Annotated in this window: 58 protein-coding genes and 1 tRNA gene (2 of these 59 cut by a window edge); 27 read left to right on the top strand and 32 right to left on the bottom strand. The window is 72.1% G+C overall.

What is annotated here, in order from left to right:
• The 6 genes from tatC to DEI95_RS11410 all read right to left on the bottom strand — a co-directional run.
• Positions 1-91, bottom strand: the 5' portion of a protein-coding gene (tatC, locus tag DEI95_RS11385; protein ID WP_110900231.1) for a twin-arginine translocase subunit TatC. 662 nt of this gene lie to the left of the window's left edge; 91 of the gene's 753 nt are visible here — the first part of the coding sequence; the start codon lies at positions 89-91; the stop codon falls past the left edge of the window.
• Positions 92-185: 94 nt separating this feature from the next.
• The gene (locus DEI95_RS11390) at positions 186-1,157 is read right to left on the bottom strand and encodes a YafY family protein (protein WP_111060294.1); all 972 of its coding nucleotides are present in this window, start codon (positions 1,155-1,157) and stop codon (positions 186-188) included.
• Positions 1,150-2,250, bottom strand: a complete 1,101-nt coding sequence (locus DEI95_RS11395; RefSeq protein ID WP_111060295.1) for a YafY family protein — start codon at positions 2,248-2,250, stop codon at positions 1,150-1,152. The genes DEI95_RS11390 and DEI95_RS11395 overlap by 8 nt, the downstream gene beginning before the upstream one ends.
• Before the next feature lie 24 nt (positions 2,251-2,274).
• On the bottom strand, positions 2,275-3,192 hold the full coding sequence (locus tag DEI95_RS11400; protein ID WP_111060296.1) for an FKBP-type peptidyl-prolyl cis-trans isomerase: 918 nt from the start codon (positions 3,190-3,192) through the stop codon (positions 2,275-2,277).
• Positions 3,193-3,235: 43 nt separating this feature from the next.
• The gene (locus tag DEI95_RS11405) at positions 3,236-4,354 is read right to left on the bottom strand and encodes a tRNA (adenine-N1)-methyltransferase (protein ID WP_258367580.1); all 1,119 of its coding nucleotides are present in this window, start codon (positions 4,352-4,354) and stop codon (positions 3,236-3,238) included.
• On the bottom strand, positions 4,351-5,124 hold the full coding sequence (locus DEI95_RS11410) for an HAD family phosphatase (RefSeq protein WP_258367581.1): 774 nt from the start codon (positions 5,122-5,124) through the stop codon (positions 4,351-4,353). Before DEI95_RS11410 ends, DEI95_RS11405 begins: the two co-directional genes overlap by 4 nt.
• Before the next feature lie 152 nt (positions 5,125-5,276).
• Between DEI95_RS11410 and DEI95_RS11415 the strand changes: the two genes are divergently transcribed.
• Complete coding sequence (locus tag DEI95_RS11415) at positions 5,277-6,209, top strand: proteasome assembly chaperone family protein (RefSeq protein WP_111060321.1); 933 nt, start codon at positions 5,277-5,279, stop codon at positions 6,207-6,209.
• A gap of 149 nt (positions 6,210-6,358) precedes the next feature.
• Here DEI95_RS11415 and mshC read toward each other — a convergent pair whose 3' ends face one another.
• From mshC to DEI95_RS11430, 3 genes are all read right to left on the bottom strand, one after another.
• The gene (gene mshC, locus DEI95_RS11420) at positions 6,359-7,600 is read right to left on the bottom strand and encodes a cysteine--1-D-myo-inosityl 2-amino-2-deoxy-alpha-D-glucopyranoside ligase (protein WP_111060297.1); all 1,242 of its coding nucleotides are present in this window, start codon (positions 7,598-7,600) and stop codon (positions 6,359-6,361) included.
• Positions 7,597-8,424, bottom strand: a complete 828-nt coding sequence (locus DEI95_RS11425) for an undecaprenyl-diphosphate phosphatase (protein WP_111060322.1) — start codon at positions 8,422-8,424, stop codon at positions 7,597-7,599. The genes mshC and DEI95_RS11425 overlap by 4 nt, the downstream gene beginning before the upstream one ends.
• Positions 8,425-8,486: 62 nt before the next feature.
• Positions 8,487-9,785, bottom strand: coding sequence for a M20/M25/M40 family metallo-hydrolase (locus tag DEI95_RS11430; RefSeq protein WP_110889837.1), 1,299 nt, complete (start codon positions 9,783-9,785; stop codon positions 8,487-8,489).
• A gap of 165 nt (positions 9,786-9,950) precedes the next feature.
• Here DEI95_RS11430 and DEI95_RS11435 point away from each other — a divergent pair.
• A tRNA-Leu gene (locus DEI95_RS11435) sits at positions 9,951-10,036 on the top strand.
• A 118-nt stretch (positions 10,037-10,154) separates the two neighbouring features.
• Here the strand turns inward: DEI95_RS11435 and DEI95_RS11440 are convergent.
• The 7 genes from DEI95_RS11440 to DEI95_RS11470 all read right to left on the bottom strand — a co-directional run bounded on the left by DEI95_RS11440 (position 10,155) and on the right by DEI95_RS11470 (position 18,095).
• A complete protein-coding gene (locus DEI95_RS11440; protein ID WP_258367582.1) occupies positions 10,155-10,760 on the bottom strand; it encodes a hypothetical protein in 606 nt (201 codons plus the stop codon).
• 20 nt (positions 10,761-10,780) lie between these two features.
• Positions 10,781-11,920 (bottom strand): zinc-dependent alcohol dehydrogenase, encoded by a 1,140-nt coding sequence (locus DEI95_RS11445; RefSeq protein ID WP_110824976.1) that lies wholly within the window; start codon positions 11,918-11,920, stop codon positions 10,781-10,783.
• A gap of 147 nt (positions 11,921-12,067) precedes the next feature.
• On the bottom strand, positions 12,068-13,396 hold the full coding sequence (locus tag DEI95_RS11450; protein WP_110824977.1) for an NAD(P)/FAD-dependent oxidoreductase: 1,329 nt from the start codon (positions 13,394-13,396) through the stop codon (positions 12,068-12,070).
• 87 nt (positions 13,397-13,483) lie between these two features.
• Complete coding sequence (locus DEI95_RS11455) at positions 13,484-13,690, bottom strand: hypothetical protein (protein ID WP_110824978.1); 207 nt, start codon at positions 13,688-13,690, stop codon at positions 13,484-13,486.
• A 7-nt stretch (positions 13,691-13,697) separates the two neighbouring features.
• Positions 13,698-15,527 carry a DEAD/DEAH box helicase gene (locus DEI95_RS11460; RefSeq protein ID WP_181419547.1) on the bottom strand — a complete coding sequence of 610 codons (1,830 nt, stop codon included), beginning with the start codon at positions 15,525-15,527 and terminating at the stop codon, positions 13,698-13,700.
• A 96-nt stretch (positions 15,528-15,623) separates the two neighbouring features.
• Positions 15,624-16,886 (bottom strand): DNA polymerase IV, encoded by a 1,263-nt coding sequence (dinB, locus tag DEI95_RS11465; protein ID WP_110889838.1) that lies wholly within the window; start codon positions 16,884-16,886, stop codon positions 15,624-15,626.
• Between the two features lie 42 nt (positions 16,887-16,928).
• Positions 16,929-18,095: an acyl-CoA dehydrogenase family protein gene (locus DEI95_RS11470; RefSeq protein ID WP_111060298.1), complete on the bottom strand. Its 1,167-nt coding sequence runs from the start codon at positions 18,093-18,095 to the stop codon at positions 16,929-16,931.
• A gap of 24 nt (positions 18,096-18,119) precedes the next feature.
• On the opposite strand from DEI95_RS11470, the gene DEI95_RS11475 reads away from it, so the two are divergent.
• Complete coding sequence (locus DEI95_RS11475) at positions 18,120-18,905, top strand: SGNH/GDSL hydrolase family protein (protein ID WP_111060299.1); 786 nt, start codon at positions 18,120-18,122, stop codon at positions 18,903-18,905.
• Positions 18,906-18,974: 69 nt separating this feature from the next.
• On the opposite strand, the gene DEI95_RS11480 is transcribed toward DEI95_RS11475, so the two are convergent.
• The gene (locus DEI95_RS11480) at positions 18,975-19,508 is read right to left on the bottom strand and encodes a hypothetical protein (RefSeq protein ID WP_110824982.1); all 534 of its coding nucleotides are present in this window, start codon (positions 19,506-19,508) and stop codon (positions 18,975-18,977) included.
• 74 nt (positions 19,509-19,582) lie between these two features.
• On the opposite strand from DEI95_RS11480, the gene DEI95_RS11485 reads away from it, so the two are divergent.
• Positions 19,583-20,227: a TetR/AcrR family transcriptional regulator gene (locus DEI95_RS11485; protein WP_181436304.1), complete on the top strand. Its 645-nt coding sequence runs from the start codon at positions 19,583-19,585 to the stop codon at positions 20,225-20,227.
• Here the strand turns inward: DEI95_RS11485 and DEI95_RS11490 are convergent.
• The gene (locus DEI95_RS11490; protein ID WP_181436306.1) at positions 20,224-21,483 is read right to left on the bottom strand and encodes a D-alanyl-D-alanine carboxypeptidase family protein; all 1,260 of its coding nucleotides are present in this window, start codon (positions 21,481-21,483) and stop codon (positions 20,224-20,226) included. The genes DEI95_RS11485 and DEI95_RS11490 overlap by 4 nt on opposite strands.
• A gap of 111 nt (positions 21,484-21,594) precedes the next feature.
• Complete coding sequence (locus DEI95_RS11495; protein WP_110824985.1) at positions 21,595-22,410, bottom strand: RNA methyltransferase; 816 nt, start codon at positions 22,408-22,410, stop codon at positions 21,595-21,597.
• Between the two features lie 130 nt (positions 22,411-22,540).
• Here DEI95_RS11495 and DEI95_RS11500 point away from each other — a divergent pair, with 130 nt between their 5' ends.
• The 3 genes from DEI95_RS11500 (at position 22,541) to DEI95_RS11510 (ending at position 24,959) form a co-directional block, all read left to right on the top strand.
• Positions 22,541-23,467, top strand: coding sequence for an NAD-dependent protein deacetylase (locus DEI95_RS11500; protein WP_110900221.1), 927 nt, complete (start codon positions 22,541-22,543; stop codon positions 23,465-23,467).
• Complete coding sequence (locus DEI95_RS11505; RefSeq protein WP_111060302.1) at positions 23,464-24,102, top strand: histidine phosphatase family protein; 639 nt, start codon at positions 23,464-23,466, stop codon at positions 24,100-24,102. Before DEI95_RS11500 ends, DEI95_RS11505 begins: the two co-directional genes overlap by 4 nt.
• A gap of 92 nt (positions 24,103-24,194) precedes the next feature.
• Complete coding sequence (locus DEI95_RS11510; protein WP_111060303.1) at positions 24,195-24,959, top strand: hypothetical protein; 765 nt, start codon at positions 24,195-24,197, stop codon at positions 24,957-24,959.
• Positions 24,960-25,042: 83 nt separating this feature from the next.
• Here DEI95_RS11510 and DEI95_RS11515 read toward each other — a convergent pair whose 3' ends face one another.
• Entirely contained in the window at positions 25,043-26,125 is a 1,083-nt protein-coding gene (locus DEI95_RS11515) for a glycosyltransferase family 1 protein (protein WP_111060324.1), read from the bottom strand.
• A 5-nt stretch (positions 26,126-26,130) separates the two neighbouring features.
• The gene (locus tag DEI95_RS11520; protein WP_111060304.1) at positions 26,131-27,216 is read right to left on the bottom strand and encodes an alpha/beta fold hydrolase; all 1,086 of its coding nucleotides are present in this window, start codon (positions 27,214-27,216) and stop codon (positions 26,131-26,133) included.
• Positions 27,217-27,304: 88 nt separating this feature from the next.
• Between DEI95_RS11520 and DEI95_RS11525 the strand changes: the two genes are divergently transcribed.
• From DEI95_RS11525 to DEI95_RS11580, 12 genes are all read left to right on the top strand, one after another.
• Positions 27,305-28,063 (top strand): 3'-5' exonuclease, encoded by a 759-nt coding sequence (locus DEI95_RS11525; RefSeq protein WP_375342308.1) that lies wholly within the window; start codon positions 27,305-27,307, stop codon positions 28,061-28,063.
• A gap of 56 nt (positions 28,064-28,119) precedes the next feature.
• Positions 28,120-29,268: a DUF475 domain-containing protein gene (locus tag DEI95_RS11530; protein ID WP_258365884.1), complete on the top strand. Its 1,149-nt coding sequence runs from the start codon at positions 28,120-28,122 to the stop codon at positions 29,266-29,268.
• A gap of 48 nt (positions 29,269-29,316) precedes the next feature.
• Positions 29,317-29,901, top strand: a complete 585-nt coding sequence (locus DEI95_RS11535) for a TerD family protein (protein WP_110824991.1) — start codon at positions 29,317-29,319, stop codon at positions 29,899-29,901.
• 43 nt (positions 29,902-29,944) lie between these two features.
• Positions 29,945-30,526, top strand: a complete 582-nt coding sequence (locus DEI95_RS11540) for a TerD family protein (RefSeq protein WP_110824992.1) — start codon at positions 29,945-29,947, stop codon at positions 30,524-30,526.
• A gap of 29 nt (positions 30,527-30,555) precedes the next feature.
• Positions 30,556-31,134, top strand: coding sequence for a TerD family protein (locus DEI95_RS11545; RefSeq protein WP_110824993.1), 579 nt, complete (start codon positions 30,556-30,558; stop codon positions 31,132-31,134).
• A 69-nt stretch (positions 31,135-31,203) separates the two neighbouring features.
• On the top strand, positions 31,204-32,424 hold the full coding sequence (locus DEI95_RS11550; RefSeq protein WP_110824994.1) for a toxic anion resistance protein: 1,221 nt from the start codon (positions 31,204-31,206) through the stop codon (positions 32,422-32,424).
• Between the two features lie 18 nt (positions 32,425-32,442).
• Positions 32,443-33,015, top strand: coding sequence for a hypothetical protein (locus tag DEI95_RS11555; RefSeq protein WP_110900218.1), 573 nt, complete (start codon positions 32,443-32,445; stop codon positions 33,013-33,015).
• Positions 33,012-33,572 carry a TerD family protein gene (locus DEI95_RS11560; protein ID WP_110824996.1) on the top strand — a complete coding sequence of 187 codons (561 nt, stop codon included), beginning with the start codon at positions 33,012-33,014 and terminating at the stop codon, positions 33,570-33,572. Before DEI95_RS11555 ends, DEI95_RS11560 begins: the two co-directional genes overlap by 4 nt.
• 353 nt (positions 33,573-33,925) lie before the next feature.
• Positions 33,926-34,489: a hypothetical protein gene (locus DEI95_RS11565; RefSeq protein WP_146243649.1), complete on the top strand. Its 564-nt coding sequence runs from the start codon at positions 33,926-33,928 to the stop codon at positions 34,487-34,489.
• A gap of 3 nt (positions 34,490-34,492) precedes the next feature.
• Positions 34,493-35,659, top strand: coding sequence for an HpcH/HpaI aldolase/citrate lyase family protein (locus tag DEI95_RS11570; RefSeq protein ID WP_110900216.1), 1,167 nt, complete (start codon positions 34,493-34,495; stop codon positions 35,657-35,659).
• Positions 35,656-38,313 (top strand): phosphoribosyltransferase domain-containing protein, encoded by a 2,658-nt coding sequence (locus DEI95_RS11575; protein WP_111060306.1) that lies wholly within the window; start codon positions 35,656-35,658, stop codon positions 38,311-38,313. Before DEI95_RS11570 ends, DEI95_RS11575 begins: the two co-directional genes overlap by 4 nt.
• Positions 38,310-39,131: an HAD family hydrolase gene (locus tag DEI95_RS11580; protein ID WP_111060307.1), complete on the top strand. Its 822-nt coding sequence runs from the start codon at positions 38,310-38,312 to the stop codon at positions 39,129-39,131. Before DEI95_RS11575 ends, DEI95_RS11580 begins: the two co-directional genes overlap by 4 nt.
• A 130-nt stretch (positions 39,132-39,261) precedes the next feature.
• Here DEI95_RS11580 and DEI95_RS11585 read toward each other — a convergent pair whose 3' ends face one another.
• The 3 genes from DEI95_RS11585 to glgA all read right to left on the bottom strand — a co-directional run bounded on the left by DEI95_RS11585 (position 39,262) and on the right by glgA (position 41,725).
• Positions 39,262-39,510, bottom strand: coding sequence for a type B 50S ribosomal protein L31 (locus tag DEI95_RS11585; RefSeq protein ID WP_017887280.1), 249 nt, complete (start codon positions 39,508-39,510; stop codon positions 39,262-39,264).
• 110 nt (positions 39,511-39,620) lie between these two features.
• On the bottom strand, positions 39,621-40,403 hold the full coding sequence (locus DEI95_RS11590; RefSeq protein ID WP_111060308.1) for an ABC transporter ATP-binding protein: 783 nt from the start codon (positions 40,401-40,403) through the stop codon (positions 39,621-39,623).
• Positions 40,404-40,528: 125 nt separating this feature from the next.
• Positions 40,529-41,725: a glycogen synthase gene (gene glgA, locus DEI95_RS11595; protein ID WP_110825002.1), complete on the bottom strand. Its 1,197-nt coding sequence runs from the start codon at positions 41,723-41,725 to the stop codon at positions 40,529-40,531.
• Positions 41,726-41,772: 47 nt separating this feature from the next.
• On the opposite strand from glgA, the gene glgC reads away from it, so the two are divergent.
• Together glgC and serB are read left to right on the top strand one after the other, a co-directional pair.
• Positions 41,773-43,014 (top strand): glucose-1-phosphate adenylyltransferase, encoded by a 1,242-nt coding sequence (gene glgC / locus DEI95_RS11600; protein WP_110825003.1) that lies wholly within the window; start codon positions 41,773-41,775, stop codon positions 43,012-43,014.
• A 114-nt stretch (positions 43,015-43,128) separates the two neighbouring features.
• Positions 43,129-43,767, top strand: a complete 639-nt coding sequence (serB, locus tag DEI95_RS11605; RefSeq protein ID WP_110825004.1) for a phosphoserine phosphatase SerB — start codon at positions 43,129-43,131, stop codon at positions 43,765-43,767.
• 132 nt (positions 43,768-43,899) lie between these two features.
• Here the strand turns inward: serB and fabG are convergent, their stop codons facing one another.
• Entirely contained in the window at positions 43,900-44,613 is a 714-nt protein-coding gene (gene fabG, locus DEI95_RS11610; protein WP_110825005.1) for a 3-oxoacyl-ACP reductase FabG, read from the bottom strand.
• A gap of 165 nt (positions 44,614-44,778) precedes the next feature.
• On the opposite strand from fabG, the gene DEI95_RS11615 reads away from it, so the two are divergent.
• The 3 genes from DEI95_RS11615 to DEI95_RS11625 are packed head-to-tail and all read left to right on the top strand — an operon-like array spanning position 44,779 to position 46,534.
• On the top strand, positions 44,779-45,282 hold the full coding sequence (locus tag DEI95_RS11615) for a DUF3099 domain-containing protein (protein ID WP_110891510.1): 504 nt from the start codon (positions 44,779-44,781) through the stop codon (positions 45,280-45,282).
• Positions 45,282-45,557 (top strand): hypothetical protein, encoded by a 276-nt coding sequence (locus DEI95_RS11620; protein WP_111060325.1) that lies wholly within the window; start codon positions 45,282-45,284, stop codon positions 45,555-45,557. Before DEI95_RS11615 ends, DEI95_RS11620 begins: the two co-directional genes overlap by 1 nt.
• Positions 45,554-46,534 (top strand): SURF1 family protein, encoded by a 981-nt coding sequence (locus DEI95_RS11625; protein ID WP_111060309.1) that lies wholly within the window; start codon positions 45,554-45,556, stop codon positions 46,532-46,534. Before DEI95_RS11620 ends, DEI95_RS11625 begins: the two co-directional genes overlap by 4 nt.
• A 38-nt stretch (positions 46,535-46,572) precedes the next feature.
• On the opposite strand, the gene DEI95_RS11630 is transcribed toward DEI95_RS11625, so the two are convergent.
• Complete coding sequence (locus DEI95_RS11630; protein ID WP_110825008.1) at positions 46,573-48,171, bottom strand: ABC-F family ATP-binding cassette domain-containing protein; 1,599 nt, start codon at positions 48,169-48,171, stop codon at positions 46,573-46,575.
• 114 nt (positions 48,172-48,285) lie between these two features.
• Between DEI95_RS11630 and DEI95_RS11635 the strand changes: the two genes are divergently transcribed.
• On the top strand, positions 48,286-48,885 hold the full coding sequence (locus tag DEI95_RS11635; protein ID WP_111060310.1) for a biotin transporter BioY: 600 nt from the start codon (positions 48,286-48,288) through the stop codon (positions 48,883-48,885).
• Positions 48,886-48,961: 76 nt separating this feature from the next.
• Here the strand turns inward: DEI95_RS11635 and DEI95_RS11640 are convergent, their stop codons facing one another.
• Genes DEI95_RS11640 through sufB form a run of 5 tightly spaced genes read right to left on the bottom strand, consistent with a single transcriptional unit; the run spans position 48,962 to position 53,173 of the window.
• Entirely contained in the window at positions 48,962-49,291 is a 330-nt protein-coding gene (locus DEI95_RS11640; protein ID WP_110825214.1) for a metal-sulfur cluster assembly factor, read from the bottom strand.
• Between the two features lie 2 nt (positions 49,292-49,293).
• A complete protein-coding gene (gene sufC / locus DEI95_RS11645) occupies positions 49,294-50,064 on the bottom strand; it encodes a Fe-S cluster assembly ATPase SufC (protein WP_110825010.1) in 771 nt (256 codons plus the stop codon).
• Between the two features lie 56 nt (positions 50,065-50,120).
• Positions 50,121-50,447: a non-heme iron oxygenase ferredoxin subunit gene (locus DEI95_RS11650; protein ID WP_110825011.1), complete on the bottom strand. Its 327-nt coding sequence runs from the start codon at positions 50,445-50,447 to the stop codon at positions 50,121-50,123.
• The gene (gene sufD / locus DEI95_RS11655) at positions 50,447-51,754 is read right to left on the bottom strand and encodes a Fe-S cluster assembly protein SufD (RefSeq protein WP_110825012.1); all 1,308 of its coding nucleotides are present in this window, start codon (positions 51,752-51,754) and stop codon (positions 50,447-50,449) included. The genes DEI95_RS11650 and sufD overlap by 1 nt, the downstream gene beginning before the upstream one ends.
• Positions 51,755-53,173 carry a Fe-S cluster assembly protein SufB gene (gene sufB, locus DEI95_RS11660; RefSeq protein WP_110825013.1) on the bottom strand — a complete coding sequence of 473 codons (1,419 nt, stop codon included), beginning with the start codon at positions 53,171-53,173 and terminating at the stop codon, positions 51,755-51,757.
• A gap of 249 nt (positions 53,174-53,422) precedes the next feature.
• On the opposite strand from sufB, the gene DEI95_RS11665 reads away from it, so the two are divergent.
• The gene (locus tag DEI95_RS11665; protein WP_111060311.1) at positions 53,423-54,388 is read left to right on the top strand and encodes a heme A synthase; all 966 of its coding nucleotides are present in this window, start codon (positions 53,423-53,425) and stop codon (positions 54,386-54,388) included.
• Positions 54,389-54,976: 588 nt separating this feature from the next.
• On the opposite strand, the gene DEI95_RS11670 is transcribed toward DEI95_RS11665, so the two are convergent.
• Positions 54,977-55,906 (bottom strand): heme o synthase, encoded by a 930-nt coding sequence (locus DEI95_RS11670; RefSeq protein ID WP_181436308.1) that lies wholly within the window; start codon positions 55,904-55,906, stop codon positions 54,977-54,979.
• A 456-nt stretch (positions 55,907-56,362) separates the two neighbouring features.
• Here DEI95_RS11670 and tkt point away from each other — a divergent pair, with 456 nt between their 5' ends.
• Positions 56,363-56,798, top strand: partial view of a transketolase gene (gene tkt, locus DEI95_RS11675; RefSeq protein ID WP_110825016.1) — the start only. It continues 1,661 nt past the right edge of the window; 436 of the gene's 2,097 nt are visible here — the first part of the coding sequence; its start codon is at positions 56,363-56,365; the stop codon falls past the right edge of the window.

The raw sequence follows: 56,798 nt of genomic DNA on the forward strand, positions 1-56,798 counted from the left end.
GGAACCAGCCGCCGACCGCCGCCACCAGGACCGCGACGACGGCCTTGAACAGGCGGTTGCGCAGCTCGATCAGGTGTTGACCGAGGGACATGCGGCCTTCGGGTTCCTTCGGTCGGCGCCCGTGCCGCTTCTCTCGCCCGCCCGCGGTCGTCGAAGCCATGCACCGATCCTACGGCAGCGGTCTCTCAGTGGACGTCGAGAGCGGCCGCCGCGAACGCGCGCACGGCCTCCCGGGCGGCGGGTGGGTCGATCACCACGGCGCGGCCGGGCAGCCCGGCGACGAGCCGGACGACCCCGTCGAACCCGGCCGACGCCGCGAGCCGGATGCGCACCCGCCCGTCGGCGTCCGGCGCATCCGCGGTGTCGGCGAGGAAGTCGGCGACGAGCGGCAGGGACGAGGCGTCGAGCTCGACCGTGACGATGACGTCCTGGGCGCTCTGCTGGAACAACGTGTCGGGCAGGACGACGTCCTCGATGGTCCGTTCGGCGGGCCGGTCGTCCACGCGCACGCCGGACATCCGGTCGAGGCGGAAGGTGCGGATGGCCGCGCGGTCGAGGTCCCAGGCGCGCAGGTACCAGTCGGCGTCGATCGACTCGACGCGGAGCGGGTCGACGCGACGCGTGCCGCCCTGCGTCCGCGGTCCCGCGTACTCGAACAGGAGTCCACGTCGCTCGGACATCGCCTGACGGATGACGGTCAGGGACGCGTCGTGCAGGTCCTGGCCGACGGCCACGTTCCCCGCGGCGCCACCCGCACCGCGCGACAGTTTCGCCATCAGTGCCCGGATGGCGTCCGTGTCGGCGGCCTCGGGCAGGGCGGACAGGTACTGGAGGCCCGCGATGAGTGCCGACGCCTCGCGCGCTGACAGCCGCGGGGCGTCGTCGATCGCCACGAGGTTCGTCAGCACGATCATGTCGTTCTGGTCGAAGTCGTCCCAGGCGATGTCGAACAGGTCGCCGTGCTGGTACTGCATCGTCTCGCCCGGGACGCCGGACACCGCGATGAGCTCGACGGCACGCCGGATGCGGGACTCGGGGACCCCGAAGTGCCGGGCGGCCTCGGCGACGGAGACGCGTTCCCGGTCGATGAGGTACGGCACGAGTGCCAGCAGGAAGGCGAGCTTGTCCTGCGCCTGCAGGGGCTGGGCCTCAGCCACGGTCGGGTCCGTCCTCGGGCAGGCGGCGACCGTCCTCGGCGCCGCGGTGGTCGGCGGTCCGTTCGGGCGGCCCGGAGTGGTCGGCGACGAGCACGCGGAGGCGGTCGACCACGCGCTGCCGCAGGTCCTCCGGTTCGACGACCCACACCTCGGGACCGAACGCGGCGAGTTCCTCGGCCAGGATCTGCGGGTCGACGTGGTGGACCACCAGTTCGCCGTCCGTCGTCGCGGTGGTGTCCCGCCGACGGGCCAGACGGCGTTCGGCGTCCGACCCCGGGACGACGTGCACGGTCGCGGTGCGCTCCGCCCAGACCCGGTCCAGGCCGGCCAGCGCCCGCTCCCCCGCGTCCGCCGGTGCCGGGTGCTGACCGACCTCGAACAGGGTCACCGGACCGACGATCCGGGACAGCAGGTAGTTCTTCTCGGACCGCGTCGCGAACTCGTGCGCGGCGAGCATCCACCGGCCGCCGTGCTGGACGAGCGCGAGCGGCGCGAGCTCGCGGACGCGGGCCTCGTGGTGGCCCGGCGTGATGTACGCGAACCGGACGGCGGCGCCCCGGTCGAGGGCCGACCGCAGGGGTTCGAAGGCGGTGTCCCGGGTGCGCAGCCGCGGGGCGTAGGCACCGATCGGGGTCGCACCGTCGCCGCTCTCGTGCTCCGAGCCGTCGTCCTCGGACCCGGCGGAGCGCACCTTGAGCAGTCCGCGCCTGGAGTCGGCCGACAGGGCGCCCTCGCGCCACGCCATCGCGGCGAGCGACAGCAGGGCGGACTCGTCGGGCGTGAACCGGACGTCGAGCGGCAGGTCGTACTCGCCCTTCGGGATCCGGTAGCGCAGCGTCTGGTTGTTCCCCGCGGCACCCGGCGTCTCGATCGTCTCGAGCGGGATCCCGAGCTCGCGGACGTCGTCCTTGTCGCGCTCGAACTGCCGCTCGAGCGAGGCGTTGTCACCGCCGGGCGCGTACCGCTGCCGGTACCCCTGGACGTTCGCCAGGATCTCGGACTTCGTCAGCCCGGACTCCGTCGAGAGCAGTGCGAGCACGAGGCTGAACAGCCGTTCCTCGGCGGGCACACGGGGAGCACGGGTGGTGGGCACGTGCCGATCCTACGCAGCCGCGGGTCAGCGCGACATCGCGCCGAGCACGTCGATGACGTACGCGTACGCGGCACCCTGCTGGTGGACGATCGCGAGGACCTGGTCCCCGACGTGCCGGCCGATCAGGGCGTTCCGGATGCCGTCGACGACCTGGCCCTCGGCCAGCGGGAGCGGCTGCGCGCCGGACCCGTCGGTCCAGCTCGAGCCCGCGACGGTGGAGTCCGTCGTGCTGCTCCCCCACGTGACGGCGGTGTACTTGACGACCGCGGTGTCCTCCGCGGTCAGCGTCGCGCCGTCGCCCTTGCGGAGCAGGTGCTGCTCGTCCTTCTCCGGCGCCGGCCACGAGGGGATCGTGATGCCGGGTGCGCCGTCCGGTGCGAGCACGACGGCGGGCATGCCGTCGCCCGCGAGCTGGGGCGTGCCGGTGGCGCGGGCGGCGAACGCACGCTGCACGTCGACGACGAAGACGGCCGCGTCCTCCGCCTTCCCCGTCGAGCGGGAGGGGGCGGTGCCCGAGAGTGCCGACTTGGGCATCGCGACGGCGAGTCGGTCGCCGACCTGGGCGCACTCGAGGGCCTCGCCGAGCGCACCGGCGTTGGTCGAACCGGCCGTGATCGGGTTCGAGGAACCGGTGTAGCCGCTGGTCTGGGCGACCTCGCCGGTCGCGCCGTCGACGAGCGTGTACTCGAGGACGACCGGTGTGCCGTCCCCGATCGTGCGGCCGTCGCCCTGGCGGAGGACGGAGACCTGGGTGCCGGTGGCGGTGAGACCGGCGGGCACCGTGACGTCCGGCTGCGAACCGAACGCGCCCCTGGCCGAGACGGCCTCCGACGCGGCTCCGGACGGCGCGCACGTGCTCGACGATCCCGCACCGGGAGCGGCGCACGCCGTCAGCGACGCGACGAGACCGATGGTGACCACGAGTGCGGGGATGGTGCGCACGGATCCTCTTTCCGTTCGATGCAGGACGGGCACGGAGGTCAGCTTAGTGGGCGTCGTCGTCGGGTCCGGACGCCGCCGAGCCACCGTCCTCGCCCGCCTCGGCCGCCGCGACCTTGCGGGCCTGGGCGGCCGCCTGACGTGCGACCTTGCGGAGCTTCTTGTTGCTGGCGCCACGCTCGCCGACGGCGCCGGGGGTCCAGGCCTCCACGTCCTCGTCCGAGAACTCCGCCTTGCCGGCACGACGCTTCAGGTTCGGCAGGACGACCCCGTCCGCCAGGCGACGTGCGGTGACCAGGAAGCCGGTGTGCGCCACCATCCGGTGGTCCGGTCGCACGGCGAGCCCCTCCACGTGCCACGTGCGCACGAGCGTCTCGCTCGACTGCGGGTCCGTGAAGCGCCCGGTGTCACGGAGGGCCTCGGCCGTGCGCGACAGCTGCGTGACCGTCGCGACGTAGCAGACGATGAGCCCGCCGGGCACGAGGGCGTCGGCGGCCTCGTCGACGCACTCCCACGGAGCCAGCATGTCGAGCACCACGCGGTCGATGCTCTGCGGCTCGACGGCCTGCGGGAGCTCCTCGACGAGGTCCCCCACGGTCACGGACCAGTTGTCCGGGACCGCCCCGAGGAAGGTGCCGACGTTGCCGCGGGCGATCGCGGCGAACTCGTCGCGGCGCTCGAACGACTGCAGGCTGCCGGTCGGGCCGATCGCCCGGAGGAGCCACAGCGAGAGTGCGCCGGAACCGACCCCGGCCTCGACGACCCGTGCGCCGGGGAAGACGTCCGCGAACGCGACGATCTGGGCCGCGTCCTTCGGGTACACGATCGCGGCACCGCGCGGCATCGACATGACGTAGTCGTTGAGCAGGGGGCGCAGCGCCAGGTACTCGTCCCCGGAGCTCGCCCGGATGACCGAGCCGTCCGGCCGCCCGATGACGTCGTCGTGCGCGAGCATGCCGCGGTGCGTGTGGTAGACCACGCCGCGCTCGAGCGACAGCGTGGTGAGCTTCCCCTTCGGGCCCGTGAGCTGGACGCGGTCGCCAGCTCGGAACGGTCCGCGAGGCGGGGTGTGCGGCGCACCCCCGACCGTGTGCGGCAGCTCCACCGCGTCCTGCGCGGTCGGCTCGCCGGGGGTGGTGGGCTCGTCGGTCGTGGCGTCGCTCATCGCGCGTCCCCTTCGGTGACGGGGGCCGACGCCGGGACGGAGGCCGGGCCTCCCTGGCGGTCGGTGGCGCGGGCCGCCAGGGCCGGGCCGGTGAGTTCGAGCAGGCGGTCGACGGTCACGCCGTCCAGGGTGTCGAGGAGGACGTCGCAGGCACCCTCGGCGAGCGGGACGATGTGCTCGACGCCCACCGTCACCGCGCCGGACGCGACCGCCGAGGCGACGCCGGTCGCGGAGTCCTCGATCGCGATGCACGTGGTCGGGTCGACCCCGAGCTGCGCGGCCGCGCTCAGGTAGGCGTCCGGGTACGGCTTCGGGCGCTCGACGTCGTCACCGGCGACGACGACCCGGAAGCCGCGTGCGCCGAACGCCTCGGCGGTGACCAGGGCCATCGTGCGGCGCGACATCGTGACGAGTGCGGTCGGGACCCCGCGGTCGTGCAGTTCCTCGACGAGCTCACGGGCACCGGGACGCCACGGCAGGTCGTCCCCGTGCAGGCGCTCGACCACGAAGTCGGTCATCCACGCGACGATCTCCTCGACCTCCATGTCGACGCCCTTGGCACGGAGGATCTCGCCGGACCGCTCGAGACCGCTGCCGACGAGCGACAGCCCGTCCTCGTGCGTCCACTCGGCGCCGAAGCGCGCGGTGAGCACGACCTGCGACTCCTGCCAGATGGGCTCGGTGTCGATGATCGTGCCGTCCATGTCCCACAGCACGGCTGCGGGCAGCAGCGGGTCGGGCTGGACGGTGGTGGGGGGTTGCGCGGTCACGGGCGACGAGTCTACCGGCGGCGTCGGCGACCCCCGGGCCGGGGACGCCCGCCCGGGGGCAGCGGGTCTATCGTGGATGCCTGATCGTGCTCCGGTCCGACGCGCGCGACCGCGGGTGTGTCGACCCGCTCCACAACCAGGAGGCCCCTGCCGTGCCACAGCACTCCCCCTTCAGCGACGGACGACTCCTCGTCGTCGCGTTCGAGGGCTGGAACGACGCCGGCGAGGCCGCGAGCGGACTCGCTCGTCGCATCGTCGACGCCCTCGAGCTCGATGAACTCCGCGAGATCGACGGGGAGCGGTACGTCGACTACCAGTTCAACCGTCCCGAGGTCGGCTTCGACGACGAGGGCGAGCGGGCCGTCACCTGGCCGCGCATCGTCCTGCACGGCCCGAGTGCCGAGGGCCGACCGGTGATCGGGGCGACCGGCGAACCGACCGAGCGGGACGTGTTCGTGCTCGTCGGCCCCGAGCCGTCGCGGACCTGGCGCGCCTTCTGCGCCGAGGTCATCGACCTGGCGGACGTGTACTCGATCGACGCCGTGGTCTTCGTCGGGGCGATGCTCGCCGACGTCCCGCACACCCGGCCCATCTCGGTCTTCGTGTCGAGCGAGAACGCCGGCGTGCGTGCGGCGTTCGACGTGGACAAGTCGACGTACGAGGGCCCGACGGGCATCCTCGGGGTCCTCGCAGACGCGATGGACAAGGCCGGGCTGACCACGCTGTCGCTCTGGGCGTCCGTGCCGCACTACGTGCACAACGCCCCGTCGCCGAAGGCCACCCTGTCGCTGCTCGACAAGATGGAGGAGTTGACGGACGTCACCGTGCCGCGCGGCACCCTGCTCGACGATGCCGCGCAGTGGGAGGAGGGCATCGACGCCCTCGCCGCGGACGACGAGGACATGGCGTCCTACATCGGCCAGCTGGAACAGGCGCGCGACACGGTCGACTCCCCCGAGGCGTCCGGCGACGCCATCGCGCAGGAGTTCGAGCAGTACCTGCGGCGCCGGGAGCACAAGGACGGCAAGGACGGCGGCGGGGCGGCGGGCGAGGGCCCGTGGCGGCCGCCGCAGCCGCCGCAGTAGACGCGGGCGTGTGCCGGACGGGAGGCTCCCCACCGGCACGGTCGACCCGCCGCTGGCGCGTCGGCTCGGGACCGGCGGCGTGGGCCCCGGTACCAGCTGGTACCGGGGCCTCCCGTTCCTCGTGGGGCGGCAGCGCTGCGCCGACGCCCTCAGGCGATGCGGATGCCGAGCAGGGCGTCGACGAGGTCGACGAGCTCGGGAGTGGCCGCCGTCCCGCCGGCGATCGCGGTGTCGACCACCGCGACCGCGCCCGGCGTGTCGAGGTCGTCCGCGACCCGGGCCCGGAGCCGCGCCACGACGGCGTCGGCGTCCTGCTCGGATCCGGAGCCGGAGCGCACCCACGTGTCCCAGGCGGCGAGGCGGCGGCCCGCGTCGTCGAGGTCGCCGTCGGTCCACTCCCAGTCGTCGGAGTACCGGTGCGAGAGCAGGGCCAGGCGGATCGCCCGCGGATCGGCGCCACCGTCGAGGAGCCCGCGCACCGTCACCAGGTTGCCGAGCGACTTGGAGATCTTCGCCCCCTGGTAGGCGACCATCCCGGTGTGCACGAAGGCGTTCGCCAGCGGCTGGGAGGCCAGGGCCGCGGCGTGTCCGGCGCTCATCTCGTGGTGCGGGAAGACGAGGTCGCTGCCGCCGCCCTGCACGCTGATCGGCAGGCCGAGCTTGTCGCCGGCGATGACGCTGCACTCGATGTGCCAGCCCGGGCGTCCGGGGCCGATCTCGGTGTCCCAGCTCGGTTCGCCCTCGCGCTCGGCACGCCAGAGCAGCGGGTCGAGTCGGTCGCGCTTGCCGGGCCGGTCGGGGTCGCCGCCGCGCTCGGCGGAGAGGGCGAGCATCGTCTCGCGGTCGAGACGACTCTCGTCGCCGAGCGTCCAGGCGTCGCTCGGGCGGCTGACGTCGAAGTAGAGGTCCTCACCGTCGGAGTCCGGCGTCGGCACCGTGTAGGCGTAGCCCGTCTCCTCCAGGTAGGCCACGGCCTCGGCGACGCGCTCGACCTCGTCGGTGACGGCCACGTAGTCGTCCGGCGGCAGGACGCGCAGGGCCTCCATGTCGCGGCGGAACAGGTCGATCTGCGAGGCGGCGAGCTCCCGCCAGTCCACGCCGTCACGCGTCGCCCGCTCGAGGAGCGGGTCGTCGACGTCGGTCGTGTTCTGCGCGTACCGCACCGGCAACCCGGCGTCCCGCCACGCCCGACCGAGCGTGTCGAAGGCCAGGTACGTCGCGGCGTGCCCGAGGTGCGTGGCGTCGTACGGGGTGATCCCGCAGACGTAGAGCGACGCGTCGTCGGTGCCACGCGTCGGGTCGACGGGCTTGCCGGTCGCGGTGTCGTGGACGAGCGGACGGGGGCCGGACCCCGGGACCTCGGGGACGCTCGGTGCCTGCCAGGCCCTCACGGCTCGACCACCCCGAGGGAGAGCAGCACGATGAGGACGACACCGAGGACGATGCGGTAGACCACGAACGGCATGAAGCTCCGCTTGCTGATGTAGTTCATGAACGCGGCGATGACGACGAACCCGACGACGAAGGCCACGACGGTCGCGATCAGGGTGTCCGCCACGCCGAACGGCGCTCCGGTGTCGCCGAGGCTCGTCGCGGCCTCGTACAGCCCGGACAGGAACACCGCGGGGATCGCGAGGAGGAAGGCGAAGCGCGCCGCCGCCGGACGGGTGTACCCGAGGGCGAGCCCCATCGAGACCGTCGCGCCGGACCGGGAGACGCCCGGGACGAGCGCGAGGACCTGCGCGAGCCCGATGAGGATGCCGCCCTTGAAGGTCATGTGCTCGATCCGCCGGACCTTCCGTCCGACCCGGTCGAGCACGCCCAGGACGACGCCGAAGACGATGAGCACGATCGCCACGATCCAGAGCGACCGGAACGTGGTCTCGATGCTGTCCTGGAGCAGCAGGCCGACCACGCCGATCGGGATCGTGCCGAGGATGACGAGCCACCCCAGCCGGACGTCCGGGTCGTTCCGCGGGACCTTGCCACCGAGCGCGCCGAACCACCGCCCGATGATCCGGGTGATGTCCTTCCAGAAGTAGATGAGCACGGCGGTCTCGGTGCCGAGCTGCGTCACCGCGGTGAAGGCCGCACCGGGGTCCTCCGCATCCGGCAGGAACAGCCCGACGATGCGCAGGTGCGCGCTGGAGGAGACCGGCAGGAACTCGGTCAGACCCTGGACGAAGCCGAGGAGGATCGCCTCGAAGATGTGCACGTGTGCGGCCTTTCGCCGGTGCTGGACTCGGTCGCCGTTCCCGACGACGACCATGCACGGTATCAGTAGGTCGCGAAGAGGTCTCCGAGGACGCGGCGGCCGAACGCCAGCGACTCGAGCGGGACCCGCTCGTCGACGCCGTGGAACATCGCCGGGAAGTCCACCCCGGCGGGCAGCTGCAGCGGCACGAAGCCGTACCCGGCGATGCCGAGACGGGACAGCGCCTTGTTGTCGGTGCCGCCGGAGAGCAGGTACGGCAGGACCGGGGCGCCCGGGTCGTGCCGCTCGAGGACGTCCCGGACGGCGTCGACGAGCGGACCGCCGAAATCCTGCTCGAGGCCGACGTCCTGGTGCGTCATGGTGACCTCGACGTCCTCGCCGGCGAGTTCCCGCACGCGGGCCAGGACGGTCTCCTCGTCACCGGGCAGGCAGCGGATGTCGACGAGCGCGGTGGCCTCGTCCGGGATCACGTTGTGCTTGTACCCGGCGCTCAGGACGGTCGGGTTCGTGGTGGTGTGCAGCGCCGCGTGGATGAACCGCGCCGCGGAGCCGGTGGCCAGGGCGACCTCGTCCGGACCGGTGGCGACGGGGTCGACGCCGAGGAAGCGGGCGACCTCGGCGACCATCGCCTCGGTCGTGTCCGAGAGCCGGACCGGCCACTCCTCGCCGCCGATCCGGCCGACGGCGGCGGCGAGCTTCGTGACGGCGTTGTCGCGGATGACGTGCGAGCCGTGCGCCGCGGTCCCGTGGGCGGTCAGCTTCACCCACATGAGCGCCTTCTCACCGGTCTGGAGCAGGTAGGCGCGACGGTCGCCGAGCGTGATCGAGTAGCCGCCGACCTCGCTGATGGCAGCGGTCGCCCCGGCGAAGACCTCGGGATGCGTGTCCACGACGTGGTGGGCGCCGAGGATGCCCCCGGCCTCCTCGTCCGCGAAGTACGCGATGACGAGGTCGCGCTCGGGAGCGCCCTGGCGTTCGACCACGTCGGCCAACGCCGTGAGCATCATCGCGTCCATGTTCTTCATGTCCACGGCGCCACGACCCCAGAGCGACCCGTCGCGCACCTCGCCGCCGAACGGGTCGACGGACCAGTTCGCCGGGTCGGCCGGTACGACGTCGAGGTGCCCGTGCACGACGAGGCCCGGCTTGCTGCGGTCCCGGCCGGGGACGCGGGCGACGACGCTGACCCGGTCCGGCTCGGACTCGAACAGCTGCGGGGTCAGGCCCAGGTCCTGCAGCGCTGCCTCGACGTAGTGCGCTGCCTCGGTCTCACCCCGGGACTTCCCCTCACCCCAGTTCGTGGTGTCGATCCGGATGAGGTCCCGCGCGATCGCCGCGGTGCGTTCCAGCTCGGACGTCATGCGACAACGCTACCGGCGACACCACCGAGCACCGCGATCCGGTCGCGCCGCGCCCGGGATGCGCACCCGTGTTCAGCGTGCGTTCACAGCCGTGCTAGTGTCTTCTCTCGGCAGGAAGGCCGGGGAAACCCGGTCGGACAGCCCGGTGCGAGAGCACCACACCCAGTCCGGGTGGCGGAATTGGTAGACGCGCTAGCTTGAGGTGCTAGTGCCCGTATTAGGGCGTGGGGGTTCAAGTCCCCCCTCGGACACGCAGTACCTGGTCTCCGGACCACGTGCTCGGACACTTGTGTTGAGACAAGCGGCGAACGGCCCTCCTTCGGGAGGGCCGTTCGTTTTTCCGCGCCCAGAGCGCGGTGCTGTTCTCGGTCAGCGCCGGGCGCGCCGCACCACCCAGACGGCCACGCCGCCGATGAGCAGGTACGGCCAGGTCGCGACGACGGGGTCGAGCACGCCGTGCCGCCAGTCCCGCCGCGCCGTCCCGAGCCGCGCGCCGACCGGGTCGTCCGCCCGTTCGGCGGCGATCCCGGTTTCCTTGACGAGCCGGTCCGGCCGGCCGCGGAGCGCGTCCGTGACCCGGTGCGTGGCGACGTCGAGGCGGTCGCCGACGACCAGGAGCATCCAGTGGGCCAGCCGTCCCTCGCTGAAGCGACGGTAGGCGTACCGCTTCACGACGCCGGCGATGCCGGACAGGGGCTGCGCGGTGCCGAACACCGGCGTGACGTGCGCGTGCTCGATCGACCGCTCGCGGCCCTCACCACCGGGCTGCTGCTCCGGTCGGTCCCAGTGCGCGTTCGTCGCCGAGCCGGCCTCGCGGGACAGCTTCGGGACGCTCGGCCGGTCGGCGAGGTCCAGGTCGCTCCCCCATCCGGGGACTCGCGCGCGGAGTTCGTCCGCGGACGGCAGGTCGCGCGGCTTGTCCGCCACGTACGCGATGTGGTCGTCGGCGCCGTGGCCGTCCGGTGTGGTGCGCATGCTCTGGTCTCCGTTCTCGCTCACGGCACGATCACCGGCTTGATGCAGCCGTCGAGCTTCGCCGAGAACAGGTGGTACGCCTCGTCGATGTGCTCGAGCGGGATCCGGTGCGTGATGACGTCGCTCGGCTTGAGGTGCCCGGCCTGGATGTGCTCGAGCAGCCGCGGCCACTGGCGCTTCACCGGCGCCTGGTTCATGTGGATGGTGACGCCCTTGTTGAGCGCGTCGCCGAACTTGACGGCGCTCGGGATCGGGCCGTAGGCGCCCATCACCGACACGGTGCCGCCCTTGCGGACACCGTCGATCGCCCAGTTCAGCGCGATGGGCGAGCCGCCCTGCAGCTTGAGCTTCGAGCTCGTCACGTGCTGCAGGTAGTTGCCGTCGGCCTCCGCACCGACCGCGTCGATCACGCTGTCGGCGCCGAGGAAGTCGGTCTGCTTCTTCATCTCGACGACGATGTCGTCCACCTCGGCGAAGTTGATCGTCTCGGCCTGCGCGAACTCGCGGGCCTTCGCCAGGCGGTACTCGAGCTGGTCGACGACGATCACACGGCCGGCGCCCATGAACCACGCGGACTTCGCCGCGTACAGGCCGACCGGGCCGGCGCCGAGCACCACGACGGTGTCGCCTTCGCGGATCGACGCGAGCTGGGCACCGAAGTACCCGGTGCCGAGTGCATCCGTCATCATCAGGGCGTCCTCGGCGTCGAGCCAGTCCGGGATGACCTGCGGGCCGACGTCGGCGAACGGGACGCGGACGCGCTCCGCCTGCCCGCCGTCGTAGCCGCCGGTGGTGTGCGAGTACCCGAAGATGCCGCCGACCGCGGTCGCGTTCGGGTTGACGTTGTGGCAGTTGGTGAACAGGCCGCGGGCGCAGAACCAGCAGGTGCCGCAGGAGATGTGGAACGGGACCATCACCCGGTCGCCGACGCTGAGCGTCTCGACGGACGACCCGACCTCCTCGACGACGCCGATGAACTCGTGACCGAAGGTGTGGCCGACGCGGGTGTCCGGCATCATGCCGTGGTACAGGTGCAGGTCCGACCCGCAGATCGCGGCGCGTTCGACACGGATGACCGCGTCGTTCGGGTGCTCGATCCGGGGGTCGGGCTTGTCCTCGACGCGGACCCGGTAGGGGCCGCGGTAGGTCATGGCGCGCATGGCGCTCCTCTCGCTCGTACCGTCCACGCTGACGGACGGCGGATGGGAGGCGGCCCAGGCTCGCGTTCGACGCACAGCCGCCACGCGGACGGACGGGAGGCCCGGTACCAGCTGGTACCGGGCCTCCCGTCTGCAGGCAGTCGCGTGCTAGCTCTTCGCGGCGTCCACGAAGTTCTGCCGCGGGTCGGTCTCCTTGATGAGGGACGTCGCGTCGCGGCCGGAGACCGCACCGGTCACCCAGCCGATGACGATGCGCGCCTTGCGGTTCAGCGTCGGCATCGCGTACACGTGGTACGAGCGGTGCGCCATCCACGCCAGCAGGTTCGTCATCTTGATGCCCTTGATGTTCGCCGCGCCCTTGGCGACACCGTACGAGGCGACCGTGCCGATGGACGGGTGGCGGTACTCCACGAGGGGCTTGCCCGTGATCGAGGCGACGATGTTGTCCGCGACGACGACGGCCTGCCGGACGGCGTTCTGGGCGTTCGGCGGGTAGTACGCCGGCTGCTTCTCGGCCGTCAGGTCCGGGACCTGGGCGACGTCGCCGAGGCCCCAGACGCCCGGGACGACCTCGTGCGTGTCCTCGGACTCGACCTGGAGCTTCGCGTTGGCGGCGAGGTGCCCCTTCGGCCCGCGCGGCAGGTCGGTGGCGTCGAGGAGCGGGTTCGGCTTGACGCCGGCCGTCCAGACGAGCAGGCCGGTGGCGAACTCGTCACCGTCGGAGAGCTTGACGATCCCGCCCTCGCAGCTCGGCATGGTGGTCTTGAGGCGGACGTCGATGCCGCGGGCACGGAGGGACTCGAGGGTCCACTTCGACAGCTCGGGGCCGACCTCGGGGGCGACCCGGTCGAGGGCGTCGATGAGCACCCAGCGCGGCTGTTCGCCGGCGAGCGACGGGTACGTGGCGATCGCGGCCTGGGAGACGTCGAACAGCTCACCGATCGCCTCGACGCCGGTGTAGCCGCCGCCGATGAAGATGCTCGTGAGCAGGCGACGACGCTCGTCCTCGTCGCGCGTGGCGGCGGCCTTCGCGATGTTGTCGAGGAGCTTGGCGCGGACGTACGCGGCCTCCTCGACCGTCTTGAAGCCGACGCCGACCTCGTCGAGGCCGGGCGTCGGGAAGGTACGGGTGACCGAGCCGAGTGCCACCACGAGGTGGTCGTACTCGAAGGACCGGTCGTCACCACCGGCCGTCGCGACGGAGACCGTCTTGTCGGCCGAGGAGATCCCGGTGACCTTGCCCTGGATGACCCGGGTCTTGCGGAGCGCACGTCGGAGTTCGACGGTGACGTCCTTCGGGGCGATGTGACCGCCGGCGACCTCGGGCAGGAACGGCAGGTACGTGTAGTACGTGTTCTGGTCCACGAGGGTGATGCGCATGGGCACCGAGGCGGCGTGCTTCTGGAGCTGCTTGACCGCGGTGTAGCCGGCCGAGCCGCCGCCGAGGACGAGGACGTGGGGGATGGAGTCTGCCATTCCTCCGGTCTACCCGATCCGGCCCCTCCCCGTCATCAGCGCCGCACCTGTGCGGCCGATCCGGTCCCGATCCGGATCGTCCACGGGTCAGCTGCGGCCGTCGCGGAGGCGCCACCACGCCGTCTCGGCGACCTCGCGGCCGGTGTACACGCCGTGCTGCGTGCGACGGGACTCGTGCAGGGAGAACCGCCGGAGCCGGTAGCCGCCCCCGAAGCGGTCGATGATCGCCTCGGGTGAGGAGTCCGCGTCGCGCTTGACGTACCAGGTGCGGTCGTCGTCGACCGGCTCGATCACGCGCGGGTCACCGTCGGCCGCCGATGCGGGAGCGGAGGATGTCGATGCGCTTCTGGATCTGCTCGATGCTCGCCTGCGCGACGGCCGGACCACCGCTGATCCGACGGAGCTCGGCGTGGATCGACCCGTGCGGTTCGTTCGCGTGCCGGGACCAGATCGAGACGAGGCGCTGCAGTTCCGACCGCTGCTCCTTGATCGTCATGTACATCGGCCGGTCCGCCGGCTCGGGCGCCTTGGGCGTCCCGTCCTTCGGGACGCGGCCCTTCGAGCGCTTGGCCTGGGTCGCCTGCCGGGCGCGGAGGAGGTCCCGCACCTGGTCGGGCTCGAGCAGCCCGGGGATGCCGATGAAGTCGAGTTCCTCGAGCGACCCGACCTCGCCGCCGGTGCCGAACTCGCCGCCGTCGTAGAGGACCCGGTCGAACGACGCCTGCGAGTCGAGCGCCTCGAACGGCTGCACGTCGAGCAGGCTCTCGGAGGCCCGGTCCTCCTTGTTCGCCTCCGCCACCATGGCGTCCTCGGGGTTGTACATGCCGTCCTCGGCGTCCTTCGGGCGGTCGAGGGCGTGGTCGCGCTCCAGCTCGAGGCTGGCGGCCAGCGCCATCAGCCCGGGCACGCTCGGCAGGAAGACCGACGCGGTCTCGCCGCGACGTCGGGCGCGCACGAAGCGGCCGATGACCTGGGCGAAGAACAGCGGCGTGCTCGCGCTCGTGGCGTAGACGCCGACGCAGAGCCGCGGCACGTCGACGCCCTCGGACACCATCCGGACGGCGACCATCCACCGCGAGGTGTCCTCGGCGAAGGACTGGATCCGGCTCGACCCGGCGGCCTCGTCGGACAGGACCACGGTCGGCCGCTCCCCCGTGATGCGCTGCAGGATCCGCGCGTACGCCCGGGCGGTCGTGGTGTCGGTCGCGATCACCAGCCCGCCGGCGTCCGGCACGCCACGGCGCACCTCGGTGAGGCGCTTGTCCGCCGCCGAGAGCACGGCGGGCATCCACTCGCCCTCCGGCGACAGCGCGGTGCGCCAGGCCTGCGCGGTGATGTCCTTCGTGACGGGGTCGCCGAGCGAGGCGGCCATCTCGTCGCCCATCCGGGTCTTCCAGCGCATCTGCCCGGCGTAGGCCATGAACAGCACCGGGCGGACGACGCCGTCCTTGAGTGCCCGGCCGTAGCCGTAGTTGTAGTCCGAGATCGAGGTGCGGATCCCCTGCTCGTCCGGGGCGTACTGGACGAACGGGATCGGCGCCGTGTCCGACCGGAACGGCGTGCCGGACAGCGACAGTCGGCGCGTGGCCTTCGTGAACGCCTGCCGGATGCCGTCGCCCCACGTCAGCGCGTCGCCGCCGTGGTGCACCTCGTCGAGGATCACGAGGGTCTTGCCGCCCGCGGTGATCCGCTCGTGCACCTCGGGGTTCATGCCGACCTGCGCGTAGGTGATCGCGACGCCCTGGTAGTGCCGGCCGAACATGCCGTCGCCGTTCTTGAACATCGGGTCGAGCCGGATGTTCACGCGGTCGGCGGCGTCGGCCCACTGCCGCTTCAGGTGCTCGGTGGGCGCGACGACGACCAGGCGGTCGACGGTGCCGCGGGCGAGGAGTTCGGTCGCGAGGCGCAGCGCGAAGGTGGTCTTGCCGGCGCCGGGGGTCGCCGCGGCGAGGAAGTCGCGCGGTTCCTTCTCGAAGTACTTCGTGAGCGCTTCGACCTGCCAGGCGCGGAGCTTCGAGGCGGTGCCCCATGCGGCACGTTCGGGGAAGGCGGGCGACAGGTGCTCGGCCGCCGCGTTGCCCGCGACCTCGGCGATCGCCGCCGGTCCGGTGGGGCGGTGGTCGTCGGACAGCCCGTCGATCGGGAGTTCGGCGGGTTCCTGGTGCTCGATGTTCTCCGCTGCGCTCACTTCACCCGAGTGTACCGGCACGCGGTCGCCCGACACGTGTCAGTCCTGCCGGGCGTGCGGCGCCCGCGGCGTGCTCGGGCCGGGACCGCCGCCGGACCCGCGCACGAGGGACGCGGGACGCAGGACACCGGCACCGAAGCGCGCGGTGACCGCGTCGACGGTCGTCTCGGTCTCACGCCACGGCGCGTCGTCGTCCCACAGCGCGTTGCTCGCGGCCGCCGGCACGAGGTTCTCGCCGCGGACGCCGATGAGCCGGATCCGGTTGCCCGGACGGTGCAGGACGTCGTACAGCTCGACGGCCTCCCGGTGGATCCGCTTGGCGACGTCGCTCGGCTCGGCGAGGGTGCGGGAGCGGGTGAGCGTCGTGAAGTCGGTGTACCGCACCTTGAGCGCGACGGTCCGGGCCTGGACCTCGGCGCGTCGGAGCCGGACCGCGACCTTCTCGGCGAGTCGGAGGAGTTCCCGCGCCACGTCGTCCCGCTCGGTGAGGTCACGGCCGAACGTGACCTCGTGCCCGATCGACTTCTCACCGACCCCGGCCTCCACCGTGCGCGGGTCCCGGCCCCACGCCAGGTCGTGCAACCGCTGTCCACCGGCCGGACCGAGCAGCGACACCAGGGACGGCAGCGGGGTCGTCGCGAGGTCCCGCACGGTGTGGATCCCCCGACGCTCGAGCGTCTCCTGCGTCTTGCCCCCGACGCCCCACAGGGCCGAGACCGGCTGCGGGTGCAGGAAGGCGACGGTGTCGGCGTGCGGGACGACGAGCAGGCCGTCCGGCTTGGCGCGGCTCGAGGCGAGCTTCGCGACGAACTTCGTCGACGCGGCACCCACCGAGCAGTGCAGGCCCGTCTCGGCGAACACGGTGCGGCGGATCTCGGCGCCGATCTGCCACGGCGTGCCGTACAGGCGGAGGGCCCCGGCGACGTCCAGGAACGCCTCGTCGATGCCGAGCCGCTCGACCCGCGGGGTGAAGCGGTCGAAGATCCGCATGACCTGCGCGGAGCGGGCGCTGTACTTCTCGAAGTGCGGCTCGACGATGACGGCGGCGGGACACCGCCGTTTCGCGACCGCCATCGGCATCGCCGAGTTGATGCCGTACCGGCGGGCCTCGTAGGTGGCGGCCGTGACGACGGAGCGGTCGGAGTCGTGCCCGACGATCACCGGCAGGCCGACGAGGTCCGGGCGGTCGAGCAGTTCGACGGAGGCGAAGAAGGCGTCCATGTCGACGTGCAGGACCGTCGCCGAGCGGTCGTCGACGGGCGTGTCGGAGACGATCCGGTTGCGTCCGTCCTGCTTGCTCACCGGGTCATGGTCGCACGGACCGCCGACACCGCAGCTGCCGGTTCACCGCGGCAGCGGACCGAGTTCGGCCGCCGCGATCGTCCGCATCGCCGAGTCCCGTGTCGACGGGTGGTACTGGCCGGCGCGGACGTCCCGGGCCAGGCGGGCGAGTTCGTCGGTCGACCGGAAGGCCGACCCGCCGACGACGCGCATCGCCTCGTCCACCACGTGCTGCGCGGTGTCCACGGCACGGGCCTTCGTCCCGACGAGCAGCGGGAACCAGCGGTCGGAGTCCACCAGGTCGTCGACGTCGCGCGCCAGTGCGTCGACCTGCAGGTGCACGGCGTCGGTCGCGCTCCGCATCGCGGCCACGGCACGACGGACGTCCGGGTCGGCAGAGCGGGCCGTCCCGTCCGCCGCGGTGCGGGCGGCCACCCGCTCGACCGCGAGCGTCACCGCACGCGAGGCGATGCCGACGTACACGGACGCGACGAGCAGCTCGAACGCGGCGAAGACACCGAAGACCAGCGGATCGGCCACGGGTCCGACGGGCAGGACGCGCACGATCCGGTCGGCGGGGACGTGCAGCCCCTCGAGCAGGGTCGTCCGGCTCTGCGTGGCCCGCATGCCGAGGGTGTCCCAGTCATCGAGGTGCCGCACGCCACCGTCGCCGCGCAGCGCGAAGCCGTGCACGAGCCGGGGCTCCGGGCCGGACGTGTCCTTGCCGAACACGCTCAGCACGTCCCACGCGGGCGCCAGGGACGTCGAGACCTTCGTGCCGGTGAAGCGGTAGCCGCCGGCGCCGTCCGGCTCGGCCACGGTGCGCGAGTCGAACAGGACCGCGTCGTTGCCGGGCTCGCTCACGCCGAACGCGAGGAGTCGGTCCGCTGCAGCGGCGTCGGTGACGGTGTCGAGGAACGACCCGCCCCTGGCGGACACGGCGCGGGCGGCCTGCACCCACACCTGGTGCATCCCGAGCCCGAGGGCCGTCGCCGGTGCCGCCTCGGCGAGCGTCCGCTGGACCGCTGCGGTCGCCCGGAGACCCAGCCCCGAGCCTCCGTCCCGGACGGGCACGCCGATCCGCAGGTAGCCGGCCCGTCGGAGTTCGTCGAGGTCCTCGACGCAGAACGCGTTGTCCGCGTCGTACCGGGGAGCACGGTCGGCGATGCGGGCGAGGAGCTCGTCCGGCACGGACCAGGGACGCTGCTCGAGCGGGGTGGACGAGGTCATGGGACGAGAGTACGGTCGCCAGGCGTGTCAGACCGTCATCCCTGGACCAGGTTCGTCGCCATCGGTGACTCCTTCACCGAGGGCATCGGCGACCCGGACCCGTCGTCCGTCGGCGGGCACCGCGGGTGGGCCGACCGCGTGGCGGACGCGCTCGCGGACGGCACGGACGAGGACTTCGCGTACGCCAACCTCGCGGTGCGGGGGCGCCTGCTCCGGCAGATCGTCGACGAGCAGGTGGAGGCGGCGCTCGCCCTCGGACCGGACCTCGTCACGGTGTCCGCCGGCGGGAACGACGTCATCCGTCCCGGTTCCGACCCGGACGAGCTCGCCGAACGGTACGACGGGATGGTGGAGCAGCTCCGCCGGGACGGTGCGACCGTGGTGCTCTTCACCGGACCGGACGTCGGGACCACGCCGGTGCTCGGCATGGTCCGCGGGAAGACCGCGGTCTACAACGAGCACCTGCACGCCATCGCACTCAAGCACGGCGCACTCGTGACGAACCTCTGGGCGCTCCGGGTCCTCCGGGACCCGCGGATGTGGGCGCCGGACCGGCTGCACCACTCACCGCTCGGGCACGCGACCGTCGCGGCCGCCGTGCTCGACACGCTCGGTGTCCCGCACGCACTCGGACCGTCGGTGCCGGAGCCGCTCGCCGCCCGACCGTGGCGGGAGGCGCGGGTCGAGGACCTGGGTTGGGCGAAGGAGTACCTCCTGCCCTGGGTCGTGCGACGCGTGCGGCGGACGTCCTCCGGTGACGGCGTCACGGCGAAGCGGACCACCCTGCAGCCGGTCACCCGGCGCGACTGAGCACCGAGGCCGACGGTCCCACCCGGACCGCGTGCCCGGCGTGGTCTCCGCGCACGCCGACGCTGCCGCTCAGGCCGGGGTCGCCCGCTTCGGCCACACGGTGTAGCCGAGCGCCCAGAGCAGTTCGACGGCCACGACGACGCCGAGCACCGGGAACCAGGCGACGAGCGGCTCGATCCCCGGTGTCCCCGGTCCACCCCAGGCGATCAGCCCGGCGAGCACGGCCGCGGACAGCGCGGCGGCGATCACCGTGCGCACGACGTCGGCCCAGCACTTCCGCGTGTACGCCCAGCCGAGTGGCTTCGCGGGGAGTGCCTGCCCGGTCCGGAGGCGTGCGAGGTGCCGGTCCGCCCAGCGCATCATGCGGTGCCCGTAGGTGACCGAGAAGCCGATGTAGAGCGCGGCGAGTCCGTGCTCCCACGTGGCCGATCCCCCGGCGCGGAGGTCGATCGCGGTGACGACCAGGAGCACGGCGTCGAGCACGGGCGCGAGCACGAGGACCGCGGCGCCGAGCCGCGGCATCCCGGCCACCGACCGCAGGGTCAGGCCGCCGAGGACCGCGATCCAGAAGCCCACCTCGCAGGCGACGATGACGGCGATCACGGGGCGACCAGTGTTGTTGTTGGTACGAGTGTGTTCACACTCGTCATGGTAGTACGACTGTGTACGATCGGCACGTGCCCCGCCTCATCGACCACGACGAACGTGACGCCGTCATCGCCGCCGCCGCCTGGCGTGTCCTCGCCCGCGACGGGCTCCCGGGGTTCTCCGTCCGTCGGGTCGCCGAGGAGGCCGGCCTCGCCACCGCGTCCCTCCGGCGCGCCTTCCCGACGCAGGTGGCACTGCGGACGTACTGCCTCCGGCTCGTCGGCGAACGGGTGCAGGCACGGATGGACGCCGTCACCGTCGACCCCGCCGTCGACCCGCGAGCGTTCGTGCTCGCCTGCTTGGCCGAGCTGCTGCCCCTCGACGCCGACCGACGCTCCGAGACGGAGGTGTGGCTCACCCTCGGGTCACTCGCCCTGACCGACCCGGACGCTCGCGGCGCCCATGCCGAGACGGAACGAGCCCTGGCCCGGGCGTGCCGGTCGCTGCTCGCACTCCTGACACCGGCGGCCGCCCCGGACGAGCTGGACACCGCGGCCCGCCGGCTGCACGCCCTGGTCGACGGCCTCGCGCTGCACCTCGTCCATGCTCCGCCGACCGCGGACACCGGGTGGGCGCTCGAGACGCTCGAGTCCGCGGTGCCGACCGCCGCACCGTCGTCGGACCGGCCGGGCCCGCACGACGGCGGACGGCCGGCCGCGGGACCTGCCCGTTAGCCCGCCAGCGCGCCCGGGTCGAGCTCCACGCCGCGGAACGGGTTCGTCCACCGCCACCAGACGCCCGGGTCCTCGATCGCGGCGTCGAGCTCGAGCGGCACCGTGACCGGGTCGTGGTGCTCGACGGTGAACCGCACGCGGCCGACGCGCTCGCCCGCCGCACCGAGCGTCACCGGCTCGAGCGTCGTCTCCGCCGAGACGGTCGTGCTCCCCCACACCAGGACGGACGCCGCCCGGCTCGCGGTCGCGTCGACCTCGTCCTGCCACGGTGCCGTGTACGTGCCGAACGTCTGTCCCTCGTTCGTCAGGGTCACCACGTGGAAGTCGTCCGCGACCGAGTGCAGCAGCCGCCGGACGTCCGCGTCGAGCGCGTCGTGGTCGACCCCGCCGAGCATGGCGCCGACGACGGTCACCGGTCGGCCGCCACGCTCGTAAGTGGCGGCGAAGAGCAGGCACGCTCCCGCTTCGTCGAGGGTGCCGGTCTTGATCCCCTCGACACCGTCCATGCCGAGCAGCTTGTTCGAGTTCTCGATCTCGCCGACACCCGGGACCGTCACCGATGCCGTGCCGACGACCTCCTTGACCACCGGCTCCGCGAGCGCGAGCTGCCCGAGGTCCACCAGGTCGGTCGCCGTCGACCGGTTGCGTGGGTCGAGGCCGGTCGGTTCGACGATCGTGGTGTCGTCCAGCCCGTGGTCGTCGAGCCACGTCGCGGCTGCGGCACGGTAGGCGTCCATCGACCCGAACGCCCAGAGGGCGAGTGACCCCGCGTAGTTGTTCGCCGACTCCATGAGCGCCACCTGCAGCACCCGGTACTCGGACATCCGCCCGTCGGCCGGCAGCGGGGCGACCTCACCGTTCAGCGCCGCGTACTCCGCGTACAACGCTTCCATCGCCGGCGTGAACCGGACCGACGGCCCCTGCTTCCCGACCGGGAGGGGCTTCTCCTCGAGCACGACGAGCGCCGTCACGATCTTCGAGATGCTCGCGATCGACCGCTGCTGCCGGTCCCCGCTGGTCGTGAGACTCTCCGGGAACCCCTCGGCCTCGACAGCGGTGGCACCGTAGTCCGGGAACCTGAGCTCCGGCGCGCGCACCCTGGGTGCCTCGTAGGTCGCGGTGCTCGCGGTTGCCGGGGCGAACGGCACGAGGGCGGCCGCGGCCAGGAACGCGGCGACCAGCAGGAGGACGGCGACCACGGCGAGCGTCACGGGCCTCCGGAGCGCGGAGCGGGGGCGGCGGACGACGTTCGGCACGAGACCGGATCGTACTGGAGGCCCGGGGCGCGTCCCTGGGACCGGCACCGTCGGCGCGTGGCGCCTCGGGCCCTCCGGTCGCCTGTCGGGTCGGCCGACGGACCGCACCGGTCAGCGCGAGCGCTGCGCGTGCGCGACCGCCCAGAGACCGACGGCGCTCGCCGCGGCCACGTTCAACGAGTCCACCCCGTGGTGCATCGGGATCCGCACGGTGGTGTCCGCGGCGGCGACCGCCGCGGGCGTCAGGCCCTGGCCCTCCGTGCCCATCACGAGCGCGACGCGCTCGGGGACGTCCGCGACGAAGGCCTCCAGGTCGACGGAGCGGTCGGTGAGCGCCATCGCGGCCACGTGGAAGCCCTGGGCGCGGAGGTCCTCGCCCGCCGCCGGCCACTCCCCGATGCGTGTCCAGGGCACCTGCAGCACGGTGCCCATGCTCACCCGGACGCTCCGCCGGTACAGGGGGTCGGCGCACCGCGGGCTGACGAGCACCGCGTCGGCACCGAGCCCGGCGACGCTGCGGAACACCGCGCCGACGTTCGTGTGGTCGACGACGTCCTCGAGGACCACCACGAGGCGTGCGTCGCGGACGACGTCGGCCACGGACGGCAGCGAAGGGCGGTGCATCGCGGCGATCGCCCCGCGGTGCATCCGGAAGCCGGTCAGCTCCTCGAGGAGGGCGTCCGACCCGACGAACACCGGGCCGTCGTGCCCGTCGACCAAGGGCAGGACGCTGTCGAGCCACTTCTCCTGTACGAGCACGCTCCGCGGGACGTGACCGGCCCGGACCGCGCGCTCGATGACCGTGTTCGACTCAGCGATGTACAGGCCGCCCTCGGGCTCGGTGACCCGTCGGAGCGCGACGTCGGTCAGGCGCGCGAAGTCGTCGAGGCGCGGGTCGTCGAGGGAGTCGATGCGGACGGGGTGCACGGTGCTCGTTCCGGTCGGGGGGGGGCGGTGGTGGTCCGGCTCGGGCCCGGTGGCGCGGGTCCCGGTCCGGGGCGGCGGCCGCACGGGGAAGGCCCGGGGACGCTCGGCGGTTGAGGGTACCGTGGACACGATGGCGACGAGCGACGGCACTGCGGACGACACCGCGGGGGACGACACCGCGACGGACGACAGCGCGACGGACGACACCGCGACGACCGGTGCGACCGCTGCCGCGTTCGAGCAGGCGGTCGCGGTCCTGCAGGGCAGGCGCATCGCCGTGCTCACCGGCGCGGGTGTCAGCACCGACTCCGGGATCCCGGACTACCGCGGAGCAGGCCGGGTGGTCCGCAAGCCGATGACCTTCCAGGAGTTCCTCGCCGATCCCGCCAAGCGGCAGCGCTACTGGGCCGGGTCGCACCTCGGCTGGCGGACCTTCGCCGCGGCACGCCCGAACGACGGGCACCGCGCGCTCGCGGAGCTCGAACAGGCCGGCGTGGTGAGCGGCATCGTCACCCAGAACGTCGACGGGCTGCACCTGCGCGCCGGATCGCGTCGGGTGGTCGAGGTGCACGGCTCGATGGACCGGGCGGTGTGCCTGACGTGCGGGCAGGTCTTCTCCCGCGCCGACCTCGCCGCGGTGCTCGACCGTGACAACCCCTGGATCGACGAGCCCGGGACGGTGCAGCTGCAGCCGGACGGGGACGTCGAGATCACCGACGTCGAGCGGTTCCGCGTGCCGGACTGCACCGTGTGCGGCGGCGTGCTCAAGCCCGACGTGGTGTTCTTCGGCGAGTTCGTGCCCGCCGAGAAGTTCCGTGAGGCCGTGTCCATCGTCGCCGAGGCGGACGCGCTCCTCGTCGTCGGGTCGTCGCTCACCGTGAACTCCGGCGTCCGGCTCCTCGACCACGCGACGCGGCGCAGGCGACCGGTCGTCATCGTCAACCGGGGCGCCACGCGGAGCGACCGTCGTGCCGCGGTGAAGCTCGACGCCGGGACGACCGAGACCCTCGTCGAGCTCGCGGCCCGGCTCACCGCGTCTGCGATGATCGACGGGTGACGACCCTCCTCTGCCTGGTCCGACACGGCGAGACCGACTGGAACCGGCAACGGCGCATCCAGGGGTCGACGGACGTGCCCCTCAACGACACCGGGCGACGGCAGGCGGCCGAGACCGCCGCGCTCCTGGCACGCCGGTCGTTCGACGCCGTCGTCTCGTCGCCCCTGTCCCGGGCCCTCGAGACCGGGACGATCATCGCCGACCACCTCGGGTTGGCCGCCCCGGCGGCGTACGACGGTCTCCGGGAACGCTCCTACGGCGAGGCGGAGGGTCTGACCCACGTCGAGATCGCGGAGCTCTGGCCGCACGACGCCGTCCCCGGGCGCGAGTCCCGCGCGGCGCTCCTCGACCGGGTGACCGAGACGCTCGCCGAGATCGCCGTGCGCTACGACGGCGGCGCGGTCGTCGTCGCGACCCACGGCGCGGTGATCCGGACCGTCGTCGACGCCGCCGCACCCGGGACGGTCGAGCGGTCGACGGTCCCGATCCGCAACGGGTCGGTGCACACCTTCCGGTGGGACCCCGAGCGCTTCCGTGCCGAACTGGTCCGCTCCGACGACCCCATCGACGACCTGTCGGACGCCCCGGGCCGGTACGCGTTCGAGTACCAGAACCCGCTCGAGCGCCGAGGCTGACGCCGCCCATCCGGGGAGCGTGCCGGGCAGCGTCGGACTAGCCTCCGGTGCACGGCGGCCCGACGACCGGGACGCCGCTGCGAGGTGAGGCAGTGAACGCAGGTGGACGGCATGCCGGCGACCGCTCCCGGGAGGGCGACGCCCTCCGTCGCGATCCGTGGGGCGACGACGACGACCTCGATGCCACGTTCGGGCCGGACACGGCCTCCGTCCGGACCCGCACGGGCGGCGAACGGCTCCGGGCCGGGACCCTGGTCGTCGTCGGCGTGGTCGTGGTGGCCGCGGTCCTCGTCCTGGTGCTCGGAGTCATCCTCGGCCAGGTCCAGCGTGGGGTCGGCGGCGTGTTCCCGCAGCCCGACGCGGACGGGCGCCGCTTCGTGACCGCTGCCGCCGCGCTGCCGGGCGTCGCCGCCGTGGACGCGCCCCGGACGGAGAAGACCTCGTTCGCGGGCTACGACGTCACCGCGGTGGTGCATGCCGAGCCCGACCTCCCCGCCGCTGACAGACGGGCGCTCGTGACCGCCCTGAGCACCGCGTCCGCCGACTCCTCCGGCTCGGGCGTCCGCATCTGGGCGACGCTCGACCTCGGTGCCGTGCGGGTCGGGGTCTCGGACTCCCCCGAGACGAGCCAACGGCGACTCGAGCTCGCCGACGGCCTCGCGGCGATCGGCGGCGTGCTCACGGTGACCTGCGTCTTCGCCGACGCGACCGACGGTCGGTCGGACGCCCCCGCCGCACAGGACGTGGTCGTCACCACGCACGGCCAGGGCGTGGGCTTCGCCGCGGTCGCCGCCGCTGCCGAGGCGGTCGGGGACGACGTGTTCCCGGGCGTCCAGGTCCGCACCCGTCATCCCTGACGGGTCGGACCGTCCGGTCTCCTCCGCCGTCCCGTCCGCTCCGCCGTGCCGTCCGGCGTGCCGCTAGCGGTCCGGCCGCGCCCTCAGCTCCGCCGACGCCGCGACCGGTCGGCCACGGCCCGCTCGACCGCCTGCGTGACGCGCTCGGCGGAGTCTTGCCACCGGAACCGGGCCGCCTGCGCGACGGAGGCCGACGACGCTGCGTCCCAGCGGGCCTCCAGGCGGCGGACGGCGGCCGCGACGGCGGACGGTGACGACGGGTCGAAGTACTCCGCCGCGTCGCCGCCGATCTCGCGGAAGATCGGGACGTCGCTGACGACGACCGGTGTGCCGACGCCCATCGCCTCGACGAGCGGGATGCCGAACCCCTCGTCGAACGAGGCGGTCGCGAGCGCCGTGGCGGAGCGGAGGACGGCGAGGTACTCGTCGTCGGTCGCTCCGTCGTGGAACACGAGCGCGCCGGCGGGCGCGAGCCGCTGCAACCGCGTGCGGTCGGCGGCGGTGACACGGGACATGCAGTGCAGCGTCCAGTCCGGACCGAGCAGGGGCAGCGCCGCGGCGAGCGTCTCGACGTTCTTGTACGGCATGAACGAGCCCATGTACACGAGCGACTTCGTCCGTCCACCGTCGGCGGCCCGTGGCTCGGCCGGGTCGGCCGCGTTGTACGCGACGGTGACCGGGCGGGTCGTGAGACGGTGCTCGGCGATGAGGCCCGCCGTCGTCCCGGAGACGGTCACGACACCGTCGGCCCCGTTCAGCAGGAGGCGCTGCGGCCACCACGCCAGGTGGAATGCCCGCCAGCCGAGACGCAGCGGCCACGCGAACTCCCGCGGTGGCGTCCGGTTCCGGTAGTAGATGAGGTCGTGCAGGGTCAGCACGAGCGCGTACCGGCGCCCGCGTGAGCCCATCGTCTGCATGGGCGAGAAGACCGCGTCGAGGCCGAGCCGGTTGACGTGCCGCGCGACGAGGGGCTCGCCGGGGTCGGTCGGCGCCGGGATGCGTTCCCACGACACTCCCCCGGGCAGCGAGGCCAGCTGGCGTTCGTCGGACACGAGCAGGACGTGGTCGTGTCGGTCGGGCAGGTGCGCGGCGATCCCCGCGGTGAAGCGGCTGATCCCGTCGTGTCGACCGATCCGGACGTACCGGCAGTCGATGCCGATGCGCAGGCGCGTCACGAGGGGTCGCCTCCCGTCCGGCGAGTGCGGTCCGCAGCGCCACCGGTCGGTCCCTCGGGAGCGTTCGGTCCCTCCGGCGCGGTCGGTCGGCGCGTGGCGCTCGCCCGGCGTGGGGTGCTCGCCCGCTTCCGTCGGCCGGGAGCGCCCGGGGCGGGGTCCGCCATCCGGCGCAGGACCGCCGCGGCCGCCGCGGCCGGCGTCTCGTAGTGCACGAGGTGACCGACCTCCGGCACGACGACGAGCTCGGCGTCGCGGAGTCGCGACGCGAGGGCACGCTGCTCCGGCACGGCCGTGATGTCGTCACGCTCGGCGGCGACCATGAGCACCGGCACCGCGATCCGGTCGGCGAACTGCGAGACGTCGGAGGTGACCGAGGTCCGGAACGCCTCGAGGACGCTGGTCCGGTTCGCGAACGCCGAGAAGTACCGGTCGTGCTGGTCGTGCACCCAGCGGCGGACCGTCGGGTCGGCGGACTTCAGCATCGCGATGCTCATCGCGCGGACGATCCCGCGGTTGCGCAGCAGCCCGAGGCCGAGCGCACGGGGCAGCCGGGCGCCGAGCCGGTAGTACGCGATCGCGACGGCCGTGCCGATCGCCCGTGGACCCTGCAGGGCCGGGGCGGCGATGGGGTTGACGAGGACGAGCAGGCGCGTGTCGAGCCCGGCGGCCACCGACGCGGCGACGACGATCGAGCCGAACGAGTGCCCGAGGACGACGGTGTCGCCGTCGAGTCCGAGCGCGGAGTGGAAGCCGTCGACCCAGGCGACGTACGCGTCGAGGTCCGCAGTCGGGAGCGGGTCCGACGTGCCGAAGCCGGGCAGGTCGGGCACGATGACGCGCACGCCCGACGGGTGCCCGGCCACGAGGTGCGCCGCGACGGACTCGAGCCCGTGGTGGTCCCCACGGAAGCCGTGCACCGCGAGCACGGTCGCCGGAGGTGCGTTGCGGGCACGGCCCTCGGCGCCGACCGCCGGCCCGTACTCCCAGTAGTGCGTGGTCCGGCCGTCGACCTGGACCGCGCGGTGCACGACGGGGGTCGCCGCCAGGAGCGACTGGTACGGGGACAGCACGGGCGGTTGCATCCGCGCCAGTCTAGGGAAGCCCTCCGGCGTGCGCCGTGACCCGTCCTGCGGGTCCCGCCGTGTCGGTGCGGTTGGCTAGCCTGGCCGCGTGACCTCCCCCGCTGCCGCCGTCGACCCATCGACCCGGCCCCCGCAGGACCTGACGACCCGACCGTGGTGGCACGCGCTGGGCGTCTTCGACCTCGAGACCACCGGCATCGACGTCGAGACCGCCCGCATCGTCACCGCCCACGTCGGGCTGATCGACATGACCGGGCGCTCCATCGTCGAGGGTGCGTGGCTCGCCGACCCCGGTGTCGCGATCCCGGAGCAGGCGTCCGCGGTGCACGGGATCACGACCGAACGTGCACGGGCGGAGGGTCGGCCGGCCGGCGAGGTCGTCGCCGAGATCGTCGCCGCGGTCGAGGCCGTGTTCGCCCGCGGGATCCCCCTGGTCATCTACAACGCCCCGTACGACCTCACCGTCCTCGACCGGGAGGCGAAACGGCACGGCATCGCCTCCCCCGTCATCGGCAACGTCGTCGACCCGCTCGTCATGGACAAGGCGCTCGACACCTACCGCAAGGGCAAGCGCACGCTCGAGGCCGCGTCGGCGTGCTACGGGGTCCGGCTCGACGACGCGCACGACGCCGGCGCGGACGCCATCGCCGCCGGACGGGTCGCGCAGGCCATCGCCGCGAAGTACCCCGACGACCTCGCGATCAGCGCCGAGGAGCTCCACCGCAAGCAGGTCGCCTGGTGCTCGGAGCAGGCGACCTCGTTCCAGGAGTACATGCGGGCGAAGCGTGACCCGACGTTCACCGCGGACGGCCGGTGGCCCCGTCGCCACTCGGCCCTGGGCATGTAGCATTCCGAACGGGGCGTGCTCGACCGTGCCGTCCCCCTGACGACGCACCACGCACCATGGGGAGATCCGCGCACGTGTTCCTGAAGACCTTCGGGTGGTCCCTGGCCATCACCGTGATCGCCCTGGCCGTGGCGCTCGTGTACGGCGGGTGGAGCGCGGTCATCATCACCGCCATCCTCGGCGTGCTCGAGATCAGCCTCAGCTTCGACAACGCGGTCGTCAACGCCCGCATCCTCGAGCGGATGAACCCGTTCTGGCAGAAGATGTTCCTCACCGTGGGCATCGTCATCGCCGTCTTCGGCATGCGCGTGCTCTTCCCGCTGCTCATCGTCGGGGTCACGGCGTCGCTCAACCCCGTCGAGGCCGTCCAGCTCGCGCTCGAGAAGGGCCCGATCGACGAGCCCGGCACGTACGCGTACCTGCTGCACGAGGCACACCCGCAGATCGCCGCCTTCGGTGGCATGTTCCTGCTCATGATCTTCCTCGACTTCATGTTCGAGGAACGCGAGATCCTGTGGCTGAAGTGGCTCGAGGCACCGCTGCTGTTCATCGGCAAGCTCCCGATGGTCAACGTCGTCGTGGCCCTCGTGGTCCTCGCGATCGCGGGCACCACCGCCGGCGACCACCAGTCGATCGTCCTCGTCTCCGGGATCGCCGGACTCGTCACCTACTTCCTCGTGACCGGTCTCGGCGGGCTGTTCGACGTCGACGACCCGGAGGACGACGGCAACTCGTTCGAGAACACCGGCGAGATGGTGGCCGAGGCGAACCGGATCAGCGGCAAGCGCAAGGTCGGCACAGTCGCCGGCAAGGCCGCGTTCCTGCTGTTCCTCTACCTCGAGGTCATCGACGCGTCGTTCTCGTTCGACGGCGTCATCGGCGCCTTCGCGATCACCGCCGACCCGATCATCATCGCGCTCGGCCTCGGCCTCATCGGTGCCCTGTTCGTCCGGTCTCTCACCGTATTCCTGGTCCGACAGGGCACGCTGGACGAGTTCGAGTACCTCGACCACGGTGCGCACTGGGCGATCGGTGCCCTCGCGGCGATCCTGCTCATCACGATCACCACCGAGGTGAACGAGGTCGTCACCGGCCTGATCGGCGTCGTGTTCATCATCGCCGCGTTCATCTCCTCGGTGGTCCGCAACAAGCACAAGACCGGCGAGCACCAGCCCGCCGACCAGCACGTCCCCGTCGCCTCCTGACACCAGGGGCGACCGCTCCACCGCAACCACGACGAAGGGTTCACCGCCATGGGTCTCAGCCTCCAGAAGGGCCAAGCGCTCTCGCTCACGAAGAACGACGGGAGCGCACTGACCCGCGTCCGGCTCGGTCTCGGGTGGGACGCCGTCACGACCAAGCGCGGCCTGTTCGGTCGCAAGGCAGCCGACGTCGACCTCGACGCCTCTGCGATCTTCTTCGGTGCCGACGGCCAGCCGGTGGACTACGTGTGGTTCAACCAGCTCCGGAGCAAGGACGGCTCCGCGCAGCACACCGGCGACAACCTGACCGGCGACGGTGACGGCGACGACGAGGTCATCCGGATCGACCTCAGCGCGGTGCACGGTGCCGTCCAGCAGATCGTGTTCGTGATCAGCAGCTACAGCCGGCAGACGTTCGACAACGTGCAGAACGCGTTCTGCCGGGTGGTCGACGACTCGACGGCCGGCGCTCCCGAGGTCGCCCGCTACCAGCTCACCGACTCCGGGCAGCACACCGCGATGGTCATGGCGAAGGTGTCCCGCACGGGAGCAGGATGGACCTTCACCGCGATCGGTGAGCGGGCCGACGGCCGGACCGTGCAGGACCTCGTCGGTCCGGCGGCAGCCGCACTCTGACCCGCCCGGACACCGCAGCACCGCACCGACGGAAGGACGATCGATGGCGACCCTCTCGCTCTCGAAGGGCAACAACCTCTCGCTGACCAAGACCGACCCGGGCCTGCGCAGGGCGATGATCGGGCTCGGCTGGGACCCGCGCACGACCGCGGGCGAGCAGTTCGACCTCGACGCTTCCGCCCTGCTCGTCGGCGCGAACGGCAAGGTCCGCTCGAACGACGACTTCATCTTCTACAACCAGCTGCAGTCGGTCGACGGCTCCGTGGTGCACCAGGGCGACAACCGCACCGGTGAGGGCGACGGGGACGACGAGCAGATCCTCATCGACCTCGACCTCGTGGCCGCGGACGTCGCGCGCGTCGTCATCGTCGTCACCATCGACCAGGCCGACGCCCGGCACCAGAACTTCGGGCAGGTCCGTGGTGCGTTCTGCCGCGTGGTGAACGACGAGACCGGCAACGAGGTCGTCCGCTTCGACCTCACCGAGGACGCGGCCTCGGAGACCGGCATGATCTTCGCCGAGATCTACCGGTACGACGGCGAGTGGAAGTTCCGCGCCGTCGGCCAGGGCTACGCCACCGGACTCCGCGGCGTCGCGACCGACTACGGCGTCGTGCTCGACTGACGCTCCCCTCCAACCCGAAAGGACCGATCATGGCCGGACTCTCCCTCAGCAAGGGCGGCAACCTCTCCCTCACCAAGACGAGCCCGGGACTCACCGTCGCCACCGTCGGCCTCGGTTGGGACCCGCGCACCACCGCCGGCGAGGCCTTCGATCTCGACGCCTCGGCACTGCTCGTCGGCGCCGACGGCAAGGTGCGCTCGGACGCCGACTTCATCTTCTACAACCAGCCCCGCAGCGCGGACGGTTCCGTCGAGCACAAGGGCGACAACCGCACCGGTCAGGGCGACGGTGACGACGAACAAATCGTCATCGACCTGCAGAGCCTGCCGGCCGACGTCGACCGCGTGGTCGTCGTGGTGTCGATCGACCAGGGTGAGGCCCGCCGCCAGAACTTCGGACAGGTGCGCAGCGCCTACTCACGGGTGCTCGACCAGGACGGCACGGAGATCGTGCGCTTCGACCTGTCCGAGGACGCCGCTCCGGAGACCGCGATGATCTTCTCGGAGATCTACCGCAACGGCGCCGAGTGGAAGTTCCGTGCGGTCGGCCAGGGCTACCAGTCCGGGCTCGCCGGCGTCGCGACCGACTTCGGCGTCAACCTCAGCTGACCCGCCGGGCCACCACCCTGGCCCGCTCCGCACCACCCCGTCCTCCCACCACGTCACAGGAGACCACCGATGCCCGGACCGCTCGCTCCGCCGGAGCCCACCGACCCGTCCCAGGACGCACTCGTCCTCCGCGCTGCCGACGCCGCCGAGGTCGTCACGCCGGACGACGCCCCGGGGATGGTGCCGGTGGACGCCGGTCGTCAGGCGCAGATCGCGGCCCAGGCCCGTGAGTTCGTGGACGAGGTCGCGGGCCTCGACCCGCGGTCGCCGGCGTTCACCGAGAAGGTCGACGGCATCAACGCCATCGCGAGCTCGGAGATCGCCCGGTCGGGCGGCTTCTCGTCCCGCATGCTGGAGCGCTCGCAGTCCTCGGTGGCGGGCGCCAAGCGCACCGGCGACGGCGCCCAGGTGAAGGTCGCGACGACCCTCGGTGACCTGCGCTCCACCGTCGAGGACCTCACGCCGAACCAGGCCGACCTCAGCACGGGCCGGAAGATCCTCGGCATGATCCCCGGCGGCAACAAGCTGGCGAAGTACTTCCAGCGCTACGAGTCGGCGCAGACCCAGCTCGACAAGATCATCAAGTCGCTCATGGCGGGGCAGGACGAACTCCGCAAGGACAACGCGACCCTCGCTGACGAGAAGGTCCAGCTGTGGGAGACCATGCAGCAGCTGAGCGAGTACGCCGTGTTCGCGAAGGCCCTCGACGCGGCCACCGTGTCGAAGATCGAGAGCCTACGGAACGGCGGTCGGGTCGACGAGGCGCAGAAGCTCGAGTCCGACGTGCTGTTCCCCGTGCGCCAGCGGCACCAGGACATCCTGACGCAGCTCGCCGTGTCCGTGCAGGGCTACCTGGCCATGGACCTCGTGCGGAAGAACAACACGGAGCTCATCAAGGGCGTCGAGCGCGCCCGCACCACGACCATCGCGGCGCTCCGCACGGCCGTCGTCGTGGCGCAGGCCCTCGCGAACCAGAAGATGGTGCTCGACCAGATCGACGCGGTGAACAACACCACGAACGCGATGATCCTGCAGACCAGCGAGATGCTCCGTGACCAGACCACGCGGATCCACGAGCAGGCGACGAACTCCGGTGTGAGCGTCGAGACGCTGCAGAAGGCGTTCGACAACGTGTTCCAGACCATGGACGCGATCGACTCGTTCCGCTCGCAGGCCGCGCAGAACATGTCGTCGACGGTCTCGGCGCTCGAGTCGGGCATCCAGCGCGCGAAGCCGTACCTGGAGCGGGCCCGCCAGGGCGACGACGACCAGCGATCGGTCACGCGATGACGACCGCGGTCGACTCCCGTGCGTGACCGTCTCCGCGCACTGTTCGGCCGCGACGACGACGACCCGGACCGCCGTGTCGCCGACCCCGATGCCGAGACACCCGCGTCGGCGGCGGCCGCTGCTGCCGCACGCATCGACGTCCGCGGGTCGGGTGGGGCCGCCGACGACGCGACCGCGGCTGCCGGCCTCGACGACCTCCGTGCCTTCGTGCGCGCCGCCGGGGCCGACCTCCCGACCGTCGTGTCCTCGCGGGTGCGCCACGTGGAGGACCTGCTGCGCGACGCCGCCGGCACCGTGATCGCCCGGGGCGCGTCGACGGAGCAGCGGTACCTGTTCCAGGCCGTCGTCGACGACTACCTGCCCACGCCCGTCCGCACGTACCGGTCCCTGCCCCCGTCGGACCGCACCCCGGACAGCACCGCCACGGCGACCCTCGCCGGCCAACTCGACGTCGTCGCGGAGACGGTGGAGGACATGCACGAACAGATCAGGAGCGGCGCGATCGCCGAGCTCTCCTCGCACGGCCGGTTCCTCCGGGACCGCCTCGGTGACGGTGACGAGGGTCTGCGTCTGCGTGGAGCGGACTCGTGAGCGGGCGGCTCGTCCCGGGAGCGAACGCCGCCGTCACGGCTGAGAACCCGGGGCTCACGGCCGTGGTCGTCGGCATCTCGTGGGACCAGATCGCGAGCCGCGGCCCGTCCGCGGAACTCGTCCCGGTCGCGATCGTGTGCGGGCCCGACGGACGGGTGCTGTCGGACGACGACCTGGTGTTCTTCAACCAGCTCGAGAACGCGGACGCCTCGGTGCGGTACCTCGACGAGTCCGACCAGGAGGAGATCGACGTCGACCTCGCCTCGGTCCCGGACACGGTCGACAAGATCGTCTTCGCGGTCTACCTCGACCCGGACCCGCGGTCACCGAAGGACCTCGGCTCGGTGCGCTCGATGTCCGTCCGGGTGAGCACACCGGACGGTCGGGAACTCCTCGTCTTCCCGCTGCCGTCCGAACGCAACCACATGATCGACGCGGTCATCCTCGGCGAGCTGTACCGCCACCGGTCGGAGTGGAAGTTCCGCGCCGTCGGTCAGGGGTACACGACGGGGCTGACGGGGCTGCGCGCCGACCACGGCATCGGCCGCTCGCGATGACGGCAGGGCACCCGTTCCTCCGCCGGCGCGTCCGTCCCACCCCGCCCGGCCAGGAGGCCCGTCCCGGCGCCGCAACGCCTGGTGCGTCGCATGCGTCGCCCGCTCTCGGCACCGCGGGCACCGGCTCTCCCGTCGGACGGCCGCCGGCCCCGCCGCCACACGTGTCCCCGGCGTCGAGCGGGCAGTCGCAGGCGAGCGGTTCCGGTTCCGGGCTCAGCCTGTCCTTCGGCCGACCGGCACCGACGTCCGGTGTGGGGCATGCGGCTTCCGCCCCGCCGACGACCGGCCACTCGGTTCCCGGTTCGGCGACGACGGCCGCCCCGTCGACCCGGTCCACGCACGCCTCCACCCCGGTGTCCGGTACGACCCGCTCGGACCGTGTCGCCCGTCGCCTGGCCGAGCGCGCCTCCCGGATCCGTCCCTTCCCGGCACCGGACCCCCGTGACGTCCGCGTCCTCGGACCGGACGAGCCCGTCGCCCGCATCGACCGTCGCCGGTCGGCCGTGGGGGCGCTGCGCATCACCGGGTCCACGAGCGTCGCCTGGGAGTCCGTCGACCGCGTCGTCGGCGCCACCACGGTGGACGGCGCCACCGCCGGACGGGCTGTGCAGACGTCCGGCAACCGACCGCTCGTCGGGTACGACGGGCGCGACGTCCTCGTCTCCCTCCGGCACGTCCGCGATCTCCGGCGTGCCCTCGTGATGTGCCGGGGGCAGGAGCGTCTCGTCGTGGCCCTGCAGGACGGCACGACCCTGGCCGTCGACCCCGGCGACGCGGACACCACGGTGATCCTGGCGCTCTCCGTCATCGACGGTGAACTCGAGCTCCGCGCCGAGCCGTTCCCCCGGGCGTCCCACGACGGGGACGTCTTCGCCGCGTTCGGGTTCGTCCTGTCCGCCCCGACAGTCGGAGTCTGATCCGTGCGCCACTTCGCCGCCGTTCCCGACCAGGAACAGCTGTTCCTCCGCCCGCCCGAGGACGTCACCCGGGACAGCGACCAGGACCTCCGCGCGGTGGCCCTCGGTGCGACGCTGTACACGCCGGGGATCCGCCCCGACCTCGTCCGCGACGTCCGCCGGCAGACCGAGCTCGGTGCCGGGTCGATCGTGCTCTGCCTCGAGGACTCCGTCGGCGACGACGACCTGCCGCGCGCCGAGGCGAACGTGGAGGCAGCACTCCGGACCCTGACCGAGGACGCCGACCCGGCCACGCTGCCGCAACTGTTCCTGCGCGTCCGGACACCCGAACACCTCACCCGGCTCGTGGACCGGCTCGGCGACCGTGCGCTCGACGTGCTCAGCGGCATCGTCCTGCCGAAGTTCGAGAACAGCGACGGTGTCGGAGCCCGGTGGTTCGAGGTGCTCGACGCGGCGAACGCCGGGCGCGGGTCCGACCGTCGGTTGCTCGTCATGCCGATCCTGGAGTCGCCGGCGATCATGCACCGCGAGTCCCGGACGGACGCCCTCGCCGACGTGCACGACCTCCTGCTCGCCCGCCGCCGGGACGTGCTCGCCGTGCGCATCGGCGCCACCGACCTGTCGAGCGTGTACGGCCTCCGGCGCCCCTCGCACCTGACCGTGTACGACGTGCAGGTGCTCGCGTCCGTGATCGGCGACGTGGTGAACGTCCTCGGCCGCGCGCGGGACGGCTTCGTCGTCGCCGGGCCGGTGTGGGAGCACTACCCGGACTCCGACCGCGTGTTCCGCACGCAGCTCCGGGCGTCGCCCTTCCAGGAGGCCGGCGACCTGGCGCTCCGCCGGCAGCTGCTCCTCGAGGGGTTCGACGGGCTCCTCCGCGAGGTCACCCTCGACCAGGCGAACGGTCTCACCGGCAAGACCGTCATCCACCCGAGGCACGTGCCGCTCGTGCACGCCATGTCGGTGGTCAGCGACGAGGAGTTCTCCGACGCGTCGGACGTGCTCGCGAACGCCTCGGGCGGGGTCGCCGCGTCGAGGTACGGCAACAAGATGAACGAGATGAAGCCGCACCACGCCTGGGCGGAACGCACGATGCTGCGGGCCCGGGCGTTCGGTGTGACCACCCCGGACGTGACCTACGTCGACCTGCTCGAGCGGAGCCTCCCGTGACCACGACCACGTTGCCGACCCCCGCCGACCTCGGTGTCGAGCTCGTCGACGACCGGACGGCCCCGGGCGACACGACCGTCCCGCTGTCGTCGCTCGTGCGGCTCGCGCTCCGCCGCAACCCGAAGCGGGCGCACCTGCTCGTCTCGACGGTGCTCGCGAAGCACGTCCCGACGGTACCGGCGGTCGCGCTCCTGGCCGGCGAGGCGCTCGGCGCACGCGTGGCCGACGTGCTCGACGGCGGCGCGCGCTTCGACGCCGGCGCCGCGGGCCGCTTCCGCGCGGTGCTCGACGCGCAGGCCTCGGCGGGCGACGCCGCAGCACACGACGCGCTCCACCGGACCGCGACGACGCTGCGGACGGACCTCGCGGCCTCCCGTCCGACCCACCCCGAGGCCCTGGTCCTCGGCTTCGCGGAGACCGCGACCGCGCTCGGCGCCCTGGTCGCCGAGTCGCTCGGCGCCGCGACCCTGCACTCCACCCGGCACGAGCTCCCCGGTGTGGCCGCGGCAGCGGGCTTCGACGAGGCGCACTCGCACGCCACCGCGCACCGGCTGCTCCCGGCGCACGACGACTGGTTGCCGACCGACGGCACGGTCGTCCTCGTCGACGACGAGCTCAGCACGGGTGCGACGGCGCGCGCCACCATCCGCGCCCTGCACGCCCTCGCACCGCAGCGGCAGTGGGTGGTGGCCGCACTCGTCGACCTCCGCTCCGACGCCGACGTCGCCGCGACCGATGCCCTCGCCGTCGAACTCGGGGCCCCCGTGGCCGTGGTCGCGCTCGGTCGCGGGCACGTGACGCTCCCCGCGGACCTCCCCGCGACGGCCGCGGAGCTCGTCGCGGCCCTCGCCACCCCGCTCGACGCACCCGGTCCGCTCGACGCCGACAGCCCGGAGGGCCACGACGTCGCGCCGGACGGCGGCGGGACCGCGGACGGGAGGCCCGTCCCGGACCCGGCACGCGCCTCCCGTCCCGACGCGGTCACCGTGGTGACCGCCGCGCCCACCGCGGTCGACCGGACCGGCACGCCCGCGTCCCGCGTCCGCACCCCGCGCACCGACGTCGAGGGCACCGCCGCCGACCTCGCGACCGTCCTCGGCGAGGCGCCGGGCCGGGTCCTCGTGCTCGGCACCGAGGAGCACATGGCGACCCCGCTCGCGGTGGCCGATGCCCTCCGCCGTCGGACGGGTGCCGACGTCCTGTCCTCCACGAGCACCCGCTCCCCCGTCGCCGTCCTCGACGACCCCGCGTGGCCCATCCGGTCCGGGATCCGCCACCGCTCGCACGACGACACCGTCGACGGTCCCGGTGAGCGCTGTGCGTACAACGTGCGCGGGTTCGACGCGGTCGTCGTGGTGCCGGAGCCGGGCACCGACCCGGCCCGGTTGCAAGGTCCGGACGGGCTGCTCCCGGCCCTCGCCGCCGTGACCCCCCGCGTCGTGCTCGTGACGAGCGCGCTCGCGGACGCCGACGACCGAGCGCAGCGCGACGGTGGGACACCTCCCCGCCCGCTCACCGGGCCGTCCTTCGGCTCCTACGAGCCCGACGACGTCACCTGGCTGCTGCAGGACCTGGCGGACGCCGCCCTCGAGGCGGACACCGCCGACCGGGAGCGTGCGATCCAGCTCGAGGGCGCGAACTACGCCGAGTCGTTGCCGGTCGAGTACGTGCCGACCGAGGCGTACGAGGAGCTGTACCGCGACGCCCTCGACCGCTCGGCCGACCGCATCGCGGAAGCGGTCGGCATCGTCACCGACCTCGTGCTCCGCGACCGGCCGCACGCCGTGCTCGTGTCCCTCGCGCGCGCCGGCACCCCGGTCGGGATCCTCATGCGCCGGTGGGCCGCAGAACAGCGCGGTCTCCGGCTCCAGCACTACACCGCGAGCATCGTCCGCGGGGTCGGCATCGACGAGACCGCGCTCCGCTGGCTCGCGGCGCACCACGACCCGGCGCAGGTCGTCTTCGTCGACGGGTGGACGGGGAAGGGCGCCATCACGCGCGAACTCACGGACGCGCTCGACCGGTTCGCGGCGACCGACGGCGTGCGGTTCGGCGACGAGCTGGCCGTCCTCGCCGACCCGGCCGGGTGCACCCCGCTGCACGGGACCCGTGACGACTACCTCGTGCCCTCCGCGTGTCTCAACTCGACGGTCTCCGGACTCGTGTCCCGGACCGTCTTCAACCGGTCCTGGACGCCCGAGGGGACGCTGCACGGTGCGAAGCAGTACCGCGAGCTCGCCGGCCGTGACCGTTCCCGGTCCTTCGTCGCGACGATCGCCGCCCGGTTCGCGGCGGTCCGCTCCCGGGTGGACGCGGCCGTGGCCGCGGACGGCGGACCGACGACCCGTGCCGTCGACTGGCGCGGCATGCGGACGGTCGAGGCGATCGGCGCCGAGTACGGCATCGAGGACCTGCACCTCGTCAAGCCCGGCGTCGGTGAGACCACCCGCGTCCTGCTCCGGCGGGTGCCGTGGCAGGTGCTCGTGCGCGATCCCGACGACGTCGACATCGCGCACGTCGTCGCCCTCGCCCGGGAGCGCGGCGTCCCGGTCGTGACCCGGCCCGACCTCTCCTACAGCTGCGTCGGGCTCATCCACCCGCTCGGCAGCCGCGTGACCGGGTCCGCCGCCACGACCACTGGAGCCGACGCATGACCGCCCTCGTCGGGTTCGACCTCGACCGCACCGTGGTCTACTCGTCCGCCGCGCTGATGCTCGGCGGCCCGGACGAAGCTGCGCCCTCCCTCGTCGTCACCGAGGTGTACCAGGGCCTGCCGCTGTCCTTCATGACCCGCGCGGCGGAGCGTGCCCTGGCTGACCTCGCCGCAGCCGCCGTCGTCGTGCCGGTGACCACCCGGACGGTCGCACAGTACCGGCGGATCCGCCTGCCGCTGCCGCCCACGGGCTGGGCGGTGACCACGAACGGTGCGGTCGTCCTGCACGACGGGGAGCCGGACCCCGCGTGGACCGAGACGCTCCGCGAGGAGATGGCAGCGACGTCGGCGCCGCTGCCGGAGGTCGAGCAGCGCTTCGCGACCGATCTGCCGGCCGGGGCGGTCCTCCGTACCCGTCGCGCCGAGGACCTGTTCGTGTACGCCATCGTCGAGCGCTCGGAGCTGCCGGACGCGGCGGTCGAGTCGTTCGCCGGTGACCTCGCCGAGCTGGGCTGGCGGGTGTCGGTGCAGGGCCGGAAGCTCTACGCGGTCCCGGCGCCGATCCGGAAGGAACGAGCCCTGGCCGCCGTCGCCGAGCGGATCGGTGCGACCCGGACCGTCGCCGCCGGGGATTCGCTCCTCGACCGGGAGATGCTCGCCTGGGCGGACGTCGCGATCCGCCCCGCACACGGCGAACTGCACGCCGTCGGTTGGTCGGCGCCGAACCTCGTCGTCACCGCGGCGCAGGGCGTGCTCGCGGGCGAGGAGCTCATCGGGCTCGCGGCTGCGGCGGTGGCGGACGTGCCGGCGTCCGTCTGAGGCCGCGTCCGTCCGCGTCCGCCTCTGCTGCGTCAGCCCCTGCTGCGTCCGCCTCTGCTGCGTCAGCCCCCGGACGACGAACGGGCGGCCCTCCCTGAGGAGGACCGCCCGTCCGGCGCTGGGAGGCTGCTTACTTGCTGAAGCCCTTGAAGCGCTGGTTGAACTTCTCGACGCGGCCGGCCGAGTCGAGGATGCGCTGCTTGCCCGTGTAGAACGGGTGCGAGGCGGACGAGATCTCGACGTCGATGACCGGGTAGGTCGCACCGTCGAGCTCGATGGTCTTGTCGCTGTTCGCGGTCGAACGCGTCAGGAACGTCTCACCGGAAGCCAGGTCACGGAAGACGATGGCGCGGTACTCGGGGTGGGTGTCGGTCTTCATGGGGATTCCTCGGTGGATCGCGATGACGGAAGATGGGAAGTCGTTGGCGGACGCCAGCCGTCCACGTTACCAGAACGCGGGACGGATCGGGAGCGCCGCCGTCGGGTGTGTCAGACCGCGCGGGCGGTCCAGCGCCCGGCGTCCTTCGAGACGGTGAGCTCGACGCCGAACGCGGTGGTCAGCGTGTCGGCGGTCAGGACCTCGTCGATCGGGCCCGCGGCCTGCACGTGACCGTCCGACAGGACCAGGGCGTGCGTGAAGCCCGCCGGGATCTCCTCGACGTGGTGGGTCACGATGACGATCGCCGGCGAGTCCTCGCTCTGCGCGTAGCCGCCGAGGGTGCGCACCAGGCTCTCGCGGGCCCCGAGGTCGAGCGAGGCGGCCGGCTCGTCGAGGAACAGCACCTCGGGGTCGGTCATCACGGCGCGGGCGATCTGGACCCGCTTCTGCTCGCCGTCGCTCAGCTCGCCGAAGGTCCGGTCGGTGAAGGCGCCGAGGCCCCACTCCTCGAGCACGCGCTGCGCACGACGGACGTCGAGCTCCTCGTACTCCTCGTTCCAGCGGCCCGTGACCGAGTACGCGGCGGTGAGCACGACGTCGATGACCTTCTCGGTCACCGGGATCCGGCGCGCCAGGGCGGTCGACGCGAAGCCGATCCGCGGGCGGAGGTCGAACAGGTCGGCGCCGCCGAGCTCGGTGCCGAGGACCTCGACGTCACCCGACGTCGGGAAGGTCTGCGCGCCGGCGACCTGCAGCAGCGTGGTCTTGCCGGCACCGTTCGCACCGAGCACCACCCAGCGCTCGTCGTCCCGCACCTCCCACGAGATCCCGTCGAGGATGGTGGCCCCGTTGCGGACCACGGAGACGTCTGACAAGCGCACGACCGAGGGCATGCACCCAGCCTACGCGAGCGGGCTCCGCTCCCCCGTCAGCGCCGCGCTCGACGGGCAGGAGCCGCGACGGACGGGAGGCCCGGTGCCGGTCACGGGGACCGGCACCGGGCCTCCAGGCCGGCGCGTCAGCGCCCGGCGAGGACCTGGTCGTAGACCGCGCGCGTCTTCGTGGCGATGGCGCCCCAGGTGAACTCGCTCTCGACCCGCAGGCGACCGGCGCGGCCCATGAGCTTCGCGAGCCCGAGGTCGCCGAGTACTTCATTGAGGGTCGCGGCGAGGTCCGCGACGTACCGATCCGGGTCGGTCGGGGTGCCGGTGCCGTCGGTCGCCTGGTCGATCGGCACGATCCGACCGGTCAGCCCGTCGGCGACGACCTCGGGGATCCCGCCGGTCTTCGTGCCGACGACGGGGATGCCGCACGCCATGGCCTCGAGGTTGACGATCCCGAGCGGTTCGTAGATCGACGGGCAGACGAACACCGTCGCGCTCGACAGCACGTGCACGATCTCGCGGTGCTCGAGCATCCGGTCGATCCAGACGACGCCGCTGCGACGGGTCCGGAGGTCCTCGACGAGTCCGGTGACCTCGGCGAGGATCTCGGGTGTGTCGGGCGCGCCGGCACAGAGCACGACCTGGACGTCCTCGGGCAGCGAGGCCACCGCGCGGAGCAGGTACGGCAGGCCCTTCTGCCGGGTGATGCGGCCGACGAAGACGACGCTCGGGCGGTCCGGGTCGATGCCGAGCGCGCGGACGGCGTCGTCGTCGCGTTCGGGCTTCCAGTCGTCGATGTCGATGCCGTTGTAGACGACCTTGACGCGGTCCGGGTCGATCGACGGGTACGAGCGGAGGATGTCCGCGCGCATCGCCTTCGACACCGCGACGACGCCGTCGGCGTTCGTGAACGCCTCGCGCTCCATCCAGCTCGACAGGCGGTAGCCGCCGCCGAGCTGCTCGGCCTTCCACGGGCGGAGCGGCTCCAGGCTGTGCGCGGTCACGACGTGCGGGATGCCGTGCGTCAACTGCGCCAACCGGCCCGCGGAGTTCGCGTACCAGGTGTGGGAGTGCACGAGGTCGGCACCCTCGACGTCCGCCGCGATCTGCACGTCGGTGCCGAGCGCCTGGAGCGCGCCGTTCGCCTGTTCGAGGCCGGCGGGGGTGCGGTACGCCCACACGCCCTCCTCGTCGCGGAACCCGCCGAACGCCCGGACACGGACGTCGGTGTCCGTCCCGGACCGCAGCGCCGCGGTCAGCTGGGCAACGTGGACACCGGCTCCGCCGTACACCTCTGGCGGATACTCCCTGGTCAGTAGATCGACTCGCACGCGTTCACGGTAACGGTTTCCCAGTGCTGACGCCTACTGTGAACGACATGGCAACGAAGAAGGTATTCGGCATCGTCCTCGCCGGCGGCGAGGGCAAACGACTCATGCCGCTCACCGCGGACCGTGCGAAGCCGGCCGTGCCGTTCGGTGGGAACTTCCGCCTCGTGGACTTCGCGCTGTCGAACCTGGTCAACTCCGGGCTCCAGCGCATCGTCGTCCTGACGCAGTACAAGTCGCACTCACTGGACCGGCACGTCTCGCAGACCTGGCGCATGGAGGGGCTGCTCGGCTCCTACGTGGCCTCGGTCCCCGCGCAGCAGCGGCTCGGCAAGCGCTGGTTCGCCGGCTCGGCCGACGCGATCCTGCAGTCCCTCAACCTGATGCGCGACGAGCGGCCCGACATCGTCGTCGTGGTCGGCGCCGACCACGTGTACCGGATGGACTTCTCACAGATGGTGGAGGCCCACATCGCCTCCGGTCGCAGCGCCACCGTCGCCGCGATCCGGCAGCCGATCGAGCTCGCCGACCAGTTCGGCGTCATCAAGGTCGACGACGCGGACCCGACCCGCATCGAGGCCTTCCTCGAGAAGCCGAAGGACGCCACCGGCCTGCCGGACTCCCCGGGCGAGGTGCTCGCGTCGATGGGCAACTACGTCTTCGACGCCGACGCCCTCGTCGACGCGGTCCTGCGGGACGGCCAGATCGAGACGTCGAACCACGACATGGGTGGCGACATCATCCCGGACTTCGTCGCGCGCGGCGACGCCGGCGTCTACGACCTGCAGCGCAACGAGGTGCCCGGGTCGAACGATCGCGACAAGTACTACTGGCGGGACGTGGGCACGATCGACTCGTTCTTCGACGCGCACATGGACCTCATCGCACCCGTGCCCGTCTTCAACCTGTACAACCAGGACTGGCCGATCTTCAACCAGCAGACGAACCTGCCCCCGGCCAAGTTCGTGCGCGACGCGAACGGCAACACCGGCGCGACGGTCGACTCGATCGTCTCCCTCGGGTGCCTGCTCTCCGGCGCCCAGGTCGAACGCAGCGTCATCGGCCCGTGGGCGACCATCGACTCGCAGGCGCGGGTCCTCGACTCGATCGTCTTCGAACGGGCGACCATCGGGGCGGGTGCCGTGGTGAACCGCGCGATCCTCGACAAGGACGTCGTCCTCGCCCCCGGTGCCTCGGTCGGTCTCGACCGCGAGGCCGACGAGGCCCGCGGGTTTACCGTGACCGACTCCGGGATCACCGTCGTCGGCAAGGGCGTCCGCGTCGAGGCCTGAGCCACCGTCCGACCCGACGAGGACCCCGTCGCCCGCTCCGGGTGGCGGGGTCCTCGTCGTCGGCCGTGACGCCGGCCACCGTCACACGACCGGGCGTCCCGGTAGCGTGGTCGGGTGCCGCGCTTCCTCGTCGTCCTCGATGCCGACTCCACCCTGCTCGAGGACGAGGTCATCGAACTCCTCGCCGACGCCGCCGGGACCCGGCCACGTGTCCAGGCTGTCACGGAGCGGGCCATGCGCGGCGAGATCGACTTCGCGGCGAGCCTCCGGGAGCGGGTCGCGACGCTGGCGGGCCTCCCGGTCGGGGTGTTCGCCGAGGCGCAGCAGGCCGTCCGGGTCACGGACGGTGCGCGCGAGCTCGTCGAGGGCGTCCACGCCGCCGGTGGGACGGTCGGCGTCGTGTCGGGCGGGTTCCACGAGGTCCTCGACCCGTTCGCCGACGCACTCGGGCTGGACCACTGCCGGGCGAACCGCCTCGAGGTGCGCGACGGCGTGCTGACCGGCCAGGTGCTCGGGGCCGTCGTCGACGCACGGGCGAAGGCGGACTCGCTGCTCGCCTGGGGCGCGGCGGACGGGGTCGACCCGGCACGCACGGTGGCGGTGGGCGACGGCGCGAACGACCTCGGGATGATGGCCGTCGCGGGGCTCGCCGTCGCGTTCGACGCGAAGCCCCGGGTCCGCGCCGAGGCCGACGTGGCCGTGGTCGACCGCGACCTGTCAGTCGTCCTCGCGGCGCTCGGCCTGCGCGGCTGAGGCCAGCCACCGGGGCGTCGCCGCGCGGCGCGCTGCCTGCGCCGACCACCGGTCAGCCGGACGGGCGGCCACAGGCGCTGCCCGGGACGGACCCGGAGCCGCAGCCAGGGACGGCCCCGGAGGCGCAGCCCGTCAGTGGCCCATGCCGAGGCCGCCGTCGACCGGGATGACCGCGCCCGAGATGTAGCCGGCACCGTCGCCGGCCAGGAACAGCGTCGCGTCCGCGACGTCGTCCACGCTGCCGTAGCGCGCGGCCGGGATCGCCTTCTTGAACTCGGCCTGCAGCTCCTCCGAGAGGGCAGCGGTCATGTCCGTCTGGATGAACCCGGGAGCGACGACGTTCGCGGTGATGCCGCGTGACCCGAGCTCGCGCGTGATCGAACGGGCCATGCCGACCAGGGCGGCCTTCGACGACGCGTAGTTGACCTGCCCGATCTGACCGTAGGCGCCGACGACGCTCGACATGAGGACGATCCGGCCGAACTTCGCCTTCATCATCCCCTTCGTCGCGCGCTTGACCACGCGGAAGGTCCCGGTGAGGTTCGTGTCGACCACGCTCGTGAAGTCCTCCTCCGACATGCGGAGCAGGAGCTGGTCGTTCGTGATGCCGGCGTTCGCGACGAGCACCTCGACCGGGCCGAGCGCGGCCTCGACCTCGGTGAAGGCACGGTCGACCGATGCGGTGTCGGTGATGTCCGCCTGCACGGTGAGCGCACCCTCGGGGCCGCCCTGGCCGTTCCGCGACGTGACCGCGACGCGGTGCCCCGCGGCGACGAACCGGACCGCGAGCGCGTGGCCGATGCCGCGGTTGCCGCCGGTGATGAGGACGGTACGGGGGGTGGTCATGGGCGCTCCGTTCGCTGGTGGTCGATGGCGGTCGCGGACGCCGGGCCCGGACACGCCCGCACGAGCCTAGCGGTGCGCTCCGGGCGAACGGCCGGTCCCCGCACGGGCCCGCCGTTGTCGTACCCCGGGCGTAAACTGGAGGCCGGCAGACGGAGACCCCACCGCATGAACCGCAAGACGCAGAGCACGCAGCGCATCCAGCTCCAGCGCACGACCCCGGAGCACGTCACCGCGCGCCCGACGGCCGCGCAGAACGTCACGACCCTCCCCGACAACCCGGAGATCGACCGCGCCCACCGGCTCTCCCGCTACGTCTGGCAGATGGCGTTCCGCGTCGTCTGCTTCGTGGCGGCGGTGCTCATCTGGAGCGCCTGGCACAGCTGGATCGCGGTCGTGCCCATCGTCGCGGCAGCGATCGTGCCCTGGGTGGCCGTCGTCCTCGCGAACGCGGGCAACCGGACCGGCGGCGACGTCGTCCGCCCCGGCGGCGCCGTCGAGCTGTACGCCGCCGACACCCGCCTCCGCGACGAGCAGGAAGAAGCCCGCGCCCAGGCGTACCGCTCCGAGCAGGAGCGGCTCCGCGACGCCGCGCAGCGCGCGCAGGAGGACTGGCAGCGCAACGGCGACCGGTCGCGGGTGTGGCCGACGCGCAACGGCGGCCGCCGCTGATGGGAGCGACGTTCGACCTGTTCACCGAGCCCGGGGCGACGCCGGTCTGTTCGCGGGCCGGGTGCTCGTCGACGGCGGCCTGGCGTGTGAACTGGCGCAACCCGCGCATCCACGCGGCCGACCGCGTGAAGATCTGGGCGGCGTGTGACGAACACCGCGGCTTCCTCGCGGACTACCTCCGGTCCCGGTCCTTCCCCGTGCGGGTGACCGGCATCGACGAGGACGTGGACGACCTCGACGACTCCGCGGCCCGCGCCGCGGGTGACGGGCGATGACGGACGGCTTCGACCCCGGATCCCGGTATGGTCGCCGCCACGCAGAGCGGCTCCGCCGGGCCGCCGCGCGTCCCGCCGCGGACACGGACGACCACAGCGACGGCACCGGGAGACCGGGCGAGCCGTTCGTCGGGTGGCGCTTCGTCCGGAGCCGCCGGTGGCTCGGGTACTTCGCGATCGCCGTCGCCTTCGCGGTCGTGTGCGCCCTGTTCGGCATGTGGCAGTGGGACCGTCGGAACGAGGCGGTCCGACAGAACGCCCAGATCGCCGCGAACTACGACCACGCTCCGGTCCCCCTCGAGGACGTCCTCCCCCGCGCCGACACGTGGCGCGAGGACCTCACCTGGCTCCGGGTCAGCGTCACCGGCCGGTACGACACCGACCACCAGATGCTCGTCCGGAACCGGGTGCACAACGGTCAGCCCGGGTTCGAGGTGCTCACCCCGCTCGTCACCGTCGACGGCCGGGCGTTCGTCGTGGACCGCGGCTGGGTGCCGACGGGGAACCGCCAGGACAGCCCGGACAACGTCCCCGCCCCGCCGAGCGGGACCGTGAGCGTCGTCGTGCGGTTGCAGGAGTCCGAGCCACGCATCCCCGGCCGCAGCGACCCGGCGGGCTCCGACCAGGTGCAGTCGGTCACGCTCGCCGACGTCGCGGACAAGGCGGGACACCCCATCTGGACCGGTGCCTACGGGCAGCTCGACAGCGAGTCCCCGGCGCCGACCGAGGCCCGACCGCTCGGGTGGGAACGCCCGAGCGCCGACACCGGCCTGCACTTCAGCTACTTCATCCAGTGGTTCCTGTTCGCGGTCGGGGGGTTCGGCTTCCTCGGCTACGTCATGCTGCAGGAGTACCGGAACCTCAACCAGGACGACCCCGAGGAGCGGGAACGCGCGCTCGACCGGCAGCGTCGCAAGGAGACGAAGCCGAAGTCGGACGCCGAGATCGAGGACGAGCTCCTCGAGTCGCGGCGCTGAGCCGGCCGGTCAGCACACGGCCGGCGTCCGCCGCGGCGCTACGCGAGCTCGATGAGCTCCGCGTACTCCTTGTTCCAGTGGTCCTCGGTGCCGTCCGGGAGCAGCAGGACACGCTCCGGGTTGAGCGCCTCCACCGCGCCGGCGTCGTGCGACACGAGGACGACGGCGCCCTCGAAGCCGGCCAGGGCGCCCAGGATCTCCTCGCGCGACGCCGGGTCGAGGTTGTTCGTCGGCTCGTCGAGCAGCAGCACGTTCGCGCCCGAGACCACGATCATCGCGAGCGACAGGCGGGTCTTCTCGCCGCCGGAGAGCACGCCGGCCTTCTTGTAGCCGTCGTCACCCGTGAACAGGAACGAGCCGAGCACCCGACGGGCCTCGGTCTCGTTGAGGTCGGTCGACGCGGAGACCATGTTCTCGATCACCGTGCGGTTGACGTCGATGTTCTCGTGCTCCTGGGCGTAGTAGCCGATGCGCAGGCCGTGGCCGGGCTGGATCTGCCCCGTGTCCGGCTGGTCCGCGCCGGCCAGGATGCGCAGGAGGGTGGTCTTGCCGGCGCCGTTGAAGCCCAGGATGACCACGCGCGAACCGCGGTCGATCGCCAGGTCGACACCCGCGAAGATCTCCAGCGACCCGTAGGACTTCGACAGCCCCTCGGCCATGAGCGGCGTCCGGCCGCACGGAGCCGGCGTGGGGAACCGGATCTTGGCCACCCGATCTGCGACACGCTCGTCCTCGAGACCAGCGAGCAGCTTCTCGGCACGAGCGACCATCTGGTGCGCTGCCGCCGCCTTCGACGCCTTCGCACCGAAGCGGGCGGCCTGGTCCTTGAGCGTCGCTGCCTTCTTCTCGGCACCGGCGCGCTCCTTGCGGCGACGCTCCTCGTCGGCGACGCGCTGCCGCTGGTACAGCTTCCAGCCCATGTTGTAGATGTCGATGGTCTGGCGGTTGGCGTCCAGGTAGAACACGCGGTTGACGACCTCTTCGACGAGCTCGACGTCGTGCGAGATGACGATGACGCCGCCGGGGTAGGTCTTGAGGTGCTCACGCAGCCAGACGACCGAGTCCGCGTCGAGGTGGTTGGTCGGCTCGTCGAGGATCATCGTGTCCGCGTCGGAGAACAGGATGCGCGCGAGCTCGATGCGGCGGCGCTGCCCACCGGACAGCGTCTTCAGCTGCTGGTCGAGGATGCGGTCCGGCAGCTTCAGGTTCGAGGCGATCGACGCCGCTTCCGCCTCGGCTGCGTACCCGCCCAGGGCGTTGAACTCGTCGTCGAGTCGCGAGTAGCGCTTCATCGCCTTCTCGGCGACCGCTGCGTCCTCACTGGCCATGTCGATCGTCGCCTTGCGGATCCCGTCGACGAGCTCGCCGAGACCGCGGGCATCGAGGATGCGCTTCCGCGCCGTGTCCTCCGGGTTGCCGGACCGAGGATCCTGCGGCAGGTAGCCGATCTCGCCGGAGCGGTCGATCTTGCCGTCGGTCGGGGCGGTCTCCCCCGCCAGCGCCTTGGTCATCGTGGTCTTGCCGGCGCCGTTGCGGCCGACGAGGCCGATCTTGTCCCCCCGCTCGACGCGGAAGGACACGTTCTCCATCAGGAGGCGAGCCCCGACGCGGATCTCGAGGTCGTGCACGGCAAGCACAGAGGTCGTCCAATCACTTGGTGGATGTGCACAACGGTGTGTGCGGGAGGTGCACCGCTACGCTGACGGGACCGATGGTCCGAAACGGACCAGCAGTCCATTCTAGGAGAATCCATGACGAACGCCACCGGGTTCGCTCCCCGCGCAGTCCTCGCCGACCGTCTGCGCACGCACGGCCTCGCCACCGACGCCGCGCTCGTCGCGGGCGGCGCGCTGTTCACCGCCGCGCTCGCGCAGGTCGAGGTGCCGATGTGGCCGGTCCCCGTCACGGGGCAGACCCTGGCCGTCGTCCTCGTCGGTGCGACCCTCGGAGCCCGCCGCGGTGTACTCTCGATGCTCGTCTACGCGATCGCCGGGCTCGCCGGTGCGCCGTTCTTCGCCGACGCCCAGGGCGGCCTGCAGGCCCTCTCCCTGCCGAGCTTCGGCTACGTCATCGGCTTCATCCCCGCGGCCGGCCTCATCGGGTGGCTCGCGCGCCGCAACTGGGACCGCGGGGTCGGTCGCGCCGCGGCGGCCATGCTGCTCGCGAGTGCGGTCCCCTTCGTCACCGGCCTGCCCTACCTCGCGGTGGCCCTCGGCGCCCTCGGTGCTCCGAACGACCTGCAGTCCGTCCTCGCGGCGGGTCTCTACCCCTTCATCGTCGGCGGCATCGCGAAGGCGCTCATCGCCGCTGGCCTGCTGCCCCTCGCCTGGAAGGCGCTCGGCCGCCGCTGATCGCGCTCCGGACCACGTCCGGACAGGAGGCCCGGTACCAGTCGGTACCGGGCCTCCTGTCGTGCGTGCTGGTCGGCTAGATCGAGAAGCCGAGCGCGCGCATCATCTCGCGACCGTCGTCGGTGATCCGCTCCGGACCCCACGGCGGCATCCAGACCCAGTTGATCCGGAACGCGTCGACGATGCCGTCGAGGGCGTTGGCCGTGTCGTTCTCGATGACGTCGGTCAACGGGCACCCCGCACTCGTCAGCGTCATGCTGATGATGAGGGCGCTCGCTTCGTCGTCCCAGGCGAGGTCGTAGATGAGCCCGAGGTCGACGATGTTCACGCCGAGCTCCGGGTCCTGGACCTCCTTCAGGCCCTCGACGACCTCGTCGAACTTCTCGGGGGCGAGTGTCGTGATCATCGTCACTCCGCCGTGGCCGCAGCGGCCTGCACGTAGCGGTCGTAGCCCTCGTTCTCGAGACGCTCGGCCAGCTCCGGACCGCCCTGCTCCGCGACCTTGCCCGCGACGAACACGTGCACGAAGTCCGGCGTGATGTAGCGGAGGATGCGCGTGTAGTGGGTGATGAGCAGCACGCCGAGCCCGGTCGCGGCCTTGGCGCGGTTGACGCCCTCCGACACGATCTTCAGGGCATCGACGTCGAGGCCGGAGTCGGTCTCGTCGAGCACGGCGAACTTCGGCTTGAGGAGTTCGAGCTGCATGATCTCGTGACGCTTCTTCTCACCACCGGAGAAGCCCTCGTTGACGTTGCGCTCCGCGAAGGACGGGTCCATCTTGAGGTCGGCCATCGACGAGCGGAGGTCCTTGACCCATCCGCGGAGCGCGGGCGCCTCGCCGTCGATCGCGGTCTTCGCCGTGCGGAGGAAGTTCGACACCGTGACGCCGGGGATCTCCACCGGGTACTGCATGGCGAGGAACATGCCCGCTCGCGCGCGCTCGTCGACGCTCATCGCGAGGACGTCCTGCCCGTCGAGCGTGATCGATCCACCGGTCACGTGGTAGCGCGGGTGCCCGGCGATCGTGTAGGCGAGGGTCGACTTGCCGGAGCCGTTCGGACCCATGATCGCGTGGATCTCGCCCTCGTTGATCGTCAGGTCGACGCCCTTGAGGATCTCCTTGGTGCCCTGGTCGGTGTCGATCGAGACCTGCAGGTCGCGGATTTCGAGAGTGGACATTGCGTTCCTTCGGTCGTGGCTGTGGTGCGGCGTCAGCCGCGGAAGAAGTGGACGGGTCAGTCGACCGGGACCGGGTCGTGGACGTCGACGTAGACGTCGCCGTCCCGGACCTCGACCCGGAAGACCGGGACCGGCTCGTACGCCGGGAAGTTCTTCGGCTTGCCGGTCGTCAGGGAGAACTGCGAGCCGTGCGCCCAGCACTCGAGCGAGTCGTCCTCGACGAAGCCCTCGGACAGCGAGATCTCCCCGTGGGTGCAGGTGTCGCCGATGGCGTGCACGGTCCCAGCGGAGTCCTTGACGATCGCGACCGCCGTGCCGTCGACGACGACCCGCATGGGGCTGTCGACGGCGATGTCGCCCTCGGCGCAGACCTTCTCGGCCATCAGGCGTCGGCCCCGGTCGTCCCGGCACCGGTCGACTCGGCGCCGACCAGGTCCGCGGCAGGCCCGGCGAGGACCGTCCGGCCCTCGGCGAGCTCCTGCTCGACCGCGGCGACCAGACGTTCCTCGAGCGCGGGCGCGCCGATCTTCTGGATGACCTCGACGAGGAAGCCGAGGACGACGAGACGCCGTGCCTCCTCCTCGGGGATGCCGCGGGCCTGCAGGTAGAAGAGCTGCTCGTCGTCGAAGCGGCCGGTGGCGCTGGCGTGCCCGGCACCCTCGATGTCCCCGGTCTCGATCTCGAGGTTCGGGATGCTGTCCGCGCGCGTGCCGTCGGTGAGCACGAGGTTCCGGTTCTGCTCGTACGAGTCGGTGCCCGGAGCGGTCCGCCCGATCAAGACGTCCCCGATCCACACCGTGTGCGCGCCGGCGCCCTGCAACGCACCCTTGTAGTTGACGCGGCTGCGGGTGTTCGGTGCGTCGTGGTCGACGTACACCTGCTGCTCGATGTACTGCCCGGCGTCCGCGAAGTACACCCCGTACATCTCCGCGTCGGCGCCCTGCGCGCCGAGGTGCGTCGACGGGTTGACGCGGACGACGTCGCCGCCGAGCGAGACCACCACGTGCTTGAGGAACGCATCGCGGCCGACCTCGGCGAAGTGGGTCGACACGTGCACGGCGTCGTCGTCCCAGTCCTGCACGGTGACGACGGTCAGTCGTGCGCCGTCCCGGACCACGATCTCGAGGTTCTCGCTGAGGAGCGCGGACCCACGGTTGTCGATCACGACGATGCCCTCGGCGTGCTGCTCGGCCGTGATCACGGTGTGCGCGGCACGCGCGTGCGTCCCGAAGTCCGACCGCGTCACGGTCATGGACTCGTGTTCGCCGGTCGCCTTCACGGTGATCGCGAGGACGGCGTCACGGGCGCTCCAGGCAGCGGCGGCCGCCCGGTCCTCCGGCAGTCCGGCACCACCGACGCGCGGGTCGTCGCTGCGACCCCATTCGACGTCGGCGCCGGCGGACTGGGTCGCGAGGAAGGGGTACGCCGAGCCGTCCAGCGTGCCCTCGAGGAGCGGCCGGATCTTGTCGAGCGGCGCGAACTTCCAGTTGACCTCTCGGCCGGTCACGGCGGGGAAGGCACCGACGTCGCCCGAGCGGAACCGCTCGGAACGCGTCTGCACCGGGACCTTGGTGTCCCAGCCGCCGTCGGAGTGCGCCCGGGCGCCGTGCTGGTCCGTACCGCCCGACGTGAGCGTGCTCGCGGGCTCCGTCGGCTGGTCGATGTGGGGAGGAGGGGTGGAGCTGGACATCTAGCCGACGGATCCTTCCATGCTCATCTCGATGAGCTTGTTGAGTTCGAGTGCGTACTCCATCGGGAGCTCGCGAGCGATCGGCTCGATGAACCCGCGCACGATCATCGCCATGGCCTCGTCCTCGGGCATGCCACGCGACATGAGGTAGAACAGCTGCTCCTCGCTGACGCGGGAGACCGTGGCCTCGTGTCCGAGCTGCACGTCGTCCACGCGGATGTCGATCGCCGGGTACGTGTCGCTGCGCGAGACCGTGTCCACGAGCAGCGCGTCACAGCGGACGGTGTTCGCCGAGTGGTGCGCCGCAGGGTCCACGCGGACCTCGCCGCGGTACCCGGCACGACCGCCACCACGGGCGATCGACTTCGAGACGATCGACGACGTCGTGTACGGCGCCATGTGGATCATCTTCGCGCCGGCGTCCTGGTGCTGACCCGGGCCCGCGAAGGCGACCGAGAGGGTCTCGCCCTTGGCGTGCTCGCCGGCCAGGTAGATCGACGGGTACTTCATCGTCACCTTCGAGCCGATGTTGCCGTCGATCCACTCCATCGTGGCGCCCTCGTGCGCGATCGCACGCTTCGTGACGAGGTTGTAGACGTTGTTCGACCAGTTCTGGATCGTCGTGTAACGCACGCGTGCGTTCTTCTTCACGATGATCTCGACGACGGCCGAGTGCAGGGAGTCCGACTTGTAGATCGGGGCGGTGCAGCCCTCGATGTAGTGGATGTAGGAGTCCTCGTCCGCGATGATCAGCGTCCGCTCGAACTGGCCCATGTTCTCCGTGTTGATGCGGAAGTAGGCCTGCAGCGGGATCTCGACGTGGACGCCCTTCGGGACGTAGACGAACGAGCCACCCGACCAGACGGCCGTGTTCAGCGCGGCGAACTTGTTGTCGCCGGACGGGATCACGGTGCCGAAGTACTCCTGGAACAGCTCCGGGTGCTCGCGCAGCGCCGTGTCGGTGTCCATGAAGATGACACCCTGCTGCTCCAGGTCCTCGCGGATCTGGTGGTAGACGACCTCGGACTCGTACTGCGCGGCGACGCCGGCGACGAGACGCTGACGCTCGGCCTCCGGGATGCCCAGACGCTCGTAGGTCGTCCGGATGTCCTCGGGGAGGTCCTCCCACGACTCGGCCTGGTTCTCCGTCGACTTCACGAAGTACTTGATGTTGTCGAAGTCGATGTCGGACAGGTCCGCACCCCAGGAGGGCATCGGCTTGCGGTCGAAGATCTTCAGCGCCTTGAGGCGGTTCGCCCGCATCCACTCCGGTTCGCCCTTGCGCTCGGAGATGTCGGTGACGACCTCGTCCGAGAGCCCGCGGCGGGCGGAGGCGCCGGCCGCGTCGGAGTCGGCCCAGCCGAATTCGTACTGGCCGAGCCCTTCGAGTTCTGGACGGTCGATGAGCACGTCGGACATGGTCTCCTCGTTTCCTTCTCGCAACAGCGTCTCCGGTACAACCCGGTGGTGTCGGACACCATTCCACCGCGGACCGCCGACACGACGGACCGAGTGTTGCTGCCTCGCAACGTCGATGCTTCCACGCAGTCCTGGCATCGAGCGGCGATCTCGGCCCTTTCGGAGCCGGCGCCTGCCTAGACTTGACTGCTGCTGAACCCTCGAATCCTACAGGTCCAGGGCCCGGAACAACAGGAAGGCACCACCCTCGTGACTCGCGTCGCACCGTCCGTCGAGCAGGACACCCCGACCTCGACCCGCTGGTGGTCGCTCCCCCGGGCCGTGGACCGCCGCGTCGTCGTCCTCGCCTGGGCCTCGTTCGTCGTCGAGGTCGTCCTCATCGGCACGGGCGGACTCGTCCGGCTGACGGCGTCCGGTCTCGGGTGCCCCACCTGGCCGAAGTGCACGACGGACTCCCTCGTCTCGACGCCGGAGATGGGCATCCACGGGGTCATCGAGTTCGGCAACCGTCTGCTGACCTTCGTGCTCGTCATCGTCGCGATCGCGATGTTCCTGGCCGTCGTCCGCATGCGCAAGACCCGGCCGGAACTGTTCTGGCTGGCGTTCGCCCAGGGCGCAGCGATCCCGGTCCAGGCCGTGATCGGCGGCGTGTCGGTCATCACGAACCTCAACCCGTACGTGGTCGGGCTGCACTTCGTCGTCTCCGCGGTGCTCACGAGCGTCACCGCCGCACTGGTCTACCGATCGGTCAACGGCCCGCGGGTGCGCGACCGGATCGTCCCCTCGTGGTACTCCGGCGTCGTCCGAGGTGCGGTGCTCGCCGTCGCCGTGACGGTCCTCGTCGGGATCCTCACGACCGGCAGCGGACCGCACGCCGGGGCGAGCGAGCGCGTCGACGGCGGCGCCCTGCACCGGACCGGCTTCGACACCGAGCTCCTGCAGCACCTCCACGCGATCCCCGCCTACGTCACGTTCGCGCTCACCCTCGTCCTGGTCATCGGTGCGGTGCGGCTGCGGATGTCGAGCCGAGCTCCGCTCCTGCTCCTCGTCGTCGAGTTCGTCCAGATCGCCGTCGGGCTCACCCAGGCGAAGACCGGGCTCCCGGTCGGGTTGGTCGGCGCCCACATGGTGCTCGCCGGGCTGCTCGTGGCGGCGATGACCGCCGTGGTGCTCTCGACGCGGTCGAGTGCCGGACGGCAGGCCGTCCGCGCCTGACGGTCGGCGCTTGAAGGTCGGCGCCGGGCAGGACGTCCTCCGCGGGACGATCCCAGCGCCCCGAGCCGGACGGGAGGCCCGTACCGGTGTCAGCGACCGCTCCCGTCCCGAGTCGGGTGGCGGCGTCGGCGCGCAGCGCCCGTCCCGAGCCGGACCGACGGCACCCTCGAACCCACCCGCGCCTGCCGTCCTGAGCCGGACCGCTGACACGCTCCGGACCGACCCGTGTGTCCCGGCCCGAGCCGGACGGGTGGCGTGCTCCTGCCTGGCCCGTGCCTCCCGTCCTGAGCGGGACGGTCGTGATCCCGGCCGTCGCGTGCCTCCTGTCCGCACCCTGACGGAAGCCGGACGCGGGCCGACCCGCGGGTCCGGACCGAGCCTGGCCGGGCCGGACCGAGCCGGGATGGACGGACCGCGTGCGAACCGGCCGCACCCCCTGGCCCCGCAGACCCGGACCGCGCCACCGTCTCCCTCGTGGAGAGCAGCACGGACCTGCGTGCAGCTCGCGGGTCCTTCCCCCGCCCCGCCGGCGCCGGTCCACGACGACGGCCCCGGTCTCCGAGGAGACCGGGGCCGTCGTGACGCGCCTCAGATCGTGAAGGTGAAGACCTGCGGCAGCAGCGGGTCGATGCCCACGGCGATGAAGAGCAAGGTCAGGTAGGTGATCGAGCTGCGGAACACGCGCATCGGCTGCACCTGCTCCATGTGCTGGATCGCCCGGTTGTACAGCAGGTGCGACTCGACGACGAACCAGATGCCGGCCGCGAGGGCGACCACGGTGTACAGCGGGCCCATGGCCGCCACGGGGACGAGCAGCAGCGAGCAGACCAGCGTCGCCCACGCGTACAGCACGACCTGGAGCCCGACGACCGTGCGGCCGCGGACGACGGCGAGCATCGGGACGTCGGCGGCGTCGTAGTCGTCGCGGTACTTCATCGAGAGCGGCCAGTAGTGCGGCGGCGTCCAGAGGAAGATGACCATGAACAGGATGACCGGTGCCCACGTCAGCGACCCGGTGACGGCGGCCCAGCCGATGAGCACGGGCATGCACCCGGCGGAACCGCCCCAGACGATGTTCTGCGGGGTGCGGCGCTTGAGCCAGAGCGTGTAGACGAAGACGTAGATGAGGATCGCGGCGATGCTGAGGGCGGCGGCGAGCCAGTTCACGAAGACGACGAGGACCACCGTCGAGGCGATGCCGAGTGCCCACGAGAAGACCAGTGCCTCGCGGTCGGAGAGCTCGCCGGTCACCAGCGGGCGGGTGCTCGTCCGCTTCATCAGCCGGTCGATGTCGCGGTCGATGTAGCAGTTGAAGGCCGAGGCCGAGCCCGCCGACATCGCGCCGCCGAGCATCGTCCAGAAGACGAGCCACAGGTCGGGCACACCCCGTTCCGCGAGGAACATCGTGGGCGCGGTCGTGACGAGCAGCAACTCCATGACGCGCGGCTTGGTGAGCGAGACGTACGCCCGGACCTTGCGGTACAGCATCGACCGACGAACGGTGTCTGGCCTGGTCACGGTGGCAGTCGGCAAGGGAACCTCAGTCTGTTTCGCTGCAGTCCGCACGCTCGGGTGGACGGCACCGTCGGCGTCCGGGCATGCGTGTCCGCGGAATGGTCGCGGGTCACCGACAGTTTACGCGATGGACGGCGCCACGACGATGTCCCGCCGCCGCCGCCCGTCCCGATCCCGCCGTCCCGCCATCCCGCCATCCCGCACGTCGACGGCCGGACACGCCCGGTCGTCGGTCCGCCGCCCGATGACCATCCAGCCTCGCCGGTCACCTGGACACCTTCTGAGTGCCGGTTCACTATGCTGGAGAGGCCCTCCCGCAGCGTGCCCCGATGACGTCGGCCGCGTTCGAGCCGGTCGGCTGCCGGCAACGGCACCGCGACGGAGCCCCGGGTCGGCAACATGTCCGTGCGATGGCACGAGCCCTCGCACATGTCGCATCAATGAAGGGTCAACATCCAAGTGGCTGAATTCACCTGGGACGCCATCGACCGGAAGGCCGTCGACACGGCCCGCGTCCTCGCCGCCGACTCTGTCGAGGCGGCCGGCAACGGTCACCCCGGCACCGCGATGAGCCTCGCGCCGCTGGCTCACCTCCTGTTCCAGAAGGTGATGCGCCGCGACCCGAGCGACTCCACGTGGATCGGCCGCGACCGCTTCATCCTCTCGGCAGGCCACGCCTCGATCCTCCAGTACGTGCAGTTCTACCTGCACGGCTACGGCCTCGAGCTCGACGACCTGCAGCACCTGCGCAAGTGGGGCTCGAAGACCCCGGGCCACCCGGAGTACGGCCACACCGACGGCGTCGAGATCACGACCGGCCCGCTCGGCCAGGGCCTCGCCTCCTCCGTGGGCTTCGCCTACGCGCAGCGCTTCGAGCGCGGCCTGTTCGACCCGG

The sequence above is a fragment of the Curtobacterium sp. MCBD17_008 genome (assembly GCF_003234475.1).
In the GTDB taxonomy this organism is placed as follows: domain Bacteria; phylum Actinomycetota; class Actinomycetes; order Actinomycetales; family Microbacteriaceae; genus Curtobacterium.

Excerpts from the sequence above, each read along its gene's own strand:
- DEI95_RS11470 (WP_111060298.1), bottom strand. The coding sequence starts at position 18,095 with ATGACCTCGTCCACCCCGCTCGAGCAGCGTCCCTGGTCCGTGCCGGAC.
- DEI95_RS11450 (WP_110824977.1), bottom strand. The coding sequence starts at position 13,396 with ATGGCAGACTCCATCCCCCACGTCCTCGTCCTCGGCGGCGGCTCGGCC.
- DEI95_RS11430 (WP_110889837.1), bottom strand. The coding sequence starts at position 9,785 with ATGACGTCCGAGCTGGAACGCACCGCGGCGATCGCGCGGGACCTCATC.
- DEI95_RS11530 (WP_258365884.1), top strand. The coding sequence starts at position 28,120 with ATGGGGAGATCCGCGCACGTGTTCCTGAAGACCTTCGGGTGGTCCCTG.
- DEI95_RS11550 (WP_110824994.1), top strand. The coding sequence starts at position 31,204 with ATGCCCGGACCGCTCGCTCCGCCGGAGCCCACCGACCCGTCCCAGGAC.
- sufD (WP_110825012.1), bottom strand. The coding sequence starts at position 51,754 with ATGTCCAGCTCCACCCCTCCTCCCCACATCGACCAGCCGACGGAGCCC.
- DEI95_RS11520 (WP_111060304.1), bottom strand. The coding sequence starts at position 27,216 with ATGCAACCGCCCGTGCTGTCCCCGTACCAGTCGCTCCTGGCGGCGACC.
- DEI95_RS11540 (WP_110824992.1), top strand. The coding sequence starts at position 29,945 with ATGGCGACCCTCTCGCTCTCGAAGGGCAACAACCTCTCGCTGACCAAG.
- sufC (WP_110825010.1), bottom strand. The coding sequence starts at position 50,064 with ATGTCCACTCTCGAAATCCGCGACCTGCAGGTCTCGATCGACACCGAC.
- sufB (WP_110825013.1), bottom strand. The coding sequence starts at position 53,173 with ATGTCCGACGTGCTCATCGACCGTCCAGAACTCGAAGGGCTCGGCCAG.
- DEI95_RS11445 (WP_110824976.1), bottom strand. The coding sequence starts at position 11,920 with ATGCGCGCCATGACCTACCGCGGCCCCTACCGGGTCCGCGTCGAGGAC.
- DEI95_RS11650 (WP_110825011.1), bottom strand. The coding sequence starts at position 50,447 with ATGGCCGAGAAGGTCTGCGCCGAGGGCGACATCGCCGTCGACAGCCCC.
- DEI95_RS11620 (WP_111060325.1), top strand. The coding sequence starts at position 45,282 with ATGGGAGCGACGTTCGACCTGTTCACCGAGCCCGGGGCGACGCCGGTC.
- DEI95_RS11405 (WP_258367580.1), bottom strand. The coding sequence starts at position 4,354 with ATGAGCGACGCCACGACCGACGAGCCCACCACCCCCGGCGAGCCGACC.
- DEI95_RS11440 (WP_258367582.1), bottom strand. The coding sequence starts at position 10,760 with ATGCGCACCACACCGGACGGCCACGGCGCCGACGACCACATCGCGTAC.
- DEI95_RS11625 (WP_111060309.1), top strand. The coding sequence starts at position 45,554 with ATGACGGACGGCTTCGACCCCGGATCCCGGTATGGTCGCCGCCACGCA.
- DEI95_RS11500 (WP_110900221.1), top strand. The coding sequence starts at position 22,541 with ATGGCGACGAGCGACGGCACTGCGGACGACACCGCGGGGGACGACACC.
- DEI95_RS11545 (WP_110824993.1), top strand. The coding sequence starts at position 30,556 with ATGGCCGGACTCTCCCTCAGCAAGGGCGGCAACCTCTCCCTCACCAAG.
- DEI95_RS11585 (WP_017887280.1), bottom strand. The coding sequence starts at position 39,510 with ATGAAGACCGACACCCACCCCGAGTACCGCGCCATCGTCTTCCGTGAC.
- DEI95_RS11635 (WP_111060310.1), top strand. The coding sequence starts at position 48,286 with ATGACGAACGCCACCGGGTTCGCTCCCCGCGCAGTCCTCGCCGACCGT.
- DEI95_RS11535 (WP_110824991.1), top strand. The coding sequence starts at position 29,317 with ATGGGTCTCAGCCTCCAGAAGGGCCAAGCGCTCTCGCTCACGAAGAAC.
- glgC (WP_110825003.1), top strand. The coding sequence starts at position 41,773 with ATGGCAACGAAGAAGGTATTCGGCATCGTCCTCGCCGGCGGCGAGGGC.
- DEI95_RS11580 (WP_111060307.1), top strand. The coding sequence starts at position 38,310 with ATGACCGCCCTCGTCGGGTTCGACCTCGACCGCACCGTGGTCTACTCG.
- DEI95_RS11640 (WP_110825214.1), bottom strand. The coding sequence starts at position 49,291 with ATGATCACGACACTCGCCCCCGAGAAGTTCGACGAGGTCGTCGAGGGC.
- DEI95_RS11615 (WP_110891510.1), top strand. The coding sequence starts at position 44,779 with ATGAACCGCAAGACGCAGAGCACGCAGCGCATCCAGCTCCAGCGCACG.
- fabG (WP_110825005.1), bottom strand. The coding sequence starts at position 44,613 with ATGACCACCCCCCGTACCGTCCTCATCACCGGCGGCAACCGCGGCATC.
- DEI95_RS11590 (WP_111060308.1), bottom strand. The coding sequence starts at position 40,403 with ATGCCCTCGGTCGTGCGCTTGTCAGACGTCTCCGTGGTCCGCAACGGG.